The sequence below is a fragment of the Amycolatopsis sp. 3B14 genome (assembly GCF_050958625.1).
Classification (GTDB): domain Bacteria; phylum Actinomycetota; class Actinomycetes; order Mycobacteriales; family Pseudonocardiaceae; genus Amycolatopsis_E; species Amycolatopsis_E thermoflava.
The window spans coordinates 333,997-390,263 of record NZ_JBHZEN010000023.1 but is presented as its reverse complement, the minus strand read 5'-3'; the positions used below and the strand labels follow the sequence as shown (position 1 = coordinate 390,263).

52 protein-coding genes (2 of these 52 only partly in view) are annotated in these 56,267 nt (G+C 73.2%); 28 read left to right on the top strand and 24 right to left on the bottom strand.

From position 1 onward, the window contains the following. Together ACCP09_RS14765 and ACCP09_RS14760 are read right to left on the bottom strand one after the other, a co-directional pair. Positions 1-804, bottom strand: partial view of a DUF2182 domain-containing protein gene (locus tag ACCP09_RS14765; protein ID WP_400991148.1) — the 5' portion only. The gene continues 30 nt to the left of window position 1, outside the view; only the first 804 of its 834 coding nucleotides appear in the window; the start codon lies at positions 802-804; the stop codon falls past the left edge of the window. Then, positions 780-1,436 carry a DUF1326 domain-containing protein gene (locus tag ACCP09_RS14760; protein WP_123686456.1) on the bottom strand — a complete coding sequence of 219 codons (657 nt, stop codon included), beginning with the start codon at positions 1,434-1,436 and terminating at the stop codon, positions 780-782. Before ACCP09_RS14760 ends, ACCP09_RS14765 begins: the two co-directional genes overlap by 25 nt. Positions 1,437-1,694: 258 nt before the next feature. On the opposite strand from ACCP09_RS14760, the gene ACCP09_RS14755 reads away from it, so the two are divergent. Further along, positions 1,695-2,156, top strand: coding sequence for a phage tail protein (locus tag ACCP09_RS14755; RefSeq protein WP_433746940.1), 462 nt, complete (start codon positions 1,695-1,697; stop codon positions 2,154-2,156). 133 nt (positions 2,157-2,289) lie between these two features. On the opposite strand, the gene ACCP09_RS14750 is transcribed toward ACCP09_RS14755, so the two are convergent. Then, a complete protein-coding gene (locus ACCP09_RS14750) occupies positions 2,290-2,943 on the bottom strand; it encodes a hydantoinase B/oxoprolinase family protein (protein ID WP_433746937.1) in 654 nt (217 codons plus the stop codon). Between the two features lie 196 nt (positions 2,944-3,139). Here ACCP09_RS14750 and ACCP09_RS14745 point away from each other — a divergent pair, with 196 nt between their 5' ends. Both ACCP09_RS14745 and ACCP09_RS14740 read left to right on the top strand, forming a co-directional pair. Next, a complete protein-coding gene (locus ACCP09_RS14745) occupies positions 3,140-3,820 on the top strand; it encodes an SDR family NAD(P)-dependent oxidoreductase (protein ID WP_433746934.1) in 681 nt (226 codons plus the stop codon). Further along, positions 3,817-4,833: an S-adenosylmethionine:tRNA ribosyltransferase-isomerase gene (locus ACCP09_RS14740; RefSeq protein ID WP_433746931.1), complete on the top strand. Its 1,017-nt coding sequence runs from the start codon at positions 3,817-3,819 to the stop codon at positions 4,831-4,833. The genes ACCP09_RS14745 and ACCP09_RS14740 overlap by 4 nt, the downstream gene beginning before the upstream one ends. 11 nt (positions 4,834-4,844) lie before the next feature. On the opposite strand, the gene lysX is transcribed toward ACCP09_RS14740, so the two are convergent. After that, positions 4,845-8,162 (bottom strand): bifunctional lysylphosphatidylglycerol synthetase/lysine--tRNA ligase LysX, encoded by a 3,318-nt coding sequence (gene lysX, locus ACCP09_RS14735; RefSeq protein ID WP_433746928.1) that lies wholly within the window; start codon positions 8,160-8,162, stop codon positions 4,845-4,847. Then, positions 8,140-9,363, bottom strand: a complete 1,224-nt coding sequence (locus tag ACCP09_RS14730) for an alpha/beta hydrolase-fold protein (RefSeq protein WP_433746925.1) — start codon at positions 9,361-9,363, stop codon at positions 8,140-8,142. Before ACCP09_RS14730 ends, lysX begins: the two co-directional genes overlap by 23 nt. 200 nt (positions 9,364-9,563) lie before the next feature. On the opposite strand from ACCP09_RS14730, the gene ACCP09_RS14725 reads away from it, so the two are divergent. The 5 genes from ACCP09_RS14725 to ACCP09_RS14705 are packed head-to-tail and all read left to right on the top strand — an operon-like array spanning position 9,564 to position 14,745. Next, positions 9,564-10,835 carry a MurT ligase domain-containing protein gene (locus tag ACCP09_RS14725; protein ID WP_433746923.1) on the top strand — a complete coding sequence of 424 codons (1,272 nt, stop codon included), beginning with the start codon at positions 9,564-9,566 and terminating at the stop codon, positions 10,833-10,835. After that, a complete protein-coding gene (locus ACCP09_RS14720) occupies positions 10,828-11,538 on the top strand; it encodes a type 1 glutamine amidotransferase (protein WP_433746920.1) in 711 nt (236 codons plus the stop codon). Before ACCP09_RS14725 ends, ACCP09_RS14720 begins: the two co-directional genes overlap by 8 nt. 23 nt (positions 11,539-11,561) lie before the next feature. Next, positions 11,562-12,962 (top strand): sensor histidine kinase, encoded by a 1,401-nt coding sequence (locus tag ACCP09_RS14715; protein WP_433746917.1) that lies wholly within the window; start codon positions 11,562-11,564, stop codon positions 12,960-12,962. After that, entirely contained in the window at positions 12,962-13,621 is a 660-nt protein-coding gene (locus ACCP09_RS14710; protein ID WP_027929288.1) for a response regulator transcription factor, read from the top strand. The genes ACCP09_RS14715 and ACCP09_RS14710 overlap by 1 nt, the downstream gene beginning before the upstream one ends. Further along, complete coding sequence (locus tag ACCP09_RS14705; protein WP_433746914.1) at positions 13,618-14,745, top strand: alpha/beta hydrolase; 1,128 nt, start codon at positions 13,618-13,620, stop codon at positions 14,743-14,745. The genes ACCP09_RS14710 and ACCP09_RS14705 overlap by 4 nt, the downstream gene beginning before the upstream one ends. A 3-nt stretch (positions 14,746-14,748) precedes the next feature. On the opposite strand, the gene ACCP09_RS14700 is transcribed toward ACCP09_RS14705, so the two are convergent. The 5 genes from ACCP09_RS14700 to ACCP09_RS14680 all read right to left on the bottom strand — a co-directional run bounded on the left by ACCP09_RS14700 (position 14,749) and on the right by ACCP09_RS14680 (position 19,718). Further along, the gene (locus tag ACCP09_RS14700) at positions 14,749-15,816 is read right to left on the bottom strand and encodes an alpha/beta hydrolase (RefSeq protein ID WP_433746911.1); all 1,068 of its coding nucleotides are present in this window, start codon (positions 15,814-15,816) and stop codon (positions 14,749-14,751) included. A gap of 99 nt (positions 15,817-15,915) precedes the next feature. Continuing rightward, positions 15,916-17,406 carry a N,N-dimethylformamidase beta subunit family domain-containing protein gene (locus tag ACCP09_RS14695; protein WP_433746909.1) on the bottom strand — a complete coding sequence of 497 codons (1,491 nt, stop codon included), beginning with the start codon at positions 17,404-17,406 and terminating at the stop codon, positions 15,916-15,918. Next, entirely contained in the window at positions 17,403-18,569 is a 1,167-nt protein-coding gene (locus ACCP09_RS14690) for an MFS transporter (protein ID WP_433746906.1), read from the bottom strand. Before ACCP09_RS14690 ends, ACCP09_RS14695 begins: the two co-directional genes overlap by 4 nt. Then, positions 18,566-19,159 carry a phosphatase PAP2 family protein gene (locus ACCP09_RS14685; protein WP_433746903.1) on the bottom strand — a complete coding sequence of 198 codons (594 nt, stop codon included), beginning with the start codon at positions 19,157-19,159 and terminating at the stop codon, positions 18,566-18,568. Before ACCP09_RS14685 ends, ACCP09_RS14690 begins: the two co-directional genes overlap by 4 nt. 10 nt (positions 19,160-19,169) lie before the next feature. Next, the gene (locus tag ACCP09_RS14680) at positions 19,170-19,718 is read right to left on the bottom strand and encodes a Chromate resistance protein ChrB (protein WP_027929282.1); all 549 of its coding nucleotides are present in this window, start codon (positions 19,716-19,718) and stop codon (positions 19,170-19,172) included. A gap of 135 nt (positions 19,719-19,853) precedes the next feature. Between ACCP09_RS14680 and ACCP09_RS14675 the strand changes: the two genes are divergently transcribed. From ACCP09_RS14675 to ACCP09_RS14660, 4 genes are read left to right on the top strand one after another with little or no spacing between them, the layout of a single operon-like run. Then, entirely contained in the window at positions 19,854-21,341 is a 1,488-nt protein-coding gene (locus ACCP09_RS14675) for an FAD-linked oxidase C-terminal domain-containing protein (RefSeq protein WP_231960875.1), read from the top strand. Then, complete coding sequence (locus tag ACCP09_RS14670; RefSeq protein WP_433746898.1) at positions 21,341-22,597, top strand: FAD-binding oxidoreductase; 1,257 nt, start codon at positions 21,341-21,343, stop codon at positions 22,595-22,597. Before ACCP09_RS14675 ends, ACCP09_RS14670 begins: the two co-directional genes overlap by 1 nt. A 1-nt stretch (position 22,598) precedes the next feature. Then, positions 22,599-23,924 carry a (Fe-S)-binding protein gene (locus ACCP09_RS14665; protein ID WP_433746895.1) on the top strand — a complete coding sequence of 442 codons (1,326 nt, stop codon included), beginning with the start codon at positions 22,599-22,601 and terminating at the stop codon, positions 23,922-23,924. Between the two features lie 8 nt (positions 23,925-23,932). Beyond that, positions 23,933-25,636, top strand: coding sequence for an L-lactate permease (locus ACCP09_RS14660; protein WP_433746892.1), 1,704 nt, complete (start codon positions 23,933-23,935; stop codon positions 25,634-25,636). A 28-nt stretch (positions 25,637-25,664) separates the two neighbouring features. Here the strand turns inward: ACCP09_RS14660 and ACCP09_RS14655 are convergent, their stop codons facing one another. Together ACCP09_RS14655 and ACCP09_RS14650 are read right to left on the bottom strand one after the other, a co-directional pair. Next, on the bottom strand, positions 25,665-26,021 hold the full coding sequence (locus tag ACCP09_RS14655) for a TspO/MBR family protein (RefSeq protein WP_433746890.1): 357 nt from the start codon (positions 26,019-26,021) through the stop codon (positions 25,665-25,667). A gap of 34 nt (positions 26,022-26,055) precedes the next feature. Next, a complete protein-coding gene (locus ACCP09_RS14650) occupies positions 26,056-27,657 on the bottom strand; it encodes an FAD-binding oxidoreductase (protein ID WP_433746887.1) in 1,602 nt (533 codons plus the stop codon). A gap of 454 nt (positions 27,658-28,111) precedes the next feature. On the opposite strand from ACCP09_RS14650, the gene ACCP09_RS14645 reads away from it, so the two are divergent. Next, positions 28,112-29,002 (top strand): AfsR/SARP family transcriptional regulator, encoded by an 891-nt coding sequence (locus tag ACCP09_RS14645; protein WP_063630380.1) that lies wholly within the window; start codon positions 28,112-28,114, stop codon positions 29,000-29,002. A 40-nt stretch (positions 29,003-29,042) separates the two neighbouring features. On the opposite strand, the gene ACCP09_RS14640 is transcribed toward ACCP09_RS14645, so the two are convergent. From ACCP09_RS14640 to ACCP09_RS14620, 5 genes are read right to left on the bottom strand one after another with little or no spacing between them, the layout of a single operon-like run. Further along, the gene (locus tag ACCP09_RS14640; RefSeq protein ID WP_433746883.1) at positions 29,043-30,428 is read right to left on the bottom strand and encodes an acyl-CoA carboxylase subunit beta; all 1,386 of its coding nucleotides are present in this window, start codon (positions 30,426-30,428) and stop codon (positions 29,043-29,045) included. 10 nt (positions 30,429-30,438) lie between these two features. Then, positions 30,439-30,690, bottom strand: a complete 252-nt coding sequence (locus ACCP09_RS14635; protein WP_027929275.1) for an acyl carrier protein — start codon at positions 30,688-30,690, stop codon at positions 30,439-30,441. A 4-nt stretch (positions 30,691-30,694) separates the two neighbouring features. After that, positions 30,695-31,936, bottom strand: a complete 1,242-nt coding sequence (locus ACCP09_RS14630) for a ketosynthase chain-length factor (protein WP_433746879.1) — start codon at positions 31,934-31,936, stop codon at positions 30,695-30,697. Continuing rightward, positions 31,933-33,201, bottom strand: a complete 1,269-nt coding sequence (locus ACCP09_RS14625) for a beta-ketoacyl-[acyl-carrier-protein] synthase family protein (RefSeq protein WP_027929273.1) — start codon at positions 33,199-33,201, stop codon at positions 31,933-31,935. Before ACCP09_RS14625 ends, ACCP09_RS14630 begins: the two co-directional genes overlap by 4 nt. Then, positions 33,198-34,184: an acyltransferase domain-containing protein gene (locus ACCP09_RS14620; protein WP_433746875.1), complete on the bottom strand. Its 987-nt coding sequence runs from the start codon at positions 34,182-34,184 to the stop codon at positions 33,198-33,200. Before ACCP09_RS14620 ends, ACCP09_RS14625 begins: the two co-directional genes overlap by 4 nt. A gap of 259 nt (positions 34,185-34,443) precedes the next feature. Here ACCP09_RS14620 and ACCP09_RS14615 point away from each other — a divergent pair, with 259 nt between their 5' ends. Genes ACCP09_RS14615 through ACCP09_RS14580 form a run of 8 tightly spaced genes read left to right on the top strand, consistent with a single transcriptional unit; the run spans position 34,444 to position 43,239 of the window. Next, positions 34,444-35,559, top strand: coding sequence for a ketoacyl-ACP synthase III family protein (locus ACCP09_RS14615; protein WP_433746872.1), 1,116 nt, complete (start codon positions 34,444-34,446; stop codon positions 35,557-35,559). 29 nt (positions 35,560-35,588) lie between these two features. After that, positions 35,589-37,160 (top strand): ABC transporter substrate-binding protein, encoded by a 1,572-nt coding sequence (locus ACCP09_RS14610; protein ID WP_433746869.1) that lies wholly within the window; start codon positions 35,589-35,591, stop codon positions 37,158-37,160. 1 nt (position 37,161) lies between these two features. After that, positions 37,162-38,124: an ABC transporter permease gene (locus ACCP09_RS14605; protein WP_433746866.1), complete on the top strand. Its 963-nt coding sequence runs from the start codon at positions 37,162-37,164 to the stop codon at positions 38,122-38,124. A 5-nt stretch (positions 38,125-38,129) separates the two neighbouring features. Further along, on the top strand, positions 38,130-38,969 hold the full coding sequence (locus ACCP09_RS14600; RefSeq protein ID WP_433747069.1) for an ABC transporter permease: 840 nt from the start codon (positions 38,130-38,132) through the stop codon (positions 38,967-38,969). After that, positions 38,963-40,573, top strand: coding sequence for a dipeptide ABC transporter ATP-binding protein (locus ACCP09_RS14595; protein WP_433747066.1), 1,611 nt, complete (start codon positions 38,963-38,965; stop codon positions 40,571-40,573). The genes ACCP09_RS14600 and ACCP09_RS14595 overlap by 7 nt, the downstream gene beginning before the upstream one ends. 38 nt (positions 40,574-40,611) lie before the next feature. After that, positions 40,612-41,394, top strand: a complete 783-nt coding sequence (locus ACCP09_RS14590; protein WP_433746863.1) for an SDR family NAD(P)-dependent oxidoreductase — start codon at positions 40,612-40,614, stop codon at positions 41,392-41,394. Between the two features lie 23 nt (positions 41,395-41,417). Continuing rightward, positions 41,418-42,365: an aromatase/cyclase gene (locus tag ACCP09_RS14585; RefSeq protein ID WP_433746860.1), complete on the top strand. Its 948-nt coding sequence runs from the start codon at positions 41,418-41,420 to the stop codon at positions 42,363-42,365. Beyond that, positions 42,358-43,239, top strand: a complete 882-nt coding sequence (locus tag ACCP09_RS14580) for a DUF1684 domain-containing protein (RefSeq protein ID WP_378365852.1) — start codon at positions 42,358-42,360, stop codon at positions 43,237-43,239. The genes ACCP09_RS14585 and ACCP09_RS14580 overlap by 8 nt, the downstream gene beginning before the upstream one ends. Positions 43,240-43,335: 96 nt before the next feature. On the opposite strand, the gene ACCP09_RS14575 is transcribed toward ACCP09_RS14580, so the two are convergent. Next, positions 43,336-44,742 (bottom strand): MFS transporter, encoded by a 1,407-nt coding sequence (locus ACCP09_RS14575; RefSeq protein ID WP_378336128.1) that lies wholly within the window; start codon positions 44,740-44,742, stop codon positions 43,336-43,338. A 99-nt stretch (positions 44,743-44,841) separates the two neighbouring features. Between ACCP09_RS14575 and ACCP09_RS14570 the strand changes: the two genes are divergently transcribed. From ACCP09_RS14570 to ACCP09_RS14555, 4 genes are all read left to right on the top strand, one after another. Then, positions 44,842-45,492, top strand: a complete 651-nt coding sequence (locus ACCP09_RS14570) for a TetR/AcrR family transcriptional regulator (RefSeq protein WP_027929268.1) — start codon at positions 44,842-44,844, stop codon at positions 45,490-45,492. 137 nt (positions 45,493-45,629) lie between these two features. Continuing rightward, positions 45,630-46,730: an acyl-CoA dehydrogenase family protein gene (locus ACCP09_RS14565; RefSeq protein ID WP_433746855.1), complete on the top strand. Its 1,101-nt coding sequence runs from the start codon at positions 45,630-45,632 to the stop codon at positions 46,728-46,730. After that, positions 46,717-47,655 carry a 3-hydroxyacyl-CoA dehydrogenase NAD-binding domain-containing protein gene (locus tag ACCP09_RS14560; RefSeq protein ID WP_400987007.1) on the top strand — a complete coding sequence of 313 codons (939 nt, stop codon included), beginning with the start codon at positions 46,717-46,719 and terminating at the stop codon, positions 47,653-47,655. Before ACCP09_RS14565 ends, ACCP09_RS14560 begins: the two co-directional genes overlap by 14 nt. After that, positions 47,652-47,999, top strand: coding sequence for an antibiotic biosynthesis monooxygenase family protein (locus ACCP09_RS14555; protein ID WP_051362526.1), 348 nt, complete (start codon positions 47,652-47,654; stop codon positions 47,997-47,999). The genes ACCP09_RS14560 and ACCP09_RS14555 overlap by 4 nt, the downstream gene beginning before the upstream one ends. Here ACCP09_RS14555 and ACCP09_RS14550 read toward each other — a convergent pair. Further along, a complete protein-coding gene (locus tag ACCP09_RS14550; RefSeq protein ID WP_027929265.1) occupies positions 47,968-48,879 on the bottom strand; it encodes an MBL fold metallo-hydrolase in 912 nt (303 codons plus the stop codon). The two genes, ACCP09_RS14555 and ACCP09_RS14550, sit on opposite strands and share 32 nt — an antisense overlap. 173 nt (positions 48,880-49,052) lie before the next feature. Here ACCP09_RS14550 and ACCP09_RS14545 point away from each other — a divergent pair, with 173 nt between their 5' ends. Then, the gene (locus tag ACCP09_RS14545) at positions 49,053-49,508 is read left to right on the top strand and encodes a nuclear transport factor 2 family protein (protein ID WP_027929264.1); all 456 of its coding nucleotides are present in this window, start codon (positions 49,053-49,055) and stop codon (positions 49,506-49,508) included. Between the two features lie 7 nt (positions 49,509-49,515). Continuing rightward, positions 49,516-50,547: a carbohydrate kinase family protein gene (locus ACCP09_RS14540; RefSeq protein ID WP_433746849.1), complete on the top strand. Its 1,032-nt coding sequence runs from the start codon at positions 49,516-49,518 to the stop codon at positions 50,545-50,547. A 9-nt stretch (positions 50,548-50,556) separates the two neighbouring features. On the opposite strand, the gene ACCP09_RS14535 is transcribed toward ACCP09_RS14540, so the two are convergent. The 4 genes from ACCP09_RS14535 to ACCP09_RS14520 form a co-directional block, all read right to left on the bottom strand. After that, positions 50,557-51,837 (bottom strand): 6-phospho-beta-glucosidase, encoded by a 1,281-nt coding sequence (locus tag ACCP09_RS14535; RefSeq protein WP_433746846.1) that lies wholly within the window; start codon positions 51,835-51,837, stop codon positions 50,557-50,559. Then, positions 51,834-52,127 carry a biotin/lipoyl-binding carrier protein gene (locus ACCP09_RS14530; RefSeq protein ID WP_433746843.1) on the bottom strand — a complete coding sequence of 98 codons (294 nt, stop codon included), beginning with the start codon at positions 52,125-52,127 and terminating at the stop codon, positions 51,834-51,836. The genes ACCP09_RS14535 and ACCP09_RS14530 overlap by 4 nt, the downstream gene beginning before the upstream one ends. Positions 52,128-52,145: 18 nt before the next feature. Continuing rightward, positions 52,146-52,514 (bottom strand): hypothetical protein, encoded by a 369-nt coding sequence (locus ACCP09_RS14525; protein WP_433746840.1) that lies wholly within the window; start codon positions 52,512-52,514, stop codon positions 52,146-52,148. A gap of 756 nt (positions 52,515-53,270) precedes the next feature. Beyond that, positions 53,271-54,221, bottom strand: coding sequence for an AraC family transcriptional regulator (locus ACCP09_RS14520; RefSeq protein WP_433746837.1), 951 nt, complete (start codon positions 54,219-54,221; stop codon positions 53,271-53,273). A gap of 80 nt (positions 54,222-54,301) precedes the next feature. Here ACCP09_RS14520 and ACCP09_RS14515 point away from each other — a divergent pair, with 80 nt between their 5' ends. Continuing rightward, positions 54,302-55,147, top strand: a complete 846-nt coding sequence (locus tag ACCP09_RS14515; RefSeq protein WP_433746834.1) for an SDR family oxidoreductase — start codon at positions 54,302-54,304, stop codon at positions 55,145-55,147. 198 nt (positions 55,148-55,345) lie between these two features. Here the strand turns inward: ACCP09_RS14515 and ACCP09_RS14510 are convergent, their stop codons facing one another. After that, on the bottom strand, positions 55,346-56,267 hold the 3' portion of the coding sequence (locus ACCP09_RS14510) for a response regulator transcription factor (RefSeq protein ID WP_378364946.1). Its footprint extends 92 nt past the window's final position; 922 of the gene's 1,014 nt are visible here — the last part of the coding sequence; its start codon lies off the right edge, out of view; the stop codon is at positions 55,346-55,348.

The window sequence follows — 56,267 nt, the reverse complement described above, 5'->3', positions numbered from 1 at the left end:
GACGATCGCCGTGGCGAGGAGCAGGCCGCCGACCACGCGGCTGATCAGCTCGCCGTGGCGGGTGACCTTTTCCAGGGCGACGACGGCCGCGAACACGGCCATCCAGACCAGGTTCATCATCCCGGCGGCCAGCAGCACCGCCATCAGCGCCCAGCAGCAGCCCAGGCAGTACCCGCCGTGGCTCACCCCGACCCGCAGGACACCGAAGCGGCCGCGCATCGCCGTCTCGCTGTGTTCGAGCAGCAGCGCCATCGGCGACCGGCAGTGCCGCAGGCACACCCGCTTCAACGGGGTCAGCTGGTACACGCCGGCGACCAGCAGCACCACTCCCCCGGCCCGGACGGCGGTGGTGCTGGGCCCGGTCATGGCCCCTTCCAGGCCTTGCACGAACGCGAACGCCCCGATCCCGGCCACCGCCCACACGAGGAAGTAGCCGGCGAACAGGCCGTGGCCACGCAGTCCCCGGCTGCGCAGCAGGCGGCGCATGCCCAGGCTGAACGGCACGACGCTCGGCAGCATCATCGCCGCCATCATCACGACCCACACGCCGAGGAACAGCGCCGCTTCCCCAGGCCACGGCCGCATCGCGCCGGCCATGTCGTCCATCGCGGGCCCGCCGGTCAGGACCCCCATGCGCATGTCCGCGGTCGCGAGCCTGCTCGTCAGCACCCAGGCCAGCGCGGCGAGCAGCAGCAGCACGACCACCAGCGCGGCCTCGGTTCGCGACCACCGCCGCACCGAAGCCGCGTGCGAAGCGACCTCCCGGCCCGGCCGCGGGGTCATGCCGCGTCCGGTCCGCTCCACTCGAACGGGATGAGCTTGCTGGAGTTGCCGCTGCGCTCCCAGCGGAAACCGAACGCGTCGGCGGACTCCTCGGTCACCCGGCCCCACACCGCCGGCGGTTGCCCCGGGCCCACCTCGGCGCCGGGCAGGTTGTGGACCTCCACCCGGGCGCCCGGCCCGCTGGTGGGCCCCGTCAGGGCCTCGACCCGCGCGGTCGCCTTGCCGGGGATGCTGACGCTCCAGTCGGAGTAGTCCTCGGCGATGGAGGCGTCGATGGCGGCGAACTCCATGCCGCGCATCTCACCCCCGAACATCTCGTTGAACTGGGCGGGCCAGCCGCCCGCCTGGCCGCCGAAGATCATCTGCAGGGCGCCGCGCTGGGCCTCGTCGGCTCGCTCGTCCAGGAACACCGCGCCGTAGGCGTCGCTGTGATCGCCCCACACGTTGCCCACGAAGGACGCCAGCATCACGACGTTCAACCCGTCCAAGCGCGACTCGCCGTACCGCCCCTCGCGCACGTGCCACAGGAGGACACCGTCGCAGTCACCGTAGGTCGGCGGCTGGGCGAAGGAACACGGGCACGGGATCGTGCACTTGCACGCGTCGAACCACACTCCCCGCAAGCTCCACGGCTGCACGGAAGAACCGGTCATCGCCACCCTCCCTCCGGGAATCAGCCCAGTGTCCCTCCCACCACCCGGCCGAACAAGCAACGCCGCCAGGCGAAAACCATTCGCGCGGGCCCGCGACGGATCGACTGTTCTTGGCACGCGGCGCGAGCACGTCCGCCGGCATTCCGCCGTGGCGACCTGCCCGAAGGGCCGCTGTCGTATGTCGACACGGGGATAGGCTGGGCCCGACCCCGGTGGAACGATGTCGGACTCCGCCGGACAGACACACGGAGGAATCGCATGCCCTATGCCGTGGACTTCGACCCCGTATCGACCATCGGGCTCGAAACGTCGCCCGTCGCGGAGGCGCTGGCCGGTCTGCGGGCGAACGAGGCCCGCTACTTCAAGAACAAGTACGGCCACGTCTTCACCGTCGAGCCCGCGGACGACGCCAGGGACACGATCGGCTGGGTGCACCGGATCCTCGAGGAGGAACGCGGAATCGTCATCGCCTCCCCTCCGCTCGAGGCGACCGCGTTCGACGTCGACGGCATCCGATGGGCCTATGTCTTCTACGAGAACGGGCTGTCGGTCAACGTGCTGTACACCATCGAGGACAACGGGAAACGCGCCGTCGGGTTCAAGCTCTCCGACGGGATGGACATCCCCACCGAACTCTCGTCCTTCAAGTTCGCTCGGCAGAAATCAAAGCTGGCCGGCACCATCCGCGGCTCGTACTTCGTCATCAAGAACGAGTACTGACCCCTTCACGGGTGGGGCGGTGCGACGGCCGCTCTGGTGAAGCGCCGATGAGGGTCGAGAGCCGTTGAGCTTGTCCGGGCGGTATCACCTTCGACGGCCGCCTGGCCGCCGGACGCAAGTCGTTCAACCCGAGTTACACCGTTCGTTTTGACAGGCCCACGGCAAGTGCTTCTCCCCCGGCATGACACCAAGCAGCAGGCTTCTGACCTGCGAAAACGTTGGTTTCGGCCAGCTTGGGGCTGGCGACCGAGCGCACCTTCGGCGCGGCGCGCGAGGCGCTCGCGCGCCGCCTCACGATCGGTCTGATCGTGTGCGCCGTCACGTCGCCGGCCGGCGCGCCGAAGCTGCAGTTGACGAACCCGTCGGTCTGCTCGCTGGAGCCGGTGAAGTCGAACGTGATCTGGTCGTCCAGCTTGGTCATTGTGCACGCGGTAGAGCTCGTCGACGCGTCCGTTGTGCTCTGTCCACTCCTCGGCGGTGTAGGTGCCATCGGGGATGCGCGAGATGCGGACCCGCCCGGGGTCATCCCGCCGACGTCGATGAGGTGGGCTTGGGACTGCGCCCAGCCGATCAGCTCGTCGCCGTGGAAGATCGGCGAGATCACGTTGGTGTCCGGCGGGTGGCTCGCGCCCGCGGTGTGCGGGTCGTTGCAGATGACCGCGTCCCCGGGAGCGAGCACGTCGATGCCCGCGTGAAGCGTCATGCTCGCTGTCTCCTTCAACTGCGTCGGTGCGGATCGTGGTGTGGACGGCACCTGGGCGCTCGATGACCCGTGTGGCCGGCACATTGCCTGCCGGACCGGTCATTCTCGGCGGGTGCCTCGCGGCCAGACCACGGTGACGGGCAGGCCGCGATCGCGCGGCGTCGACGACGTCGGCTGTGCCGAGTTCGAGCACGACGCGCGCGACGACCCGGTCAGCGCCCCGCGATACGCGCGGAGTTTCCCTTGACCTCCAGGTAACTGGAGGTTTCATGCTGACGACATGGCACACGACAGAACCGCGGTCGTCACCGGGGCCTCCCGCGGGCTCGGACTCGCCCTGACCGGAGCGCTCGCGCGGCGCGGCTGGCGGGTGATCGCGGACGCGCGCGACGGGGACCGGCTCGAGCGCGCGCTCGCCGGCGTTTCCGGCGTCACCGCGATCGCGGGCGATGTCGCCGACCCCGGGCACCGGACGGCCCTCGCCGAGGCCGCTCCGGAGGGGGTGGACCTGCTGGTCAACAACGCGAGCGCGCTCGGCCCCAGCCCGCAGCCGCCGCTGGCCGGCTACCCGCTCGCCGAACTGGAACGCGTCTACGCCATCGACACGATCGCTCCCCTGGCGCTGATCCAACTGCTGCTGCCAGGTCTGCGCCGCCGCCGCGGCCGCATCATCGACATCAGCTCGGACGCCGCCGTCGAACCGTACGCGGGCTGGGGCGGCTACGGCTCGGCCAAAGCCGCCCTGGACCAGCTCACCGCCGTCCTCGCCGCCGAGGAGCCGGACGTCCGGGTCTACGCCTGCGACCCGGGCGACATGAACACCGACCTGCAGCAGCAGGCGTTCCCCGGCGAGGACGTCTCCGACCGGCCGTCGCCGGAGACGGTCGTGCCCGCGCTGCTGCGGCTCGCCGAGGGCGACCTGCCGAGCGGGCGCTACGTGGCACGGGACATCCTCCCGTGACCATCCCCTTCACGTTGCCGCCGGACAGCGAGGCGACGGCGCCGCCGGAACGCCGGGGCGTGCCGCGCGACGCGGTGCGGCTGCTCGTCGCCCGGCCGGGCCGGATCGAGCACCACCGGTTCCGCGACCTGCCGGACCTCGTCGAGCCGGGGGACCTCGTCGTGGTCAACACCTCCGCCACGGTGCCGGCCGCCCTGGATGCGGTGCGCGGCAACGGAAATCCGGCGCCCGTGCACCTCTCGACGACCCTGGACGACGGCGGCTGGGTGGTCGAGGTGCGGCTCGCGGACGGCAGCGGCCCGGACCTCTCGGTGCACCCGGGCGAGCGGATGCGCCTGCCCGGCGGGGTCACCCTGACGCTCGCCGAGCCGTTCACCAGCGCACGGCTCTGGCGCGCGGCGGTCACTCCCGAGGTGCCCGTGCGGGACTACCTGGCGCGGCACGGCCGCCCGATCGGCTACGGCTACCTCGCCGGGCGGTTCCCGCTGCGGGACTACCAGAACGTGTACGCGACCGAGCCGGGCAGCGCCGAGATGGCCAGCGCCGGGCGCCCGTTCACCGCGCCGCTGCTGGTGCGCCTGATCGCCCGCGGCGTCGTCGTCGCCCCGATCGTCCTGCACGCCGGGGTCTCCAGCCCGGAACTGCACGAACCACCGGCCGCCGAACGGTTCACCGTGCCCGAGGCGACCGCGCGGCTGGTCGAGCTGACGCGCTCCGCCGGCCGGCGGGTGATCGCGGTCGGCACCACCGTCGTCCGGGCGCTGGAGAGCGCCGCCGAACCCGGCGGCGCAATGCACGCGGCGACCGGGTGGACCGAGCTGGTGCTCGGGCCCGCCCGGCCACCGCGGGTGGTGACCGGGCTGGTCACCGGCCTGCACGCGCCCGAGGCCAGCCACCTCGGACTGCTCGCCGCGGTCGCCGGACGCCCCCTGGTCACAGCGGCCTACGACGCGGCGCTCGAACACCACTACCTGTGGCACGAATTCGGCGACTCCACCCTGTTCCTGCCCTGACCCCAGCCACCTCACGGACGAGGGCCCGGCCGGGCGAACGGGAACGCCAGGCTCTGCCGGATCGAGGCCCCGGTCAGCATCATGACCAGGCGGTCGATCCCGATGCCGAGCCCGCCGGTGGGCGGCATCCCGTGCTCGAGCGCCAGCAGGAAATCCTCGTCGAGTTCCATCGCCTCGATGTCGCCGCTGGCAGCCCGCAGCGACTGTGCCTCCAGGCGCCGGCGCTGCTCCAGCGGATCGGTCAGCTCGGTGTAGGCGGTGCCGATCTCCGCACCGAAAGCGATCAGGTCCCACCGTTCGGCGAGGCGGGGATCGCGGCGGTGGGCGCGCGTCAGCGGCGAGGTCTCGGCCGGGTAGTCGGTGTAGAACGTCGGCTCGACCGTGGCCGGTTCGACCAGGTGCTCGAACGCCTTCCCGACGAGGTCGCCGTGCCCCGCCCCGTCGTCGGCGGGCACCCCGGCCGCCCGGCACCAGCGGCGCAGATCGTCCGCCGAGGTGCCGGGAGTGACGGTCTCGCCGAGCGCACGGGACACCGCCTCGTACACGCCGACGACCGGCCAGTCGCCGGAGAGGTCGACCTCGCCCAGGTCCGGGCGGCGCGCCACCGGCGCGCCGTAGGCGGCGACGGCGGCGTCCTGGATCAGCGACCGCGCGAGCCCCCGCATCGTCTCGTAGTCGGCGTAGGCCTGGTAGGCCTCCAGCATCGTGAACTCGGGGTTGTGGGTGGCGTCCACCCCCTCGTTGCGGAAGTTGCGGTTGAGCTCGAACACCTTCTCCACACCGGCCACACACAGCCGTTTCAGGTAGAGCTCCGGCGCGATCCGCAGGTACATGCGCTGGTCGTAGGCGTTGATGTGGGTGACGAACGGCCGCGCGTTCGCCCCGCCGTGCACGGCCTGCAGCATCGGGGTCTCGACCTCGAGGAAACCGCCTGCCTGCAACCCGTCACGCACCGAGCGCACCACCGCGCTGCGCAACCGCAGCATGTCCGCCGCGGTCGGGTTGACGATCAGATCCAGGTACCGCTGCCGCACCCGCGTCTCCGGGTCGGTGAGGCCCTTCCGCTTGTCCGGCAACGGATGCAGGCACTTCGCCGTCACCGTCCAGTCCGACACCATCACCGACAGCTCGCCCCGCCGCGAAGTCATCACCTCGCCCGTCGCGCCGACGTGGTCGCCCAGATCGACCCCGTCCCGCCACAGTGGATCGTCGCCGAGGACCAGCTGGAGGTGGGAATCGCCGTCCTGGATTCGCGCGAAGCAGACGCCGCCGAGGTCCCGGATCGCCGTCACCCGTCCCGCGACGCGCACCTTGCGGCCGGTGTGGGTGTCCGGTGGGAGGGCGCCGAACTCGCCGCGCACCGCGGCGAGGGAGGTGTCGCGGTCGAAGCAGGCCGGGTAGGGGTCGATCCCCGACTCGCGCAGGCGGCCGAGCTTGGCGATCCGGACGCGCACCTGCTCGGGGCGGCGCACCGGGCGCGCCTGCGGGCGGACCGCCTCGATCTCGCGCAGGCGCGCCAGGAACGCCTCGTCGACGGCGTCGGAGGAGATGGCGCGGCGCCCCGCTCCCACACCCGCGGGCAGGAAACCCTCCAGCGCGCCGGCGACCAGGCCGATGCGGCCGAGCCGCCGCGCCGAGCTGTAGCAGAGGAAGCGCGGTTCCCAGTCCGGTCCGTATTTCGCGTTGGACCGGTACAGCGATTCGAGCTGGAAGAACCGGGACGCCAGGCCCAGCAGCGCGCGCCAGGCGCGCAGCACCGGCCCGGCGCCGATCCGCTCACCGGCGGCGAACACGGCGCGGAACATGGCGAAGTTCAGCGAGATGCGCTGCACGCCCAGCTCCCCGGCGGCCCGGACGAGTTGCACGATCAGGTACTCGTTGAGCCCGTTCTCGGCCTCGCGGTCGCGGCGCATCAGGTCCAGCGACAGCCCGCGCCGTCCCCACGGCACGAACGACAGCAGGCCGCGCAGGTTCCCCTGCGCGTCGAACGCCTCCACCATCACGCACCGGCCGTCCGCGGGGTCGCCGAGCCGGGACAGCGCCATCGAGAAGCCGCGTTCGGTCCGCGCGTCCCGCCACCGCTGGGCGTGCGCGAGGAGGTCGTCCATTTCGGACCGCGGGATGTCGGCGTGGCGGCGGATCCGCGCGGTGTACCCGGCGCGCTCGATGCGGCGCGCGGCCTGACGCACCGACCGGCGCTGCGGGCCGGCGAGGCTGAAATCGCGGACGTCGAGGACCGCCTCGTCGCCGAGCTCCAGCGCCTTCAGGCCCGCGCGCACGTAGGCCCGGGCGCCGCGTTCGCTCGCGCCCAGCACCCCGGTGGCCCAGCCGTAGGTGCGCGACTCGGCGAGCCAGGCGCCGATGGCCTGCGGCCAGGCGTCCGGATCGCCGACCGGGTCCGCGCTGGCGATGCTGGTCCCGCCCAGCACCCGGTAGGTCACCGCCGCCCGGCCGCTCGGGTCGAAGACGACAGACTTGTCCCGGCGGGTGGCGAAGTAGCCGAGCGAGTCGTCCTCGCCGTGCTCGGCCAGCAGGGCGCGCAGGCGCAGCTCGTCGTCGTCGGTGCGGCGCTGCTGTCCGCGCACGCCGCGGAAGAACACCCACATGGTCGCGACCGCGGAGAGCGTGGCGCCGACGTCGAGGAGGGCGTCGATCCAGGCCGGTCCTTCCCGCACGCCGAGCCGCCTGAGCTGGAGGAGCTCGCCGGTCGCGTGGTTGACCGCCCAGGCGAAGGCGTCGCCGAGACCGGTCAGGGTGCCGGGGAAGACGGCGAGCAGGCCCCAGCCGAGCAGGATCGTCGCGCCGAACCCGGCCAGCGCGACTCCCAGCGCGTGCTTCCACGCGCCCGGCGCCAGCCGCGCCGGGAAGGCCGGGCGCAGCGCCAGCAGCAGGGCGATCAGGGCGACCGCGGCGATCTCGGCGCCGGTCAGCGCCCACAGGGTGGCCGGCAGGTGCTCGGGCGCGCGGCGCGGCAGCACCAGCACGTGCGGTGCCCACAGCAGAACCATCTGGAACGCCACGTCCATGAGCAGCCCGGCGACCTGGAACAGGATGAGCGTGTTCAGCGCGGCGCGCTTGCGCCGCCGCAGTGCCGCCCCCAGCACGGCGAGGACGAGCGCGATGAAGATGTTCGCGTCGGCCGGGATGTTGATCAGGGAGAACAGCCCGACGGTCCAGCGGTAGAAGTCGTGGTTCCCGCCGGACACCAGCAGCGCCACCGACGCCGCCGCGCCGAGCTGGACGACGGTGGCGACCACACCGGCCGCCTTGGACCGCCACCGCGGCACGGGCCGTCGGATCACGGGGTCAGAGACTGGTGTCGGTGCCATGGAGTGCTCCGGGAGTTCCGGTGTCGGGCAGGGGCCATGCGGGGATGCCGCCCGCGTACTGCTGGACGTCACCCGGGCCGGACGCTGCGACGGGGTTGCCCAGCTGGGTGTCGAGCCAGTCCAGCACGGCGGGCAGCTCGGCGCGAACGGCGGCGAGGTTGTGGCCGGCGATCGGCAGCATCCAGGCGGTCAGTTCCGCCGGTGGCGTCGCGGCGGCCTGCAGGCGCCGCAGGGCGGCGCACTCGTCGCCCGCGGCGGCGTCCGCAGTGACGAGCAGCCGCAGCGGGGCCGGGTGGTCGCGCAGCACCGCGGAGACGTCGTTGGCGCGGCGCAGGTCCTCGCGCCCGTGGAACAGGTCGCCGGTCTCGGCGTCGTGGGGGGTGGCGTCGTAGCCGTTCATGCTGACCGCGCTCGCGTACCACTGCGGGTGCCGGGCCGCGAGGTCCAGCGCGCAGTAGCCACCCGAGGACCACCCAGCCGTGGCCCAGCCCTCGCGGTCGCCGCGGACCCGCAGGTGGTCGACCGCCCACGACCGCAGGTCGGCCGACAGGTAGGTGTCGTCGGCCGGCCCGCCCGCCGCGTCCACGCACTCCGAGTCGTGGGTCAGCCGCGGTTCTCCGTTGGGGTCGGGCACGATCACCACGACCGGGGGCAGCCGGTGGGCGGCGATCGCGTCGTCGAGCTGCCCGGGCAGGCCGTAGAGGGTGGCGACCTGGCGGGGCTCGCCCGGGAAGTGCGGGATCCACTCGACGACGGGGAACCGGAAGCCCGCCCAGTCCGGCGCGGTGTACACCGCGGGCAGGTAGACGTCGACGTCCCGGGTCGGTCCGGTGCGCTTGCCGGTCACGGTGAGGTGCACCAGCGACCCGAGCGCGTTGCCCGCACGAGCGCTCGCCGTGCCCAGTGCGCGCCCGAGGTCGCGCCCGTCCGGCCCGGCCTCGGCGACCGTGCCCTCGGCCGGGTCCGGCGAGGTGCCCAGCAACGACCCGAGCGTCGGGTAGAAGCTGCCCGCCGCGTTCACGGCCGATCCGCACGCGAGCACCACCGCCACCACCGCCACGACGGTGGTGGCGACCCGGCCGGCGACGCGACGGCGCCACCGGTCCCAGGCCCACGGCACCGCGGCGGCGCAGCCGAGCGCCACGACCGCCACGACGAGGACGAACAGGAGCGTGTCGATGCGGATCGTGGAGGCGTGCACGCGCTCAATCTAACCGCGTTCCACCCGGGTTCCGACGCCCCTACCAGGCAAGACAGCGTTCAGCGTCCACTCAGGAAGCCGGGCCTAGAGTGACCCGGAAGCGGTCTGGCCGCGGGCGTGAGGACCCCGTTCTCAGGGTCCGCACAGCATCCGCGGCGCACAGTGGGGCCGAGCCGACCCCGCCTCGAAGGAGATCGCCCGTGCCCCTGGGTTCCCCGGTCCTGGACGAACGGCGAGCCCGGACCGCGCCCCGACTGCCCCGGCGCGCCCGGGTGGCGGTCGCACTCGGACGGACGGCAGCCGGCGGATCCCGCCGCCTCGGGCTGGGAGCGGGCGGAGTCGTCGGCGGCCGGATCGCCGCCGCGGTGGACCCGGACGTGCTGCGCCATCTCGGCCGTCACCGCACCGTCGTCCTGGTGACCGGCACGAACGGCAAGACCACCACCGCGTCGATGCTGACCCGCATCCTGGAGCCGCTGGGCGCGGTCGCGGCGAACCGCGACGGCGCGAACATGCCGGACGGGGTGATCACGGCCCTGGTGGACCGTCCGGACGCGCCGCTCGCGGTCCTGGAGGTCGACGAGAACTACGTGGCCGAGGTGGCGCAGCGGCTGCGGCCGGCGTGCCTGGTGCTGCTCAACCTCAGCCGCGACCAGCTCGACCGCGTCGGCGAGGTGCGGACGGTCGAGCGCGGCCTGCGGGAGGCCATCGGGGCGCTGCCGGGCACCGCCGTGGTGGCCAACTGCGACGACCCGCTGGCCACCTCCGCCGCGACGGCCTCGGCCCGGCCGGTCTGGGTGAGCACGGGCGGTTGCTGGACCGCGGACGCGCTCGCGTGTGGACGGTGCGGACGGCCGATCCACCACGACGGTCCCGCCTGGCGCTGCCGGTGCGGGCTCGCGCGGCCGCGCCCGGACTGGGTGCTCGCCGGCGACCGGGCCGTGGACGCCGGGGGCCGGACGGTTCCGCTGGAGCTCCGGCTGCCGGGCCGGGCCAACGCGTCGAACGCGGTCATGGCCGTCGCGGCGGCCGCGCTGCTGGGCGTGGATCTCGGCGCGGCCGGTGCCCGCCTGGCCACGATCACCGAGGTCGCGGGGCGGTACCGGCGCACCGTCCTCGGCGGGCACCCGGTGCGGCTGCTGCTCGCGAAAAACCCCGCCGGGTGGCGCGAAACCCTGCCGCTGCTGGACGACCGGGCGCCGGTCGTCATCGCCGTCAACGGGCGCGAGGCGGACGGGCGCGACCTGTCGTGGCTGTGGGACGTGCCGTTCGAGCGGTTGCGCGGCCGCCCGGTGGTGGTGGCCGGGGAACGCGCGGCGGACCTGGCGGTGCGCCTGACCTACGCCGGTGTGGCGCACCTCCGGTGTCCCGACCCGGTGCGCGGCGTGGCCGCGCTCGATCCCGGCCCGGTCGAGCTGGTCGCGAACTACACCGCCTTCCGGCAACTGGCACCGCGGAGCGCCGATGGCTGACTCGGCGGTGCGGATCGGGCTCGTCCTGCCGGACGTGCTGGGCACCTACGGCGATTCGGGCAACGCGGTGGTCCTGCGCCAGCGCATGCGGTGGCGCGGCGTGCCGGCCGACGTCGTGGAGATCCACTACGGCGACCCGGTGCCGGACAGCCTCGACGTGTACCTGCTCGGCGGCGGGGAGGACGAGGGGCAGGAGCTGGCGGCCGACCATCTGCGCGAGCACGCGGGCCTGCGGCGAGCGGCCGCGCGGGGTGCGGTGGTGTTCGCGGTCTGCGCCGGGCTGCAGGTGCTGGGCACGTCGTTCCGCACCGGCGACGGCCGCCGCCACGACGGGCTCGGCCTGCTCGACGTGGTGACCGGCCCGGGGAAGCGGCGCGCGGTCGGCGAGATCGTCGTGGACACCCCCGCGGGACCGCTGACCGGGTTCGAGAACCACCTCGGGGTCACGACGGTGGGCCCCGGCAGCCGGCCACTGGGCCGGGTGCGCACGGGGACCGGGAACGGGGACGGCACCGACGGCGCGGTCACCGGTCACGTCCTCGCGACCTACCTGCACGGCCCGGCCCTGGCGCGCAATCCCGCGCTGGCCGATCTGCTCATCGGCTGGGTGACCGGTTCGCCGCCGGCGGACCTGCCGCTGCCCGAGGTGGACGAGCTGCGGCGGGAACGGCTGCGCGCCGCCCGTGGCGGGGCGCGGTGGTGACCGGCTTTCCCTACCCTGCTGGCATGGCGCACCTCCTGTCCCGTCTCGGTGTCCGCACCCGGACCACGGTGGTGGCGGTGGCCGTCGTCGCCGCGGCGATCGTGGTGGCGGGAGCCGGAGTCGTGCTGCTGCTGGGCTGGTCCCTGGAGAAGTCCACGACCGAGGACGCCCGCAGCGCGGGACACCAGGTCGTGCACGAGATCGCGCGGGAAGGGACCCGTGACCTGACCGGCGCCGACGTCGCGGGCAGCGGGGATTCGGCCTCGGTGCTGCAGGTCCTCGACGCGCAGGGGCGGGTGGTCACGGCGGACCCGGCGCTGGCCGGGCTGCCGCCCCTGACGCCGGTGCGGCCGGCGCCGGGGCACGAGATCGTGGAGACCGTGAGCGTGACGGTGAACGGGACCGGCGAGGACTACCGGCTCGTGTCGACCGGGGTGGCCGGTCCCGGCGGCCCCTACACCGTGGTGTCGGCGCGCTCGCTGGCGCCGGTGACCGAGGCGCTGACGCGCCTGTCGTTGCTCTTCGCCGCGGCGGCGCTGCCGTTGCTGGCGATCTCGGCGTTCACCGTGCACCGCGCGGTGGGCTCGGCGTTGCGCCCGGTGGAGCGGATGCGCCGCACGGTCTCCGAGATCACCACCCGGGACCTGGAACGCCGGGTGGAGCTGCCGCCCGGCCGCGACGAGGTGCACCGGCTCGCGGTGACACTGAACTCGATGCTGGACCGGCTGGCCTCCGCCCAGGGAGCACAGCGCAGGTTCGTCGCCGACGCCAGCCACGAGCTGCGGTCCCCGGTCAACACCATGGCCACCGCGCTCGAGGTCGCCGAGCACCACCCCGCCGCGATGAGCAAGGACGAGCTGGTCACCGTGGTGTCGCGGGAGACCAGCCGGCTGCGCGAACTGGTGGACGACCTGTTGCTGCTGGCGCGCACCGACGACGCGACGGACAACCCGCCCTCCGGCGAGGTCGACCTGGACGACCTCGCCCGCGCCGAGGCCGAACGGGCCCGCGCCACCGCCGGTGTGCGCGTGGAGATCCGCACCGAACCGGTGAAGGTCACCGGCAACGCCGCCCAGTTGCGCCGCGCGGTGCGCAACCTCGTCGACAACGCGTGCGAGCACGCGGCCGGCCGGATCAGGGTGCGCACCGCCACCGACGGCGACACCGCCGTGGTCTTGGTCAGCGATGACGGGCCCGGCGTGCCCGAGCGGGATCGGGAGCGGATCTTCGAGCGGTTCGTGCGGCGCGACGACGCCCGGCACCACGGCGCTCCCGGCAGCGGCGGATCGGCCGGGCTCGGGCTGGCCATCGTGGCGGGGATCGCCGGCCGGCACGGCGGCTGCGCGGAGTGCGTGGACAGCACCGATCCGGCCTACCCTGGCGCCGAGTTCCGCCTCCGGCTGCCACGAAGGAGGCAACCCTGATGCGCGTACTGGTCGTCGAGGACGAGCGGGCGTTCGCCGAGACCCTCCGCAAAGGGCTGACCGCGGAGGGGTTCTCGGCCGAGGTCGCGCACAGCGGGCCGGACGGGCTGTGGCTGGCGCGGGAGCAGCGCTTCGACGTCATCGTCCTGGACCTCATGCTGCCCGGGATGTCCGGGTACGAGGTCCTCAAGCGCCTGCGGCAGAACGAGATCTGGACGCCGGTGCTGGTGCTGACCGCGAAGGACGGCGAGTACGACGAGGCCGACGCGTTCGACCTCGGCGCCGACGACTACCTCACCAAGCCGTTCTCCTACGTCGTCCTGCTCGCCCGGTTGCGGGCCCTGCTGCGGCGCGGCGCGCCGGAACGGCCTGCCGTGCTCACCCTGGGCGACCTGCGGCTGGACCCGGCGGCCCGGACCGTGCACCGCGGGGACCGGGAGGTCGAGCTGACCGCGCGCGAGTTCGGGCTGCTGGAGTTCCTGCTGCGGCGGCGCGGGGAGGCGCTGAGCAAACGGGAAATCCTCACCCATGTGTGGGACGCCCACTACGACGGCGACGAGAACATCGTCGAGGTCTACATCGGCTACCTGCGCCGCAAACTCGGACCGGACCTTATCCACACTCTGCGGGGTGTCGGCTACCGGATGTCGGCGCCGTGACCACCGATGTGGTCGTCCCGGCCGACGTGGCCCGCTACTGCCGCGCCACGGGGCCGCTGGAGTCGCCGCTGATCTGGCTCGGTTTCGCGGCGGCGGCACTCGTCCTGGCCGGCCTCGCCGTCCGGTCGCGCCGGGCGCGCCGCCGGGCCGGGATCGCGGCGGTGTGCTGCGCGCTGCTGGCGGGCCTGACCGGGCTCAACACCTACGTCGGGTACATCCGCACCGGGCACGACCTGGCAGTGCTCCTCGATCGCGGCGGCGCGCCCGGCCGCGCCCTTGGCCGGCTGCTCGACGACGGCGGCGGCAGCTCGGCGGCCGGCGGCCGGGCCGTCCCCGCCGGCCAGAGCGCTCCCCTGCTCGACTCGTTCGACCTCGCCGACCCGGCCGACGGCATCCCCAGCGGCCGGACGTACGTGCTGCTGCCGCCGGGATACGCGAACTCGGGGCGGTCGTACCCGGTGGTCTACCTCGTGCACGGGTACCCGTTCGGGTCCGCGCAGGACTGGCTGACCGCGGGCGACGCACCCGGCGCGCTGGACCGGCTGTACCGGGATGCCGCGATCCCGCCGATGATCGTCGTGAGCGTCGACCTGACCGCCGGGCAGCCCGAGCGCGACTGGGAAGGGCTGGACGTCCCGGGCGGTCCGCGGCTGGAGACCTACCTGGCCGGTGTCGTGGTGCCCGCCGTCGACAGCCGCTACCGCACGATCCGGGACCGCGCGGACCGCGCACTGGGCGGCATGTCCGGCGGCGCGTTCGCCGCGCTGAACACCGGCCTGCATCACACCGGCGAGTTCGGGGTGCTGCTGCTGACCCTGCCCTACGACACACCCGGCGACATCCGGGCCGAGTTCCACGGCGACCGCGCGGCGATCGAGCGGAACACGCCACGCGACTACCTGCCCGGCATGGCCTTCCCCGATCCGGTCGCGGTGTTCCTGGCCGCCGGGTCGCACGACGGTGGCGACCTGGACCGGGCCCGGCACCTCGCCGGCCAGCTCACCGCCGACGGGCAGCGGGCCGTCGTGCACGTCGAACCCGGCCTGAGCCACACCTGGCGGACGGCGCGGGCGACCCTGCCGTACCTGCTGGTGTTCGCCGGCGACACCTTCCGCGCCGGCTGAGGATCAGCCGCCCAGCCGGGACACCAGCCACGGCAGCGCGTCCGCGAAGGCCTGGCGCCACAGGACGAAGTCGTGCCCGCCGCCGGGCACCACCACCAGCCGCGTCGTGATCCCCGCCCGGGCGGCCGCCGGCTCCAGGGTGCGGGCGGCGGCGAGCGGGTCGTCGTCGGCGTCACCGACCTCGAACCACCCGCCGAGCCCGGGGTAGCGCCGGTGGGCCAGCAGCCACGCCGGTTCGTGCGCCTCGAAGTCCACTGTGGAGCCGCCGAACAGCGCGGGGACCGTGTCGCCGAGGTCGTTGCCGTCCCCGGAGCGGGGCCCGGCCAGGCCGCTGAAGTCGGCGAAGGCGGCGAAGGTCTCCGGGTGCCGCAAGGCGAGCGTGAGCGCGCACGAGCCGCCTTCGGACAGCCCGGCGACCGCCCAGTGCGCGCCCGGCGGCTGGGCGAAGAACCGGCTGGTGACGAACGCGGGCACGTCCCGGGCCAGGTAGGTCTCGGCCCGCCCGGCCGGGCCGTCGACGCACTCGCTGTCGGCGTCGAACTCCCCGTTGATGTCGGGCATCACCACGATCGGCGCCCTGCCACCGTGGCCGGCGGCCCAGCTGTCCAGAGTGGTCGTCGCGTCGCCGCCGCCGGTCCAGTCCCCCGGCGCCCCGGGCGTGCCGTGGAGCAGCACCACGACGGGCAGCTTCGGGCGGGGACGCGCGAACCACGCGGGCGGGAGGTACACCTGGGCCGGGCGCGTGTCGAAATGCGACGCCGGTCCGGGGATCGTGATCGTGACGAGCCTCCCCGAACCGGGCACGCCGGACTGCCCGAGCTGCCGCAGTGACGCGGCGTCCCGCCCGGGCAGCCCGATCACCTGCCCCACCGTGAGGTAGTAGCCGTAGGAGGCGTTGACCACGGCGAGCACGTTCACGACGGCCAGCAGGAACGCGACGGCGGCCAGGGTGACGCGCGCCCAGCGCCGCCGCAGCCACCAGGCGAGCAGTCCGGCGCCCACGAGCGCGACCAGCAGCAAGACGCGGACCGGCCACCAGCCGGTCAGCGGCGTCTCCGCGAGAACGGTCACGAGGCGCCAATCTAGGCCGCGCACCGCCGCGGCGCACGGGATCACGAAGTCCCCGCGCTCAGCGTCCTCTCAGCCGCCCGCCACCGGACCGGCGCCGGCCTAGTGGATGCCGAGGGCGGCCAGGTTGTCGGCCGCCGGGTGCGCGGCTCCCGTGGGGCCGGCGGCGTAGGCCCGCAACAGCCGTTCCGTGATCGCGCGGATGGCCGCGCCCGCGGCCGCGTCGCCGCCGGACTGCGGGCAGCCCGGGTCGAGGCCGCAGATCCAGTACTGGGTGCCGGCGGAGAACACGGCCGCCCCGGAGGTGGTTGTGTAGTACGTCGTGTCCGCGAAGTCCGGTTTCCCGCCGCACGTCACCGGCGAGTGGAACAGGACCTCGATCGGGCGTGGCGTCGGCACCGCGAGGTCCACCCGCTCGTACTCATCGCCCACCAGACCGCGCAGGTGCTGTCCGGTGTGGACGATGCCGGCCAGCAGCCAGTTCTGCTCGGCGGCGGCCACCAGGTCGGCGTGCACCGGGTTGCACTGGTAGAAGTTGCCGAGCAGCACGCTTTCCGGCCTCGGGTACGGCGGCGAGCGCCACTCCGTGGTGGCCTCCAGCGGATCGGTCAGCCGGGCCGGATCCTCGCCGAACGACTTGTAGTCGATCTCGACGCGGTCCGGGCCGGTGGCCGACGGCGCGAACCGGATGTGCCGGTAGATCTCGTTGCCGCCCAGGAACGCCAGGTTCACGCCGCGGTCGCGGGCCGCGGTGACGTTCGCGCGCATCGCGCTCGACCAGTACTCGTCGTGGCCCAGGGTGATCACGGCGCGGGCGCCGTCGAGCAGGTGCGGATCGGCGTGCAGGTCCACGTCGGTCGCGTAGCCCAGCGGCAGCCCCAGGCTCTCGGCGAACCGCACCATCGGCAGCTCGAAGTACAGGAAATCGCCCGCGCCCCGCATGTCCCGCGCCTGGTAGGGCCGGTCGAACGAGACGGCGCGGGACCGTTGCGCCTTCCGGCCGCCCGGGGAGTCGTAGAGGCTGTAGCCGCCCCAGCGGTTGTAGGCCTGCCAGGTCGTGACGGCGTTGACGAGGACGATCCGGCCGGCGTTGGACGGGGTGCGCACGGTGAGCGGGACGTACTGCTGGGCCTGGTTGTCGCCGTCCAGGCGGAGCAGGTAGTCCCCCGGCGCCCAGCCCCGCGTCGGCACCTCCAGCGACGGCTGCCACGGCGCCACCACCGTGCTCGTCGGCGCCTGCACCACAGCCGGAGCCTGCACACGGCCCGGCACCGGGGTGGACTGCCACACGCGGAGCGCGTCCGAGCCGGCGTAGGCGCCCATGCGGAACGCGGTCACGGTGAACCGCGCGGCCGTGGTGCTCACGAACAACCGCACGGTGTCCCCGGGCAGCGCACTCGTGCGGTCGGCGTAGCCCTCGATCGCGTGCTCCGGACCGGGATGGGTGATCTCCCAGCCCGGCGTGCCCCGCTCGGCTCCCGGAGCGGGCGGCGCGGGTGTGGGCGCGACTGGCGGCGCAGGCGTGGGTGCGGTGCAGGCCGGCACGAGCAGCGCCAGCGCGGCGAGGGCGCAGGCGAGCCGGCCGGGCTTCACGACCGCCGCTCCAGACCGGTCGCCACGGCGGCGACCGCCATCACCGCGGCCAGCGTGACCAGCCCGGCGTCCAGCGACGACGTCACGGCCACCGCGCCCACCAGCAGCGGAGCCCCGGCGTCGCCGAGTTCGCGGCCGACCTCGGCGGCGCCCATGGTCTGGCCGAGGCGTTCCGGGGGCGTCGTCGCGGCCAGGTGGGCGAACCCGAGCGGGGTGGCGAGACCGACCCCGGCGCCGACGGCCACCGCCGCGCCGAGGACCCCGCCGATCCCGGGCACCAGCGCCGCGACCGCGAGCCCCGCCGCGGCCGCGGCGAGCCCGAGGGCCATGCCCGTGCCCGCTCGCAGCCGGCCCGCGTCGCGGGCGCGTCCGGCCCAGGGCTGGACCAGCGAGGAGCACACCGCCAGCACCGAGACCGCCGCCCCGGTCGCCAGCGGCCCGAGCCCGGCGGCCGCGCCGGTCACGGGGAGGAACCCGACGCCGACGGCCAACGCCCCGGTCGCCGCGGCGAGGGTCGCCGTGGGACGGAGGAAGTTCGCCTGTCCCAGCCGGCGGGCCAGGTCGAGCACCGTCTGGCGGGCGCGGGGCAACGGCGGCACCGCCGGGACGGCCAACGCCGCCCACAGCGCGGCCAGCACCGCCAGCCCCGCGAGAACGGCGAACAGCAGCGTGAACCCGCCGACGGTGATCAGCGCGCCGCCCAGCACCGGTCCGAGCGTGTAGCCGAGGCCCTTCCACGCGCCGTAACCCCCGAACGCCCGCCCCTGCCGCTTCGCCGGGGAGAGCCGGGCGACCAAGGCCCCGGCCGCGGGCGAGAACGCCGCGGCGGCGGCGCCCTGTCCCAGGCGCGTCAGCCCGACCAGCGCCGGGTTGCCCGCCACCACGAACGCGGCGGACGCGACCGCGAACGCCAGCAACCCACCCAGCAGCACCGGGCGCGGCCCGATGCGGTCGGCCAGCGACCCGAACACGGGTTTCAGCACGACCTCCGCCCCGTCGTAGACGGCGAGCAGCAGCCCGAGCGTGAGCAGGGAGGCGTGCTGGCCGTGGGTGTAGGCGCCCAGCCCGGCGGCGATGCTGTGCGCGCCGAAGGCGGTGACGAACCCGGCCGCATACAGGGGCCGCAACGCGCGCCGGTGGGTGGTGGTGCCGGTTCCGGTCATGCCGAGCCCTTCTGCGGGGCGGTCGTCAGCAGCGGCCGCAGCGGGGAGCGCTCGGCCAGGCGGAGCAGCCACTCCAGCGGCCGCCGCACCACCAGGTAGCCGGCCAGGCTCACCACCGCGCCCAGGACGAGCCCGGCGAGCACGTCCCCGGGGTAGTGCGCGGCGATGTACACCCGCGAGAAGGCCATCACGACCGCGGCCACCGCGGCGATCACGCCGAGGCTCCGGCGCACCAGGAACAGTCCTGCGGTCACCGCGCCCGCCATCACGGCGTGGTCGCTCGGGAAGGACGGGTCGGTACTGCGGTGCGCCAGCACGAGAACACCCGGCATCGCCGCGTAGGGCCGGGCCTCGCCGACCAGGTCGGCGACCGGCTGGTTCACGCCGAGCGCGGCGAGCATGCCCAGCGGGGTCCAGATCGCGGCGGCCATCGGCGGCACGGCCGCCTGCCCGCGGGCCGACCACCAGCCCGCCACCATCAGCGCCGCGAACACGACCAGCCCGTAGGCCGCATACCCCGCCACGACCGCGTGCAGCCAGGGCGTGCCACGGGCGAAGTCATTGACCCAGAGGAAGAGCTGGGTGTTCACCGCCACCTCCTCACATCTGGTGCAACGCCTCGAAGACCTGCTCCGTGTAGTCCGCCAGCCGCGCCGTGCACCGCTCCAGCCGCTCGGCGGCTTCCGCGGCACGAGGGGCCCCGAACACATCGCGCGCCTTGAGGTCCCGGTGCCACCGGCGCAGCCGCTCCAGGCTCTGCTCCTCCTCCTCGAGCTCGGCCATCGTGAACTTGCGGTGGGCGATCTCCTTGTCGATCTCGGCCTCGAACTTGCCGCAGTCGGCCAGGAACTCCGCCCACTCCTCCTCCCGGTCGGCCGTGAACAGCGCCTCCAGGCGCGCGCCGTCCTCCTCGGCGCGCCCGGCGGCGTCGAGGACGACCACCTCGCCGCCGCCGCGCCCGGCCAGTTCGCGCACGCGCGACACGCCGTCGGCGAACCCCGGCACGTCGGGGACCGCCCACGTGCCCTGGCCCAGCGACAACGCGCCGACCCGCCGCAACTCCCGCCACACGGCCACCCGGTGCCGCGACGGCGAGGCGGGGACACGCACCACCAGCACCAGCCAGCGGACCGGCTTCACATCTGTCACAGACAGCAATGTAGCACCTGTTACACACGGTTTGACGGCGCCGGAGCCGGATCCTACGGTTTCACCAGGACATCGACGTCCCCGCGAGTCGATCGGCCCGTCCACACCCGTTGCAAGCCAGCACGGAGGGCGCGCATGACAATCGACGAGGCACCGGCCCGCCGGTCCGCGATCACCGGGCTGGCCAGGCGGTTGCGCACGGCTCTGGGCCCGGACGCGGTGATCGACGACCACCAGCGGCTGCGCACCTACGAATGCGACGGGCTCGCCCACTACAAGGTCACCCCCGCCCTCGTGGTCCTGCCCGCCGACGCGACCGGGGTCGTGACGACCGTGCGGGCCTGCGCCGAGGCCGGCGTCCCGTTCGTCGCGCGCGGTTCCGGCACCGGGCTGTCCGGCGGCGCCCTCCCGCACGCCGACGGCGTCCTGATCGTCACCTCCCGGTTGCGCCGCATCGTCGAGATCGATCCGGCGAACCAGCGCGCCGTCGTCGAACCCGGGGTGATCAACCTCGACATCACCAGGGCGGCCGGGGCCGACGGCTACTACTACGCACCCGATCCCTCCAGCCAGCAGATCTGTTCCATCGGCGGCAACCTCGCCGAGAACTCCGGCGGCGCGCACTGCCTGAAGTACGGGTTCACCACCAACCACGTGACCGGCGCGGAGTTCGTCGCCCCGGACGGGGAGGTCGTGCGGCTCGGCGGCAAGGCGCCCGACGCGACGGGGTACGACCTGCTCGGCGCGATCGTCGGCTCGGAAGGAACGCTCGGGGTGGTCACCGAGGTGACCGTGCGGCTGGTCCGGCTCCCCGAGGCCGTGCGGACGCTGCTGGCCGGCTTCCCGGGCACCGACGACGCAGGCGCCGCGACCTCGGCCGTCATCGGCGCCGGCGTGGTGCCCGCCGCGATGGAGATGATGGACGCGCTCGCGATCGAGGCCGCCGAGGCCGCGGTGCGCTGCGGGTACCCGGCCGGGGCGGGCGCGGTCCTGATCGTGGAGCTGGACGGGCCCGCGGCGGAGGTGGACGCGCAGTTCGCCGAGGTCGAGCGCCACTGCCGGGCGCACGGTGCGTTCGAGATCCGCATCGCCGCCGACGACGCGGAGCGCGCGAGCTTCTGGCGGGGCCGCAAGTCGGCGTTCGCGGCCGTCGGGCGGATCAGCCCGGACTACATCGTCCAGGACGGCGTCATCCCGCGGACCGTGCTGGCCGAGGTCCTGCACCGCATCGCGGAGCTGTCGCGGGACACCGGGATCCGGGTCGCCAACGTCTTCCACGCCGGCGACGGGAACCTGCACCCGCTGGTGCTGTTCGACGACTCGGTGCCCGGCGAGGCCGAGCGCGCCGAGGAGGTCTCCGGCGCGATCCTGGACCTGTGCATCGAGCACGGCGGCTCGATCACCGGCGAGCACGGCGTCGGCTCGGACAAGGCGAAGTTCATGCCCCGCATGTTCACCGAGGCCGACCTCGACACGATGCAGCTGCTGCGGTGCGCGTTCGACCCGGACGGGCTGGCCAACCCCGGCAAGGTCTTCCCCACCCCCCGGCTGTGCGGCGAGGTGCCGGGACGGCACAAGGGTGCGCACCCGTTGCAGGACGCGGGAATCGCCGAGGTGTTCTGATGCGCGCGGCCGGGGACGTGGTGCTCGGCGAACTGTCGGCGACCGCCGCCGCGTGGCCCGCCGGGGAGGCCGACCACGTCGACGGGGTGCCCGCCCGCCTGGTCGCCGCACCGTCCACCACGGACGAGGCCGCAGCCGTGATGCGGATCGCCGCGCAGCACGGGCTCGCGGTCGTGCCGCGCGGCACCGGCACGAAGCTGACCTGGGGCCGCCCGCCCGACCGCGCCGACCTCGTCCTCGACACCCGGCGGATGGACCGGATCGTCGAGCACCGCGCGGGCGACCTCGTCGTGCACGTCCAGGCCGGGGCGCGGCTCGACGCGGTGCAGGAACACCTCGCGCCGGCCGGGCAGCGGCTGGGCATCTCGCCGGTGCTGCCACCGGGCGCCGGGCCGGGCACCGCGGGCGGGGTGATCGCGACCGCCGCCACCGGCCCGCTGCGGCTGTCCCACGGCGCGGTCCGCGACCTGCTCATCGGCATCACCCTCGTGCGCGCCGACGGGACGGTCGCCAAGGCCGGCGGGAAGGTCGTCAAGAACGTGGCCGGGTACGACCTCGGCAAGCTGCTCACCGGCTCGTGGGGAACGCTCGGGCTGGTCACCGAGGCCGTGTTCCGCCTGCACCCGCTGCCGCGGGCGGCGCGGTGGGTCGTCGTCGGCGTCGCGTCCGCGGCCGACGCGCACGACAAGGTCCAGCGCGTGGTGCACTCCCAGGTCGTCGCGAGCGCGCTGGAACTCGACCGCCCCGCCAGCCACCCCGCCGCGCTGGCGGTCCTCGTCGAAGGCATCCCCGAGGGCGTCGACGGCCGCGTGCGCACCCTGCTCGACCTGCTCGGTGGTGACGCCACGGCCGCCGACCAGCCCCCGGCGTGGTGGTGCCACGCACCGTGGACGGCCGGCGAGGTGGCCCTGCGGCTCACCCACGAGATCGCCGGGCTGCCCCGGCTGCTCGACGCCGTCGACGACACCGCGCGGCGGTGCGGCCTGCGCGCGGCGGTGCGCGGCTCGGCCGGGGTCGGCGTCCTGCACGCCGGGATCCCCGCGGACCCCGGCGCGGTTCCCGCGTTCGTCGCGCGGTTGCGCGAGCTGTCGCCGTCGTGGAGCGGGGACGTCGTCGTGCTGGACGCGCCACCGCGGGTCAAGACCGCGCTGGACGTGTGGGGACCGGTCCGCGGGCTCACCCTGATGCGGCGCGTCAAGGACCAGTTCGACCCGGCTCGGCTGATGGCCCCCGGACGGTTCGCAGGAGGGATCTGAGATGACCGGGCCCGCGTTCGACGACCACCACCCGCCCTCGGCCGATCTCCTGGACGACTGCGTGCACTGCGGGTTCTGCCTGCCCACCTGCCCGACCTACCAGCTGTGGGGCGAGGAGATGGACTCGCCGCGCGGCCGGATCTACCTGATGGGCCTGGGCGTCGAGGGCGAGCCGATGACACCGGAGATGGTGCAGCACTTCGACGCCTGCCTCGGCTGCATGGCGTGCGTGACCGCCTGCCCCTCCGGCGTCCGGTACGACAAGCTGATCGAAGCGACCCGCGCCCAGGTCGAGCGCCGTCACCCGCGCTCGCGCCGCGACCGCCTGCTGCGACGCGCGATCTTCAGCGTCTTCCCCTACCCGCGGCGGCTGCACGCCCTGCGCGAGCCGTTGCGCGCCTACCAGGCCAGCGGCCTCGGCGGCCCGGTCCGCCGCGTGCTTGGCCGCGCCTTCCCCCGACTGGCCGCGCTGGAATCGCTCGCGCCTCCACTGGGACGGTTCCAGCGCGTCCCGGAACGGATCCGCGCGCGCGGCACGCGCCGCGGCACCGTGGGCATGTTGCTCGGGTGCGTGCAGCGCGAGTTCTTCCCCGGCGTCAACGCGGCCACCGCGCGCGTGCTCGCCGCCGAGGGATTCGACGTCGTCGCGCCCGCCGTCCAGGGCTGCTGCGGTGCGCTCAGCGTCCACAACGGCCGCGAGGACGAGGCACAGTCCTTCGCACGCAAGCTGATCGACGTCTTCGACGGGTCCGGCGCCGACTGGATCGCGGTCAACGCCGCCGGGTGCGGATCGGCCATGAAGGAGTACGGCGACCTCCTCGCCGACGACCCCAACCACGCGCAGCGAGCGCGCGAGTTCAGCGCCCGCGTGCGGGACGTGTCCGAACTGCTCGCCGAGCAGGGGACGGTGGCACGGCGGCACCCCCTCCCGGTCACCATCGCCTACCACGACGCCTGCCACCTCGCCCACGCCCAGGGCATCCGGTCGCAGCCGCGCCGCCTGCTGCGCGACATCCCCGGCCTGACGCTGCGCGAGATCCCCGAACCCGAGATCTGCTGCGGTTCCGCGGGGATCTACAACATCCTCAACCCGGAAGCCGGGGGCGACCTCGGCGAGCGCAAGGCGCGCAACGTGCTGGCCACCGGTGCGCCGATGCTGGTCACCGCCAACCCCGGGTGCCTGATGCAGGTGGCCGCCGCGCTCGACGCTCTCGGCGAGCCCGTGCGGCTCGCCCACACGATCGAGGTGCTGGACGCCTCGATCCGGGGACTCCCGGCCGACGGGGTCGGGTGGGCGCGTTCGCGCCGGCACGCTCCACATCCGTGAGGTGATCGATGTACCGCCAGGTTCTCGACCCGGTCGCCGGGTCGCTCGCGTGGTCGTCGCTCGTCGCGGCGATCCCGCTGCTCACCCTGTTCGTGCTGCTCGGAATCCTGCGCATGACCGCGTGGCTGGCCGCGCTGATCTCACTGGCGGTCGCCCTGGTGGTCGCCATCGTGGTCTACCCGATGCCCGCCGGGCCCGCGTTCCTCGCCGCGTCCGAGGGTGCGGCGTTCGGGTTCTTCCCGATCCTGTGGATCGTGATCAACGCGATCTGGATCTACAACATGACGGTGGCGACCGGGCACTTCGACGTGCTGCGCCGCTCGTTCGCGCGCGTCAGCGACGACCAGCGGCTCCAGGGCGTCATCATCGCGTTCTCCTTCGGTGCTCTGCTGGAGGCGCTGGCCGGGTTCGGCACGCCGGTGGCGATCACCAGCGTCATGCTCATCGCGCTGGGATTCCGGCCGATCAAGGCCGCCGCCGTCGCCCTGGTCGCCAACACCGCGCCGGTGGCCTTCGGGGCACTGGCCGTGCCGATCACCACGCTGGCGACCGTGACCGGCCTGCCCTTGCACGACCTGTCCTCGATGGTCGGGCGCCAGACCCCGGTGCTCGGCGTGTTCGTGCCGCTCGCGCTGGTGTTCATCATCGACGGCAGGCGTGGCCTGCGGCAGACCTGGCCGGCCGCGCTCGTGTGCGGCGTGGTGTTCGCGCTCGCCCAGTTCGCCACCTCGAACTACGTCGGCGCGCCGCTCACCGACATCGTCGCCGCCCTGCTCTCCGCCGGCGCGATGGTGCTGTTCCTGCGGGTGTGGCACCCCGCCGAGTCCTATGTGGAGGGCACCGGGGTGCGCACGACCACCGCCGGCGCGGCCGGCGCGGCCGGCACCGAGCGGGCCGGCGGATCCACCACCACCATGGAGCGCCCAGCGCGGCCGCCGGCCGGCGGAGCGGGAAACGGCGGTGAGCGGGACAGCGGGGCCGAAGTCTTCCGCGCCTACGCGCCGTACCTGATCATCATCGCGGTGTTCGCGCTCGCGCAGATCCCGGCGATCAAGGACGCCCTGACGAGCGTGACGAAGACGTTCAACTGGCCGGGCCTGCACATCCAGTCCAGCAGCGGGAAGCCCTCGACGCTGTCGCAGTTCAAGTTCGACTGGCTGGACGCCGCGGGCACTCTGCTGATCATCGCGGGGTTGCTCACCATCCCGGTGATCGGCATCCGGCCGGCCCGCGCCCTGCGCGCCTACCTGGCCACCTACCGCCAGCTGGCGACGGCGATCGTCACCGTGATGGCCGTGCTCGCCCTGGCCTACGTCATGAACGCCAGCGGCCAGACCGCTACGCTGGGCACCTGGATGGCCGGTGCCGGCGGGGTCTTCGCGCTGATCTCGCCGATCCTCGGCTGGCTGGGCGTCGCCGTGACCGGCTCGGACACCTCGTCGAACTCGCTGTTCGGGGCGCTGCAGGTGGTCGCGGCCAACAAGGCCGGCCTGTCGGCGACGCTGCTGGCCGCGGCGAACTCCTCCGGTGGCGTGCTCGGCAAGATGATCAGCCCGCAGAACCTCGCGATCGCGGCCGCGGCGGTCGGGATGACCGGTCGCGAGGGCGACCTGTTCCGGCGGGTGCTGGTCTGGAGCCTCGTGTTCGTCGCGGTCATGTGCCTTCTGGTGTACCTCCAGTCCACGGCGGTGCTCGGGTGGATGGTGCCCTGAGCGACGACCGCGAGACGACGGACGCGCGTCAGGACGCGCCGCCGGGATCGCTCACCGCGACGGTGAGTGCCGTCGCGTAGAGGCTCCACGCCAGGTACGGGGCGAGCAAACCCGCCGCAGCGTGGTCCCGGCGTGCCGCGGCCGCGATCTCCGCCGCGACCGCGGCGTCGAGCGCCGCGATGACCGCCAGGGAGAGTTTCTTCTTCCGCAGCGTGAAAAACGCCGGCGGCCACGAGGCGTTCAACGTGAGCTGGCCGGCGTGCAGGCCCAGCACCGTCGCGCCCGCGCGCCGAGTCCACAGCCGCCACCCGGCGACACCGATCGCGGCGTACAGCGTGGTCCAGACCGGTCCGGACGCTCCCGCCGGTGGCGCCCAGCCGGTCACCGCGATCCCGATCCGGTGGCATCACGCGCGATGATCAGGACGGCCGCACCGAGAGGTCGTGGTTGAACACGTCCAGCGGGTCCCAGGTTCGCTTCACCGCCTGCAGCCGCGCGTAGTTGTCCTTGTAGTAGAGCGTGTACCAGGGCACCCCGGAGGTGTTGCGGTCCGGATCGGCGAGGTCGACGTCGGGGTAGTTGATGTAGGCACCGTCGCTCACGTCGCCGCTCACCGGGGCCCCGCCGGTGGCCGCGAAGAGGTCCTCGTAGAGCTCGCGCACCCATCCGATGTGGACGGAGTCCTCCGCCGGATCGCTCCAGGACACCGAGTACTGCGCCTTGATGATCGAGTCCCGCTGCGGGATCGCGGTCGCCGTGGGGGCCACGGCGTTGATCGCGCCGCCGTAGCTGGCCAGCAGGATCGACGCCGACGTGCCGGCGTAGTCGGTCCTGGTCAGGTGGGAGTGGATCGCCGCGAGCTGACCGGTGTCGAAACCCCGGCGCAGGTACGACGACTTGTTCTTGACCCGCTTGCCCACCCCGGCGCCGAAGTCCGCGAACCCCAGCCGGTTCTTGGCGAGCAGCCACGGCAGCGCACCGGTGCTGGAAACAGGTGTGACCCCGACGCCGTCGGTGATCGCCGCGACGAAGGCGGCCAGCAGCCTCTGGGCGTCGGAGCGGGTGCCGTCGAGCTGGACGGTCAGCGCGGGGTTGCCGGTCTTGACGTGGTTGAGCCACAGGGTCGCGAACAACGACGCGTACGGTGAGCCGGGCGCGCTGTTGGCTTCGTGCCAGCGGTTGAAGTTGCCGACGAGCCGGGTGAAAGACGTCTCGGTCAGCGCGCTCCACGGCCAGCTGAGCTGGCTGAACAGGATCGTGGCCGGCGGCTTGGGCAGCAGTGCGGCCGGATCGGTGCCGCTCGCCCCGGGCGAGCGCAGCCAGTACCGGGTGACGACGCCGAAGTTCCCGCCGCCACCGCCGGTGTGGGCCCACCACAGCTCGTGCCGCGGGTCGGCGGAATCGGAGGTGGCCAGGACGGTGCGCGGCGTGCCGTCGGAGCCGACGACCACCACTTCGACCGCCGCGAGATGGTCCACCACGAGTCCGAACAACCGGGACAGGGCGCCGTAACCGCCACCGCTGATGTGCCCACCCACGCCAACCTGCGGGCACACCCCGCCCGGCACGGTCACGCCCCACCCGCGGTAGAGCGTGTCGTACACCTGCCCGAGCGTCGCCCCCGCCTCGACGGCGAAGGCGTTGCGGGCGGCGTCGAAGTACACGCCGTTGTACTCGGCGAGGTCGATCACCGCGTCGACGCCGGGGTTGTTGACGAATCCCTCGAGGCAGTGCCCGCCCGAGCGCACCGCGAGACGCCGGCCCGCGCGCAGAGCCTCCCCGACGGCCTGCTCGATCTGAGTCGCCGAACCGGCCAGCCGGTAGTAGTCGGGGCTGCCGAGGAACCGGTAGTTGTACCCGCCGGTCAGGCTGGCGTACCGCGGATCGGACGGCCGGACGGTGACCGGACCGAAACCGGTCGCAGCGTCGGCCGCGGTGGCCGCGCCGCCCACGCCGGCGACGGCCCCCAGACCGATCGCGGCCGATCCCGCCACGAAACCCCGTCGCGTCACTGTGCCCATCGATCGACTCCCTTTCTCCCTGAACATCCTCGAGACAATGCGCCGACCCCCTGGAGAGCGGCTGGAGTTCCACTGGCGTTACAGCACTGTTTCGGCGCAGCTTGTTCGAAATCAGGTTCGAGTCGGATAGCTGATCACCAGCAGACTGTCACCGTGATCTAGTTCACAGCCCAGTGGGTGAACGGAATCCTCCGGTCCATTCGGTCGGTGACTCCCGAACGCTAGAATCTCAAGGGTTTTCCATTAACAACCCGAGGAGGCGAACGCCACTCGACGATCCGGTGTCCACTCGATCACGGGCTCACCCGACGACGGTTCGATCCAGGGGTAGGTCGTCGACGGGACCGCGGGAAGAATCCACGACGCGCAGAGAGGTTTCCTTGTACGAAACGATGTGGAGAAAAAGATCGCGGCTGACACTCGGTACGGTTCTCGGAAATGGGGGGTCTGAGAAATGATGAGTTACGAGGTACTCGGCCCGCTGGCGGTCAACGACCACGGCGAGGCGTTCACACCCACGGCGCCCAAGCAGCGGCAGCTGCTGGCTTTCCTGCTGCTCAACGCGAACACGGTGGTGTCGATCGAATCGTGCATCGCCGAGCTGTGGGAGGACAACCCGCCCTCCAGCGCGGCGTCGACGCTGCAGACCTACGTCCTGCAGCTGCGCCGTTTGCTCGCATCCCTGCCGTCGGTCGGGTCAGCACCGTGCGCCAAGGACGTCCTGCGGACGCGATCGCGCGGTTACCTGTTGCGGGTGGCGCCCGGCCAGCTCGACGTCGACGAGTTCAACTCCTTCGCCGCCCAGGGCCGCGCGGCGCTCGCCCGGCGCGACGACGGCTGCGCCGCCCTGTTCTTCCGCCGGGCGCTGTCGGTCTGGCACGGTGAACCACTCGCCGATGTCGCGCTCGGGCCCCGGCTGCGGGCCTGGGTCGCGGGCCTGGAGGAGCGGCGGCTGGGCGCGCTCGAGCAACGCATCGAGGCGGACCTGCGGCTCGGCACGCACCACGAGGTGCTCGCGGAGCTGACCGCGCTCGTCGCGGCGCATCCCACCCACGAGAACTTCCACGCGCAGCTGGTGCTGGCGCTCTACCGGTGCGGCCGCCAGGCGCAGGCCCTGCAGGTCATCGCGCGGCTGCGGTCCGTCCTCAACACGGAGCTGGGCCTGGAACCCTCGGCCCGCATGCAGCAGCTGCACCAGGCCGTGCTGACGTGCGACGCCCGGCTCGACGCGTCGGTGGAATGGCCCGAATCGGTGCTGTCGCTGGATCTGCTCGCCGAACGACGGGGCGAACTGGCCGATCTGGCGCCCGGCTTCGCCCGGTGCCTCGAAGGATCGTCGGCCTGACCACGGTGTGCCGCCCCGGGCCTCCGGGGCGGCACACCGCTCACAACGGGATGTTGCCGTGGACGCCGCGCGCCGGGCCGCGCTCGTGCAGCGCCCGCGCGACCGCGCCGCGGGTCCGGTCCGGTTCCACGACCTCGTCGACCACACCCAGCTCGACCGCGGCGCGCACCCCGCCGGTCTCCCGCTCGTGCTCAGCCACCAGCCGTTCCTCGAGTGCCGCCCGGTCCTGTGCCGCCGCCAGCTCACGCCGTCGCAGCAACCGGACCGCGGCGGTCGCACCCATGACGGCCACCTCCGCGCCCGGCCACGCGATCACGTGGTCCGCACCGAGCCCGCGGCAGTTCATGGCGATGTAGGCGCCGCCATAGGCCTTGCGCAGGATCACGCTCACCCGCGGAACGGTCGCCTCGGCGAACGCGTGCAGCAGCTTCGCCCCGCGCCGCACCACGCCACCCCACTCCTCCTTGACGCCGGGCAGGTAGCCGGGCACATCCACGAGCACGACCAGCGGGATGCCGAACGCGTCGCACATGCGCACGAACCGGGCCGCCTTCTCCGCCGACTGCGAATCCAGGCACCCGCCTTTGCGGATCGGGTTGCTGGCCACCACGCCGACGGTCGCGCCGCCCAGCCTGCCCAGCGCGGTGACGATGTTGCGCGCCCAGCCGGCGTGCAGCTCCTCCGGCGGCCCGTCGAGCAGGGCCTCGACCACCGGGTGCACGTCGTAGGCCCGCCTGGCCCGTTCCGGCAGCAGGTGGGCGAAGAGCCGGTCGGGTACCCGGGCGGGGTCGATCCGCCCTGGCGCGGCCAGCAGTTCCACGATCGCCGCGGCCCGCGCCAGCGCGTCGGGTTCGGATCGCGCGACGACGTGGGTGACGCCGCTGGTCCGCCCGTGCTGCCCCGGCCCGCCGAGGCTGTCCGCGTCGATCTCCTCGCCGGTGACCTCCCGGATGATCCCGGGCCCGGTGATGAACACGCGCGCCTCCGGCGCCATGATCACCACGTCGGTGAGCGCGGGCCCGTAGGCGGCCCCGCCCGCGGCGGCGCCGAGCACGACGGAGACCTGCGGGATCCGGCCCGAGGCCCGCGTCATCGCCGCGAACACGCGCGACACCGCGTGCAGGCTGCCGATGCCGTCCTGCAGCCGGGCGCCACCGGAGTGCCACAGCCCGACCACGGGCAGCCCGGCCTCCAGCGCGTGCTCGTAGGCGGCGACGATGATGTCGCAGTTGCCCGCCGACATCGCCCCGGCGCTGACCCGCGGGTCGAGCGCGAAGACCGCGCACACCACGCCGCGGAGCTGGGCGATGGCCCACACCCCGCCGTCCCGGTCGCCCCGGGGCACGACGGTGCCCGGGTCGGCGAGGGCCCCGATCCGCGCCAGCGGGGCGCGGGCGTCCTGTTCCGTTCCCGCGACGGCCGTCATCGCCGCGGCCTCACGCGCGCGCCGCCGCGTTGACGCGGTCGAGCAGCTCACGCGGCGTTTCGATCTGGTCGACGTCGTCGTCGCTGAGGCTCACGCCGTACTCGCGGGCGATGCGGGCGGCGGTCTCCAGCAGCGCGAGTGAGTCGTAACCCAGCTCGGTGAAGGGGGTGTCGAGGATCTCGGCGTCGAGGTCGACGCCGTCGTCCTCGCCCGCGGCGGAGCGCAGGATGTCCTTCAGGGCGGCGATGGTCAATGTGCTCATGGTGCTACTCCTTGGTGTGGTTGGGTTTTCCAGGCCGGGGTGCGCGCACGAGGAGTGCCACGTTGAAGCCGCCGCGCCCGCGGGCCAGCACGAGCGCTGTGGTCAGCGCCGCGGGACGGGCCCGGCCGACGACGAGGTCGATCTCGTGGGCCGGGTCGGTGGCACCGACGTGCACGGTGGGCGGGATGGACTGGTCGCGCAGGCTCAGCAGGGCCGTGGCGGTGTCCAGGCCGCCGGCTCCCGCGTAGAGCCGTCCGGTGCCGGTTTTCGGTGCGGTGACCGGGATTCCGCCGGCACCGAACAGCGCGGTGATCGCCGCGGCCTCGCGCCGGTCGGCTCCCGGACGGCCGGCAGCGTCGGCGAAGACGACATCGACGTCGCCGGGTTCGAGCCCGGCGTCGGCGATGGCCTGCCGCGCGGCGCGCAACAGCCCGTCCGCGGCCGGGTCGCGCGGGTCCGGATCGAAGGTGGCCGCGTACCCGGCGATCTCGCCGAGCACCGGGGCGCCCCGGTCGCGCGCGAACCCGGCGTCCTCCACCACGAGGATGGCACCGCCCTCGGCGGGCACGTGACCGCCGGCCTCCCGCGTGAACGGCAGGTACGCCCGCTCCGGGTCGTGCGCGCCGCTGAGGTCGCCGGTGCTGAGCTGCCCGGCCAGACCGAGCGGGCACAGGGCGCTGTCCACTCCCCCGGTCACGACCGCTGGGGTGCCCTTGCGGATCTGCCGCCGGGCCACGCCGAGCGCGTCGAGGCCGCCCGCCTGGTCGGCGACGATCGTGGCTCCGGGCCCGCGCAGGCCGTGGCGGATCGAGATCTGACCGGTGTTGACGGCGTAGAACCACGCGAACGACTGGTAGGCGCTCACGTGCTGGCCGCCGAGCTGCCACAGGTGCTGCAGCTCGCGCTGCCCGAACTCGAACCCGCCCATCGTCGAGGCGGTGGCGATGCCGATGCCGAACTCGGGCGCCTCGTCGGCGGTGAGGCCGCTGCCGGACAGCGCTTCCGCCGCGGCGGCCAGGGACAGCCGGGTGCCGTGGTCGGTCTGCGGGAGCAGGCGGGACGGCACGTGCTCCGCCGGGACGAACCCGGGCACCTCGCCCGCCAGGCGCACCGGGTAGGGCGCCGGGTCGAACCGCGTGATCGGGCCGATCGCCGATTCTCCGGCGATCGTCGCGCGCCAGTACTCCTCCGCGCCGATGCCGGTCGGCGCGACGACGCCGATGCCGGTGACCACCGCGCTGGTCATGCCGCCGTCCTTTCCGGCGCGGTGAGCACCACGGCGCTCTGGAACCCGCCGAAGCCGCTGCCGACGCTCAGGACGGAGTCGACGGTCTGTTCGCGGGCGACCAGCGGTACGTAGTCCAGATCGCAGTCGGGGTCGGGCTCGTGCAGGTTCGCCGTGGGCGGGACGACGTCGTGCTCGATCGCCAGCGCGCAGGCGGCGAGTTCGAGGGCGCCGATGGCGCCCAGCGAGTGCCCGATCATCGACTTGATCGAGCTGACCGGCACGCGGTACGCGTGTTCGCCGAGGCTGCGCTTGAACGCCGCCGTCTCGTGGCGGTCGTTCTGCTTGGTGCTGGAGCCGTGCGCGTTGACGTAGTGCACGTCGGCCGGAGCGAGCCGGGCCTCGTCGAGCGCGAGCCGGATCGCTTCGGCCATCTCCACACCGTCGGTGCGCAGCCCGGTCATGTGGTAGGCGTTGCAGCGGCTGGCGAAACCGGACACCTCCGCGTAGATCCGCGCGCCGCGGCGACGGGCGTGCTCGGCCTCCTCCACGACCAGGACCGCCGCGCCCTCCCCGAGCACCAGCCCGTTGCGGGTGCGGTCGAACGGCCGGGAGGCGTGCTCGGCGTCGTCATTGCGCGGCGAGGTCGCCTTGATCGCGTCGAAACAGGCCAGGGTGATCGGGGAGATCGGCGCGTCGGTGCCGCCCGTGATCACGACGTCGGCGCTGCCCTCGCGGATCAGGTCGAGCGCGTGCCCGACCGCGTCCAGGCCCGAGGTGCAGCCGTCGGAGACCACCGACACCGGCCCACGCGCGCCGGTCAGCCGGGCCAGCTCGACGGCCATCGAGCTGGGCACGAAGTGGTCGTAGAGCTCGCGCACGGCGTAGTCCGGGTCGACCAGCCAGTCGCGGCCGCCGTCGGAGAGCACCACGTACTCGCGTTCCATCGCGGTGGTGCAGCCCACCGCGGTGCCCAGCGCAACGCCGGTCCGCTCGCCGGGCAGCGCACCGAACTCCAGCCCGCTGTCCTCCACGGCCTCCCGCGCGGCGACGACGGCGAACTGGGCTGCGCGGTCGAGACGCCGGATCTCCTGCGGCCCGAGCCCCGCGGCGGCCGGGTCGAAATCGACCTCCGCCGCGATCCGCGACCGGTAGGGCGAGGCGTCGAACAACGAGATCGGCGCCGTCGCGGACACACCGTCGGTCAGCTGCTTCCAGTAGGCCGGGACGCCGATGCCGCCGGGTGCGACGGCTCCGATCCCGGTGATGACTGCTCGTCTGGTCATGGCAGGAGTGCCTCACTGGTCGGGGTGGTGGTCGCGAAGATCTCCGCGACCGTGCTGGTGAACTTCGCGGCATCGCCCCCGGCCCGCGGCGGAAGCAGAGCCAGGACGCGGGAACCGGCCGCGGTGACCGCGGGGTGCCGGCGGGCCAGCGCCGTCAGGCTCTGGCCGGGACCGGTCTCCACGAACAGGTGCCTGCCGGACTCCGCCGCCGCGGTGAGCGCGCCGGCGAAGTACACCGGGCGCGCGGGCTGGGCGGCCCAGAACGCAGGATCGGTCGCCTCGGCCGCGGTCAGGAGCTTCCCGGTATAGCCGGAGTAGACCGGCACCTTCGGCGGGGCGAGCGGAAGCCGCCGCAACGTGGGCAATGCGCGGTCGGCGTAGGGCTCGAGAACGGGGCTGTGGAAGGGATTACGCGTACGCACCGGGCGGACGGTGATCTCGGCCGCACGCAGCCGACGCGCGGTGTTCGCCAGCGGCGCGGAGGGGCCGGCAAGCATGATCTGCCGGGCCGCGTTGACCGCACCCACGTGCACCTCGGCGTCCAGGTACGGGATGACCTCGGCGACCGACGCGGCGACGGCGAGCATCCCGCCCGGTGGCCCGTCCGCGAGTTGTGCCACCCGCTCGGCCAGTACCTCGGCGGCGTCGTGCAACCGGAACACCCCGGCGACCACCGCGGCGACGACCTCGCCGACGCTGTGGCCGACCAGTGCCACGGGCTCGATCCCCTCGCCACGCAGGGCAGTGGCCAGCGCGTAGCCGAGCGCGAAGAGCAGCGGCTGCGAGCGGCGCAGGTCGTCCAGGTCGATCTCCGGGTCCGTGCCGAGCCAATCCGACCGGATGCGCGCGCCTTCACCGCCCCACAGCGCGAAAACCTCGTCCACGGCCGCGCGGAAACCGTCGTGCGTGTGGTAGAGATCCACCGCCATCCCCGGATGTTGCGCGCCCTGGCCCGGTACCAGCAGGACGACCGATCGCGTCATGGCCACCTCCGTTTTTCCTTCCCGGTGACCGGATGCTGCCCGGCGCCGCTGGCGAATCGCTGGAGTCCGGGCCGGAAACGGATCAGCGCGCGTTCCACCCCGATTCCAGCGGGCAGCTCGACCATGGTCGGGCCGGCGGTGTCGCGCGATCCGCCACCGCCGGACAGGGCGGCCGACCCGGTCCGCCACGAGCCGCCGGCCGTTTTCGCCACGAACGAGCGCGGCCGGCGGCTGCCGCCACGAGAGACGGGAAGGGCACGTGCGGACCGAAGAACTCCACATCGCCGCGGTGGCGAGCGCGCTGCCGGATCGCGTGCACACCGCCGACGCACTCGCGTCCGGGCAGTGCGACCGGCGCGTCGCCGAGCAGACCGGCATCGTGTCGGTGTCGGTGTCCGAAACCGCTTCGGCCGCCGAACTGGCCGCCGAGGCCGCGGTCCGGGCGATGCGCCGATCCGGCGTGCCACCGGAGGACCTGCGCATCGTGCTGCACGCCGACGTGCACTACCAGGGCCACGACCTGTGGGCCCCGGCTTCGCACGTGCAGGACGCCGTCGGCGGGAGCCGGTGCCCCGCGGTGGAGATCCGGCAGCTGTCCAACGGCGGGATGGCCGGTCTCGAACTGGCGGCGCACGTGCTGCGCGGGCAGGACTCCCCCGCTGCCGCGCTGGTGACCACCGGCGACACCTTCGGGATGCCCGGGTTCGACCGGTGGCGCAGCGATCCGGGCACCGTCTACGGCGACGGCGGCACCGCCGCGGTCCTGACCAACCACGGCGGATTCGCGGTGGTGCGCAGCGTCGCGACGGTGTCCGACCCGACCCTGGAACGGATGCACCGCGGCGACGACCCGTTCGGGCGCATGCCTTTCAGCGTGCGCGCCCCGATGGATCTCGAGGTCCTCAAACGCGACTACCTGGCCTCCGCCGGTGTCGGCGCGGCGGTGCGCAAGGTCGTCGAGGGCCAGCGGGACGCGCTGACCACCGCGCTGAAGGACGCCGAGGCCGACCTGTCCGGCATCGACTGGTTCGTGCTGCCGCACTTCGGCCTGCGCCGCCTGACCGCCGGGTATCTCAAGGCCTGGGACATCGACCTGGACGCCACCACCTGGCCGTGGGGCCGCACGATCGGGCACCTCGGCGCGGGCGACCAGTTCGCCGGGCTGGAACAGCTCGTGCTCTCCGGGCGCGCCCGGCCCGGCCAGCGGCTGCTGTTCGCCGGGGTCGGTGCCGGGTTCAGCTGGTCGTGCGCCGTCGCCGAGCTGACCGCCGTGCCCGCGGAGTGGGAACCGGCGCCCCGCCACCAGCCAGACTCCAGCGGTTTTCGATCGGCCGAACCGAGGCTCGGCAGCCAGGACCACCCAGCCGGCTCTTGACAGACCGCGCTCAGCGAAGGACAGAACACATGCGAAAGATCGCGCACAGGCACACCGGCGCGCTCGCGCTGGCGGTCGCCGCGGCCTCGGCCCTGGCCGCGTGCTCGGCGAGTTCCACGGGCAGCACGGGCGACGCCGGCACCCCGCGTCCGGGCGGGACGCTCCGCTTCGGACTGGACTACACGCCCTCGTGCCTCGACCCGCAGCAGGCCGGGGAAGGCCCCAACCTCGAGGTCCTGGAGTCGCTGACCTACCAGGACCCGCGCTCGGGCGACATCGTGCCGTCACTGGCCTCGTCATGGGAGGTCAGTCCGGACGCGAAGAGCTTCACGTTCCACCTGCGCGAGGGCGTGACGTTCAGCGACGGCTCCGCGCTGGACGCGAGCGTGGTCAAGGACAACCTGGACGGGATCACGAAACTGGGCGCCACCGCGAGCAACTCCGGCGCCAACCTCGCCGGCGTCACCGCGGTCACCGCCCCCGACCCGCGCACGGTGGTCGTCACGTTCGGCGCACCGAACGCGCAGTTCCTCCAGGCCACCTCGACCCCGGCGCTGGCCGTGCTGTCGCGTGGCTCGCTCGCGGTGCCCGCGGCCGAGCGCTGCGCGGGCAAGATCGTCGGCACCGGCCCGTTCGTGCTGACCTCCTACACCGCCAAGCAGGAGATCGTGCTGTCCAAGCGCCAGGGCTACGCGTGGGGCCCGCCGTCGTGGCAGCACACCGGCGACGCCTACCTGGACCGCATCGAGATCAAGGTGCTGCCCGAGGCCGCCACCCGCACCGGCAGCCTGTCCTCCGGCCAGCTCGACGTGAGCAGCAACATCGCGCCCCAGGACGAGCCGCAGTTCGACGGCAACGGGTTCACCTTGCTCAGCCACAACAACCCCGGCGTGGTGCTGAGCCTCTACCCCAACGAGCGGCGCCCGGTGCTGCAGGACAAGACCGTGCGGCAGGCGCTGCAGAAGGCGGTCAACCGCCCCGAGGTGATCTCCACGTTCCTCAGCCCGCGGTACCGGGCGGCCACCAGCGTGCTGTCTTCGACCACGCCCGGCTACACCGACCTCGGCGCGGCACTGGCCTACGACCCCGACGGGGCGAAGGCGCTGCTGGACGCGGCGGGCTGGCGTCCCGGACCCGACGGTGTCCGCGTCCGCGACGGCGTCCGGCTGAGCCTGGACGTGATCTTCGGCAGGCCGCAGAGCCTGGAGCTGATCCAGCAACAGCTGAAGACCGTCGGCATCGAGCTGACCCTGCGGCAGCTGCAGATCTCCGAGCTGCAGTCCCAGTTCGCCGCGGGCAACTTCGACTTCTTCCTGCTCAACTCGACCCGCGCCGACCCGGACGTGCTGCGCACGCTGTTCGGCCGCGCGCAGCTGACAGATGCGGACCCGCTCAAGGCGGCGCTGGCCACGCAGGCCGGGTCGCTGGACCCGCAGGTGCGGCAGCGGGCCGCGGCCGACGCCCAGCGCAGCCTCGTGGAGGACGCGCACGTCATCCCGGTCAACGAGCAGGCGCTGGTCATCGGGGTGAGCGACAAGGTGCACGGGATCGGGTTCACCGCGACCTCGGGCGTCTCGTTCTACGACGCCTGGCTGTCCTGACATGCCGGGCGTTCTGTCCCGGGCGCTGCGCCGCGCCGGTCAGGCGGTGTTCGTCGTGTGGGCGGCGTTCACCGGCGCGTTCGTCGCGCTGTACCTGCTGCCCAGCGACCCGGTCACGCTGATGCTCGCGCAGAAGGCCGGTGGTGACACGGCCGTGATCGACCCGGCGCAGGCCGCGCAGCTGCGCAGCGCCTACGGCTTCGACCGGCCGCTGTGGGAGCAGTACCTGACGCTGCTGGGCCGGGCGGTCACCGGTGACTTCGGTGCCTCGGTGCAGACCGGGGAACCGGTGCGGGGCCTGGTCCTGGGGGCCCTGCCGCAGACCGCGGGCCTGGCCGCGTTCGCGATGCTGCTGGCGCTGGGCGCCGGTGTCGCGCTCACCCTGCTCGCCGGACTGACCCGCAACGGGTTCCTCCGGCAGGTCCTGGAGTCCGTGCCGGCGGCGGGTGTGTCGATCCCGTCGTTCTGGCTCGGCCTGCTGTTGCTGCAGCTGCTGGCGTTCCACTGGTCGCTGTTCCCGGCGACCGGCGGGGACGGGTTCGCGAGCCTGGTGCTGCCCGCGATCACGCTCGCGGTGCCGACCGCGGCGATCGTCGCGCAGGTGCTGGGCCGGAGCCTGCGGGAGACCCTGGCGCAGCCCTACGTCCAGCTGGCGCAGGCCAAGGGCGCGAGCCGGGTGTGGATCCTGTTCCGCCACGCGCTGCGCAACGCGAGCCTGCCCGCGGTGACGATCACCGGGATCCTGGTCGGCAACCTGCTCGGCGGGGCCGTGGTGGTGGAGACCGTGTTCGGGCGCCACGCGCTCGGCGCGGTCACCGTGGACGCGGTGTCCAACCAGGACCTGCCCGTCGTGCTGGGCCTGGTCGTGCTCGCGGCGGTGGTCTACGTCGTGGTCAGCCTCGTGGTGGAGGCGATCTACCCGCTGCTGGACCCGCGCGTCCGCCCGGTGGTGAGGTCGCGGTGACCGCCCTGGCCGCAACCCGGTCCCGGTCCCGGCTGCGCGCGCTGGCGCGGCAACCCGGTCTGGTCCTGTCGGTGCTCGTGCTGCTGGTGGTGGTCGCATGGGCGCTGGCGCCGCGGCTGTTCACCGCGCAGGACCCGATCCAGGGCGTCGCCGCGCAGCGGCTGCGGCCGCCCAGCGCGGAGCACTGGTTCGGCACCGACTACCTCGGCCGCGACCTCTACGCGCGGGTCGTGCACGGCGCGGCGCTCTCACTCAGCGCGACCGTGGTCGCGGTCGGAGTCGCACTGGTCGCAGGCGCGGTGATCGGCGCCCTCGCCGGCTACGCCGGCGGCTGGCTGGACGGCGCGCTGATGCGGTTGATGGACGTGCTGCTCGCGATCCCCGGCCTGCTGCTGGCCCTCGCGCTGGTGACCGCACTGGGGTTCGGTGTGCTGCAGGTCGCGGTGGCGGTGGGTGTGGTGAGCGTGGCGAACTTCGCGCGGGTGACCCGGGCCGAGGTGCTCACGGTGCGCCACGCCGACTTCGTCACCGCGGCCCGTGGCGGCGGGGTGCGCGGCCCCGGTGTGCTGGTGACGCACGTGCTGCCGAACTCGGCCGGTCCGGTGCTGTCGCTGGCCGCACTGGACATCGGTTCGATCCTGCTGACCGTGTCGGCGCTGAGCTTCCTCGGCTTCGGCGCCGCGCCGCCGACCCCGGAGTGGGGCGCGCTGGTGGCCGGCGGCCGCGACTACCTGCGCGCGGCGTGGTGGCTCACGACCTTCCCCGGGCTGGTGATCGCTGTGGTGGTGCTGTCCACCAACCGCGTCGCCCGGGCACTGGAACGACGGCGACGGGAGTCCTGGTGACGCTGTTGCGTGTGGACGATCTGCGCGTCGCCTACGGCGGCGCCGAGGCGGTGCGGGGCGTGGACTTCACTGTCGCCCGCGGCGAGACCGTCGCGCTGGTGGGCGAGTCGGGCTCCGGCAAGAGCACCGTCGCGCACGCCGTGCTGCGGTTGCTGCCCCCGGGTGGCCGGATCACCGGCGGGACCATCTCCCTCGGGGACGAGGAGCTGACCCGGGCGGCGGAGTCGCGCATGCGGCAGCTGCGCGGCTCCCGGGTGGCCCTCGTCCCGCAGGACCCGCTGGCCTATCTCAACCCGGTCAAGCGGATCGGTGAACAGGTCGCCGAGGTGCGCCGGATCCACCGCCTCGCCGCGGGGGAACGGGCCGCGGCGGATGCGGTGAAGCTGCTGACCACCGCCGGTCTGCCGGACGCGGCGAAACTGGCCCGGCGCTACCCGCACGAGCTCTCCGGCGGAATGCGGCAGCGCGTGCTGATCGCGATCGCCCTGGCCGCCGAGCCCGCACTGATCGTGGCCGACGAGCCGACGAGCGCGCTGGACGCGACGGTGCAGCGGGTGATCCTCGACCACCTCGGCGGCCTGAGCCGGGAGCTGGGCATCGCGGTGCTGCTCATCACCCACGACCTCGCCGTCGCCGCGGAGCGGGCGGACCGGGTGCTCGTGATGCGCGCGGGCGAGATCGTGGAGCACGGCCCGGCGGGACGGATCCTCAGTCGTCCCGCGCACGACTACACGCGGGCGCTGGTCGCGAGCGTCCCCGGTGGGCGGGCGCCCGAACCACCCGCCACGGATCGCTCGCACCCGCTCGTCGAGGTGGAGCAGCTGCGCCGCGGCTTCCCTGGCCAGGAGACCCCCGCGGTGGACGGGGTGACCCTGGCGGTCGCTCCGGGCCAGGCGCTCGGTCTGGTCGGCGAGTCCGGGTCCGGCAAGTCCACGGTGGCGCGCCTGATCGCGTGCCTGGACCGCCCGTCGGCGGGCCGGGTGGTGCTCGACGGGACGGACACGGCGACGGCGAGCGGAGGCCGTCTGCGGGCGCTGCGCCGGACGGTGCAGCTGATCCAGCAGAGCCCCTACACGGCGCTGGATCCACGGTTCAGCGCCGGGCGCAGCGTCGCGGAACCGTTGCGGGCCTTCGGGATCGGCGACCGCCGGTCCCGGCGAGCCCGGGTGGCCGAGCTGTTCGACCTGGTCCGGTTGCCGCGCGACCTGCTCACCCGCAGACCCGGCGAGTTGTCCGGTGGGCAGCGGCAGCGGGTGGCGATCGCCAGGGCGCTCGCGCTCGAGCCGCGGCTGCTGGTGTGCGACGAACCGGTGTCCGCGCTGGACGTCACCGTGCAGAGCGCGATCCTCGACCTGCTGGCCGAGCTGCGCGCCGAGTTCGGCCTGGCGTACGTGTTCATCTCCCACGACCTCGCCGTGGTGCGCCAGCTGTGCGACCGGGTCGCCGTCATGCGCCGGGGCCGGATCGTCGAGGCCGGCGCCACCGAAGCCCTGTTCACGAACCCGGGCCACGACTACACGCGCGAGTTGCTGGACGCGATCCCGAAGGCGGCGACGGCTTCGAGAGCGACTCCAGACAGCCTGTACCCGGCGGGCACACGCTGAGGGCGAAACCGTCGTCTCACCGAAGGAGCTGGACCACAGTGAGCTATTCCCCGAAGGTGGCGTTCGTGACCGGCGCGACCAGCGGCATCGGCCTCGCCGTCACCCGGACGCTGGCGGAGCGGGGCGTCTCCGTCTTCGGAGTCGCCCGCGACGCTGGCAACGTCGCGACGGTGGTGGAGAAGTTGCGCGGCGAGGGGCTGGAGGTCTCCGGCACCACCGCGGACGTGACCTCGGCCGAGGACATCCGCCGCGCGGTCACCGCCGCCACGGAGCAGTACGGCCGGATCGACGTGCTGGTCAACAACGCCGGGCGCAACGGCGGCGGCGAGACCGCAACGATCGCCGACGAGCTGTGGCTCGACGTGATCGACACCAACCTCACCAGCGTGTTCCGCGTGACGAAGGAGGTCCTGACCACCGGGCGGCTGCTGGAGGGGCCGGCCGGCCGCATCGTGAACATCGCCTCGACCGGCGGCAAACAGGGCGTGGTGCTCGGCGCGCCGTACTCCGCGTCCAAGCACGGCGTCGTGGGGTTCACCAAAGCGGTCGGACTGGAGCTGGCCAAGACCGGCATCACGGTCAACGCGGTGTGCCCCGGTTACGTGGAAACCCCGCTGGCGCAACGGGTCCGGCAGGGTTACGCCGCGCACTGGGAGGTGTCCGAAGACGACGTTCTCGAGAAGTTCCAGGCCAAGATCCCGCTCGGCCGCTACGCCACGGCCGACGAGGTCGCCGGCCTGGTCGGCTACCTCGTCTCCGACGTGGCCGCCTCCATCACCGCGCAGGCGCTCAACGTGTGCGGCGGGCTGGGCAACTACTGAACCACGACACCAAGGGAGCAACGATGCCGACACCGGCACTCCATCACACCCACCACACGGTGGCGATCGCGGCGCCACCACGGGTGGTCTACGACCTGGTCGCGGACACCTCCGGCTGGCCGCACACCTTCTCCCCCACCGTGCACGTCGAGAAACTCGGCGGCGACGACCGCACCGAGCTGCTGCGGATCTGGGCCTTCGCCAACGGCGAGGTGCGTGACTGGACCTCGCGGCGGGAGCTCGACCCGGTCGCGCTGCGCGTCGCCTTCCGCCAGGAGGTCAGCTCACCGCCGGTGCTGGGCATGGGCGGCGAGTGGCTCATCGGCGACGGCGGCGACGGCACGACGCTGGTCGAGTTCCGGCACGACTTCTCCGTCGAGAACGACGACCCCGCCCACGTGGAGTGGGTCACCGCGGCGATCGACCGCAACACCGGGGCCGAGCTGGCCGCCCTGCGCGCGGCGGCCGAGCTCGGCGAGCGGCGGGCGGAGCTGGTGTTCTCGTTCGAGGACTCGGTGACCGTGCGCGGATCGCTGGCCGAGGTCTACGACTTCGTGTACCGCGCGGACCTGTGGGAGCAACGCCTGCCCCACGTCGCCCGGCTCGCGTTCACCGAGGACACCGGTGGCGTGCAGACGATCGACATGGACACCCGCTCGGCCGACGGTTCGGTGCACACCACCAAGTCGGTCCGCGTGTGCTTCCCCGGCGAGAGCATCGTCTACAAGCAGACCACGGTCCCGCCGATCATGTCCGCCCACACCGGACGGTGGCGGTTCGCCGAGACCGGCGACGGGGTCCAGGCCACCTCGCGGCACACCGTCGTCCTCCGGCCGGAGAAGGTCACCGAGATACTGGGACCGCAGGCCACGCTCGCGTCGGCGCGCCGGACGGTGCGCGAGGCGCTGGGCACCAACAGCCTGGCCACCCTCAACCTGGCCAAGCAGAACGTGGAGGCGAGCCGTGTCTGATCTGCCCGCGGCCGGGACAGCGCGGTCCGCCGCGCGCCTGCACGCCGAGTGGACCGAGTTCCGCCGTGCCTGGCTGGACTTCCTGAGCGAGCCCTACGGCCTGCTCTCCCCCGTCGGCCTGTACTGGCTCGGCGACCGCCCCGAGAGCTTCGACGACGTGCCCGGCTCATGGTGGGTCGAGGACTCGCGGCGCATCCTGGTGCGGGCCGCCGCCGGGGACGGCCTGGTGGTCGACGAGCGGCCGGTCGACGGGGTCGCCGAGGTCTTCGACGTCGCGCGCCCGCGCGACATCCGCGCGGTGCGCCACGGCGACGTGGTGATCAGCCCGGTGCTGTTCCCCGCACAGACGTCCCAGCCCGTGCAGCTGGGGATCCAGCCGCGCGACCCGTACGTGGCGAGCAGGCGGTTCGAGCTGGGGATCCCGACCTACCCGTTCGATCCGAAGTGGATCGTCCCGGCGCGGTACGAGCCCTACGAGGGCCGCCGCCCGGTGGTGCTGCGGTCGGTGGTCGAGAACAAGGTCAAGGACCTGGGGATCTTCGGACGGGTGGTGTTCGAGCTGGCCGACGGGGAACACGCACTGGAGGTCTACGCCGGACCGGAGCACGAGCTGCACATCCCGTTCCGGGACCGCACCAGCGGGGTCACCACGTTCGCCGGGGCACGGCTGGTGTTCGCGCCGCGGCCGGCCAGCGCGAACGGCGGCGCGTTCGAGTTCGAGCTGGACTTCAACCGCACGGTCAACGGGCCGTGCGGGTTCTCGCCGTACACCACGTGCGCGCTTCCCCCGCCGGGCAACACGCTCCCGGTCGCGGTCGAGGCCGGTGAGCAGCTGCCGCTGTGGATGGAGCAGCCGTCGGCCTGGGCTCGCTGAGCCGCTTGCCAAGAAGGGGTGCCTCGTTCGACGAACGAGGCACCCCTTCCTTCTTCGCGGTGCGTGGGGCGCCGGGGCGCCCCACGACCCCCAGCATCACCCGGCCGCGGACCGCGGCTTCCCCGGAGCGGCCGCCGCGGCGGCGAGCGCCACCACCGCGATGATCGCCGCGATGGCCAGTGCCAGCACATACCCCGACTCCGGGCTCCGGGCGCCCGCGGCGACGGCGGCCAGCGCGGCGAGGCCGATCGCGCCACCGAGCTGGCGCGTGGCGTTGATCAGCCCGGACGCGAGACCGGCCTGGTTCATCGGCAGGCCCGCGGTCCCGGCCATCGTCGCCGAGGCCATCACCGCGCCCTGCCCGATGCCGACGACGACCGTCGGTCCGAGCACTCCCCCGGCGAACGTCGACGTGGTGGTCAGCAATGCCAGCCAGCCCAGCCCGATCGCGGTCAGCGCGAGCCCGCCCAGCAGCAGGGTCCGCGGTCCCCATTTCGGCAGCAGTTTCGCCGATCCGCGCGCCGACACCGTGAGAGCCGCGGCGAGCGGCAGGTAGGCCAGTCCGGCCGCGACCGGCCCGTACCCGAGCACCTGCTGGAGGAACAGCGTGAGGAAGTAGAACATCGCGAACAGCGCCGCACCGCTGGCGAACACGACGAGGTTCGCCGCCACCACGTTGCGGTGCCGGAAGATGCCCAGCGGCAGCAGCGGATCCTTGGCCAGCCGCGCCTGGTCGAGCACGAAGAAGGCGAGGACCACCACACCGCCGCCGAGCGCGACGAGCGTGTGCACCGAGGCCCAGCCGTGGGCCTCGGTGCCGACGATCCCGTAGACCAGGGCCATCACACCGACCGTCGCGGACAGGCCGCCCCACACGTCGAGCGTGCGGCCGCGCCGCCCCGTGTCCACATCGGACACCACGCGGGCCGCGAGCACGAGCAGCACCACGCCGATCGGCACGTTGATGAACAGGATCCACCGCCACGACAGCAGACCCGTCAGCAGACCGCCCGCCAGCGACCCGACCGCGCCACCGGCGCCGACCACGCCGCCCCAGATGCCGAAGGCCCGCGCCCGGGTCTCCGGGGTGGTGAACGTCGTGGCCAGCACGGTGAGGGTCGCCGGCGCGACCACGGCCGCGCCGAGGCCCTGGATCGCCCGGGCGACGACGAGCAGGGTCGCGGAGTTCGCGAGCCCGCCCAGGAGGCTGGCCGCGGTGAACACGGCGATGCCGGTGAGGAACGTGCGCCGCCTGCCGAACAGGTCGGCGAGCCTGCCGCCCAAGAGCAGGAACCCGGCGAACGCGATCGTGTAGGCGTTGACCACCCATTGCAGGCCGGGCGCGTCGAAGCCCAGGCTCGTGCGGATGGTGGGCAGCGCGACGTTCACGATCGACACGTCGAGCACGACCATGAACTGCGCCGCGCAGCACACAGCGAGGATCAGGCCGGTCGCCTGGCGGGCCGGTGCGGGTGGGGACGACGTACTGGTCTCCGAGGTCACGGAAGCTCCTTGGACGAGGATTCAACGGAACGGAGCATACCGTTCCGTATGCCTCGCTGTCGATCGAACGGAACGATCCGCTCCTGTAGACTCCGCGGCGTGGCAACCGTGGCTCGCAAACCGTCCGCCGGTGGCCGGCGCGCCGAGGCGGAACGCAACGACGTGACCGTGCTCGCCGCGGCCCGCGACGTGTTCATCGAACACGGCTGGGACGCCCCAGTCTCCGCGGTGGCCGCCCGGGCCGGCGTCGGCATGGGCAGCATCTACCGCCGCTACCCCAGCAAGACCGACCTGCTCCGGGAGATGTGCCTCGGCGCGATGCGGCGCGCCACCGAGGAGGCCCGCGCGGCGCGGGACGAGGAGCCCGACGGCTGGTCGGCGCTGCGCCGGTTCATGCGCTGCATGGTCGAAGCGCGCTCGTGCTCGTTGTTCGTGCTGATCGGCAATTCCGTTGACGGCGGCGAGATCGCCGAGGCGGTGGCGGGTCTGCGCGCCGAGATGGACGCGCTGGTCGACGCCGCGCACCGGCAGGGCGCACTGCGCGACGGCGTCACCTCCGCCGACATCTACCTGCTGCTGACGCAGCTGCGCTCGGCGCCGAGCATCGACGCGGCCCGGGCCGGCGAGCTGCAGCTGCGGTTCCTCGACGTGATCCTGGACGGGCTCGCCGCCCCCGGCGCCACCACGCTGACCGGCGGCGCGGCGACCTGGCCGGAGCTCGTCTTCCGGGACGCCCCCGAGCTGAGTTGACTCAGAGCTGAGCTGACTCGGAGCTGGGCTGACCCCGAGCGCGATCGCCGCTCGACCCGATCTCCAGCCACCACCGCCACCCTGGGCGTGCCCGGTTCCGCCGTCGCGGAACCCCCGATCACACCAGGGAGACGCGGATGGCAGCCGACCCCCACGTCCTCGACGCCGGCCACGCCCGCGCCGTCGCCGAGCGGCATGCCGGCCACGCCGACGAGCACCGCGCCGTCGGCCCGGAGACGGTGGAAGCCGTGGTGGCGGCCGGGTTCGCCCGCCACCTCGTGCCCGCCCGCTGGGGCGGTGGGGAAGGCGGCTTCGCCGAACTGACCCGCGCCGTCGCCGAAGTGGGCCGGGGCGACACCTCCGCGGCGTGGCTCGCCTCGTTGTTCGCCTACTCGGCGCGGCTCGGCGCGTACCTGCCCGAGGACGGGCAGGCCGAACTGTGGGACAAGGGGCCGGACGTCCTCGTCGCCGCGGCGCTCGTGCCGGGTGGCCGGGCCAGGTCGACGCCGGAGGGCTGGCGCGTCAGCGGGACTTGGCCCTACACCAGCGGGATCGACACGGCGGACTGGACCCTGGCCTGCACCCGCCCCGAAGACGGGGGCCCGGTGTTCGTCGCGGTGCCGCGCGCGGACTTCACGACCGCGGACAGCTGGCACACCGTCGGCATGCGCGGCACCGCGAGCCACACACTGATCCTCGACGACGTGCTCGTGCCGCCGCAGCGGGTGTTTCGCAGCGCCGACGCCGCCGCGGGCCACAGCGCAGGCAACCCGGGCCCGGTCTTCGAGGTCCCGCTGCGGGCGATCAGCGGGCTCACGTTCACCGCTCCCCTGCTGGGCGCGGCGCGCGGCGCCTTCGACGACTTCCGCGGCACCCTGCGACCCGGTTCCCCGGCCCCGGCCGGCGTGGCCCGCGCCGACGGCGAGACCGACGCCGCGGACCTGCTGCTGCACCGCGTGGCGGTCACCGCCGACCGGGGCGGCGCCGGTCCGGCGGAGGTGGCACGCGGCCTGCGCGACAGCGCCCTCGCCGCGTCCTTGCTCGTGAGTGCCGTGGACCGGCTGGTGACCGCCGCCGGTACCGCGGGGCAGTCCCGGGACCGTCCGCTGCAACGGTTCTGGCGGGACGTGCACACCGCCTCCAGCCACGTCGCGCTGCGGTTCGACAAGGCGTCGGCGGCGTGGCTGCGGCTTCTCGAAGAGTCGACCGACAAAAGGAGTGTTGATGAGCACGACTGACTCCCCGGCCGTCGCCGTTCTCGGCGGCGGGACCATCGGCGCGGGCTGGGCCGCCCTGCTGGCCGACGCCGGCTACCGGGTCCGGGTCGCGGTGCGCCGGGCGGAGACCGCGCAGGCGGTCACCGCGGCGATCCGCCTGCACGCGCCCGCGCTGGCCGCCGACGCCGACGCGCTGCTCGCCCGGCTCACCGTGACGACGGACGTCGCCGAGGCGGTCACCGGGGCGGAGGTGGTGCTGGAGAGCATCAGCGAACGGCTGGCGGACAAGCAGGAGCTGTTCGCGGCGGTGGAACAGGCCGCGCCTGCCGAGGCGCTCCTGCTGTCGTCCACCTCGACGCTGCTGCCGGACGCGATCGGCGCGCGGCTCGCGCAGCCCGGCCGGGTCCTCGTCGCGCACCCGTTCAACCCACCGCACGTCATCCCGCTGGTCGAGGTGCTGGGCGGCCCGGACACCGAGCCGAAACTCGTCGAGCGGACCACCGAGTTCCTCACCGCGCTCGGCCGCACGCCGGTGGTGCTGCGGCGGCCGATCGCCGGGTTCATCGCGAACCGGCTGCAGACCGCCCTGCTGCGGGAGGCCATCCACCTGGTCCAGCAGGGCGTGGCCACCGCGGCCGACATCGACGACGCGATCACCGGTTCGCTCGGGCCGCGCTGGGCCGTGGTCGGCCCGTTCCAGGCGCTGCACCTCGGCGGCGGGCCGGGCGGCATCCGGCAGTGGTTCGGCCACATCGGCGCCGGGCTCGCCGCGGGCTGGTCGCAGCTGGGCACGCCGGATCTGGACGACGAGGGCATCGCCGAGCTGATCGCCCAGACCGAGACCGCCTACGGCACGGACGGCTACGAGCAGCGGGTCGCCGCACGGGACCGCCGCCAGCTGGCGGTCCTGGCCGCGCTGCGCGACGAGGAGGAGGAAGCCCGATGAGCGAGTTCACGACCACCACGATGATCAACCCGATCACGGTCACCGGGGACCCGGTGCGGTTCCGGGAGATCATCGACCTGATCGCGGCCTACATGAGCGAGCAGGACGGGTTCGTGCGGCTGCGGTTCTTCCAGTCGCACCGGCACCCCGAGAAGTACTGCATGCTCGCCGAGTGGCGGGACCTGGACGCGCACCAGGCCGCCGCCGACCGGCGCTCCCCCGAGGTGCTCGGCTGGTTCGCCGAGCTGAAGGAGCTGACCGAGGTGGCGCCGGACTTCTTCGCCACCCTGGCCGCCCGCGAGTCGGTGCCGCTCACGCATGGCACGCAGGCGCCGCCCCGTTGAAGGTGACCATCTCACCGAAGGCTTCGAGGATGTCCAGGGGCGCCCCTTGCGGGAGCCCCTGGGCCTCGGCCAGGCCGCGGCGGATGTTGGGCACCAGGCGCTCGCTGTCCAGCCACCCGGCGAACGGGCCCGCCCCGGCGGCGGCCGCGATCTCCAGGGGCGTGCGCCCGGCGGCGCCGGCGACCAGGTCACGGATCCGGTGGAAGTAGGCCAGGTTCGCGTCGATGACCTCCGGTCCGGCGACCGGGCCGTGCCCCGGCACGACGACCGCGGGATCCAGGCGCCGCAACGCCTCCAGCGCCTCGACCGATCCGCTGATCGAGCCCATCAGCGTGAACGGGGTGACCTCGCTCATCACCACGTCCCCGGTGAACAACACGCGGCGCTGCGGGATCCACACCACGGTGTCGGCGACCGTGTGTGCCGGGCCGACGGTGATCAGCTCCAGCCGCAGATCGCCGATCCGCACGGTCAGCGACTCCTCGAACGTGACGACCGGGGGCCGCACGCCGACCGCGCCCCATTCCACGTCGCGCCACAGTTGTTGCAGGTTCAGGCCGTTCTCGATGATCCCGGCGCGGGTCGGCTCGTTCGCCACGATCAACGTCTCCGGCGCGAAGAACACGTTGCCGAAGGTGTGGTCGCTGTGGTGGTGGGTGTTGACGAGCACCGACGGCCGGCCGGCGCCCACGCCCGAAGCCGCGGCCCTGAGTCCCAGCGCGCGCCGTTCGGTCGCCGCGGTGTCGATGACGGCGGACTCCCCGCCGGAGACAACGACCCCGGCGTTGTTGACGCACCAGCCGCCGTCGGGCTGGACGTAGGCGTAGACGCCCTCGGCGACCTGTTCGATCTGCCCGAGACGTTCCGAAGTGGCGGTCACGGCACTCTCCGATCCGGTGGATCCCTTCCACACCAGGGCAGGTTCGCAGCGGGTGGTCGAATCGCAGTGGAAGGAGGCTGCAGCCGCCGGGTGGTCTCATCGACCACGCCTCCAGCGAGCCTCCAGGCGGCGCGGCCAGGCTCGGCCGGAGATTCACCGAGCCAGGAGGGCCCATGCCGCACATCGATGTCACCGACCGCGCCCGCGTTTACGCGGAGGTGCAGCATTTCTTCGCCCGGCAGATCCGCTTGCTCGACGCCGCCGACGTCGAAGGGTTCGCGGCGACGTTCACCGAGGACGGCCGGATGCACCACGCGTCGCGCGACGACGACGTGCGCGGCCGCGCCGCGATCGTGGAGTCGTTGCGGGCGAACTTCGCCCAGCACCAGGGTGTCGTGCCCCGGCACTGGTTCGACAAGCTGCTGATCGAGCCCTCGGGCGAGGACACCGTGACGGTGTCCTACTACGCGCTGGTGACCCTCACGCACGCGGACGGTTCGGTGACGTTGCTGCCCACGTGCCTGGTCGACGACGTCCTGGTGGTGCGCGACGGGCAGCTGCTCACACAGTCGCGCTCGATCACGCGGGACGACCTGCTGCTGGTGCCCTCGGCCCGGCGCGCGTCCTGACACCGCCATGACGGGCAAGGCTTCCGGGCCGGTGGACGTCTTCTGCGCCGGCACGGTGTTCTTCGACGTCATCCTGACCGGGCTGCGCGGGTTTCCCGCGCTGGGCACGGAGGTGCGCGCGCCGGGGATGGGGTCGAGCCCGGGCGGGATCGCGAACCTCGCGGTGGCCCTGTCCCGGCTCGGCCTGTCGACCTCGCTAGCCGCGATGTTCGGCACCGACGCCTACGGCGACTACTGCTGGGAGGTGCTGTCCGCGCATGAGGGGGTGGACCTGGAACGGTCCCTGCGGTTCCCCGGCTGGCACTCCCCGGTGACGGTGTCGCTGGTGGTGGACGGGGAACGGACGATGGTGACCCACGCCCACGACGGGCCGGTGCCGTTGGACACCGCGATCGGGCGGCCGCCGCGGGCGCGCGCCTACTTCGTCCACTTGGGCACCGAGGAGCAGAACTGGCTGCGGTTCGCGCGCGAATCGGGCGGGCTGGTGTTCGCCGACATCGGGTGGGAGCTGTCGGCGGCGTGCCGCGAGCAGGCGCTGGACCAGCTGCGACACTGCGACGTGTTCCTGCCGAACCGGGACGAGGCGCTGGCGCTGACCGGGCAGCGAACGGTCGAGGCGGCGCTGCGCGAACTGCTCCGGCACGTGCCGCTGGTGGCGATCACGTGCGGCGCGGACGGTGTGGTGGCCGCGGACCGGGCGAGCGGCGAGGTGGTGTCGGTCCCGGCGCTACCGGTGGAGGCGATCGACACGACGGGCGCGGGCGACGTGTTCGCGGCGGCGTTCGTGCTGGGCACGTTGTCCGGATGGACACCGGCCGAACGGGTCAGGTTCGCGACGCTGTGCGCTTCGCTGTCGGTGCGCCAGTTCGGGGGCTCGCTGGCGGCGCCGGGCTGGCACGACATCGCCACCTGGTGGCAGGAGGCGGACGAGGAGCTGCGGCAGGATTACGCATTCGTCGCGGGGCTGCTGCCGAGCCACCGCCTGGTCCCGGTACGCCGGGCGAGCGCCACGCTGGCGGCGGTCAGCGAGCGGGGGTGACGAGCGCCCTCAGCGCAGCGCCCGCAACTCCACATGCACCGCCCGGTACCCGGCCACCAGTCGCCGCGCCACCGACCGGTCGCCCACGAGCGGGTGCGCCGCGAAGGCGTCCTCGGCCAGCGCCCGCGAACCGGTCAGTGCCGCGGTGATCGTCGTCCGCTCGGCGGTCTTCACGGCGCGGGCCAGGGCGAGCTGCGCCTCCGGCAGCGGGTCCCCGGCGATCGGGTGCACGCCGTTGGTGTCCACCAGGCACGGGACCTCGACGATCGCGTCCGCGGGCAGACCGGGCACGGCACCGCGGTTGCGCAAGTTCAGCACCGGGGTCGCCGCGCCGTCGCCGGCCAGGGACCGCATCACCGCGACGGCCATCGCCTCGTAGCCGCCGCCCGCGGGTTCCCCGCTCGCCGGCGCAGGCGCGGGCGAATAGGTCGCTTCCCGTACGGCCAGCGTGTCGGCCCAGAGCCGTGCCGCCGCGGACGGCTCCGCCAGAGCGGCACGGTAGAACGCTTCCTGGCGTTCGTGGAGGAACGCGCCCCGCGTGGGACCTCTCCGCGCCTTCTCGATCGCGCCAGCTGTGGCGTAGTAGTACTGCAGGTACTCGTTCGGGATCATGCCCAGCTCACGCAGCAGCGGCACGCCGAAGAGCCTGCCCTCCTCGATCGCGCCGAGCCGGTCCCCGGCAAGCAGCCCGGGCAGCCGGTCGGCGCCGGCGACGCGGACCGCGCGCAGCCAGCCCAGGTGGTTCAGTCCGGCGTAGTCGAACCACGCCAGCTCCTCCGGGACGCCGAGCAGCCACGCGACACGCCGGAACAGGCCGGCCGGGGAATCGCAGATCCCGATCACCCGGTCCCCCAGCACCGCTGCCATCGCCTCCGTGATCAGGCCCACCGGATTGGTGAAGTTGACGACCCACGCCGCGGGCGCCAGCTCCGCGATGCGGCGGGCCAGCGCCGTCAGCACCGGAACGCCGCGCAGCCCGTAGGCGAGCCCGCCCGCGCCCGCGGTCTCCTGTCCCAGCACGCCGCAGTCGAGGGCGATGCGTTCGTCGAGCACACGCCCTCGCGTGCCGCCCACGCGCACCGCGCAGAACACGAAGTCGGCACCCGCCAGCGCCGCGTCGAGATCCGTGTGCGGCACGACGTTCTGGTTCCCCAGCACCGCGCCGATGGCCGCGAGCCGCCGGGGATCGGTGTCGTACAGGGCAATTTCCCGGACCGCGCCCCACTCGGTGAGGGCGCGGTGGATGAGCGGTGTGCGGAACCCGCCACCACCGATGATCGTCAGCCTCACGGCACCTCGATGACGGCCAAGAGATCGCCCTCCTGGACGACGTCACCGACGCCCACCGCCAGGTGGCTCAGCCGGCCGGCGGTCCCGGTCAGCACCGGGATCTCCATCTTCATCGACTCCAGCAGCAGGACCGCATCGCCCGCCGCGAGGTCGGCCCCTTCGCCCCGGGCAACCTCGATCACCTTGGCGACGATCTCCGCGTGAATTCGCTCGGCCACTCCACCAGGGAAGCAGGCGGCGCTGGAATCCCGCTGGAGTCCGGTCTCAGCGCTCGCGATCGTGTTGAGCATCCGCGCCGGGCGGCCGGATCAGTCGAAGCGCGGGGTCGGCGAAGCGGCCCGGAAATGGCCGCGCAGCGTGTCGGTTTCGTACTCGTGCCGGTAGAGCCCCCGCCGGCGCAGGAGGGGCACCAGTTCGTCGGCGATCACCTCCAGCCCGTCGACCAGCACATCGGGCTGGAGGTTGAACCCGTCGATCGCTCCGGAGTGGAACCAGTCCTCGATGTGGTCGGCCAGCTGCTCCGGCGTGCCGACGAAACCCGCGTGCCCGGAGCCGGTGTAGCGCGTCTGCCGCAGGTACTGCGAGAGCCACTGCACCGAGTACGACGCGGGCCCGGCGTCGTGGAGTTCGTCGTTGCGCCGGCGGGCCTCCTCCTCGGTGAGCTCGGCCGCGAACACCCCCTCGGCGACGGCACATCGGGCAGGCCGAAGTTAGCGCGGTCGCCGCGGCCGGTGACGACGAGGTCGTAGCCGCGGCGAGCGAGCACACGGGTGATCTCCAGGCCAATACCGTTGGACGCACCGGTGACGAGCGGGGTGGTGGAACGTTTGTGGCCACCGCCGCGTTCGAGCACCTCCTGGCGGGACCACCAGCGGTTGAACTCCTTGCTCTTGACAGTCAGCGCCCCGCCAGCTCGGTGGCGCGGGGGTCGTCGGGATCGCGACCGGCTTCCCTTCGAGGGGATGGTGACTACGAGTCCATCTTCCCGGAGGAGCTGTCCGACGCCGCGCGCACCTCCGTCCGGGACGCCGTCGACGAGTACCGGATGGCGAGGACCACCGAGGCTCGCTGAACCCGCGATGCCGACAACCTCGCGATGCCTCCAAGCGGTCGAGTCCCGCGAGATCGGTGTCCAGCGCGTCCAGGGCTGCGGTTCGTAGCCGACGCCCCCCGCCCGCCCAGGGCCATTTGACCGCTCCGCCCCCGCCGGGCCCGTTCGTAGCGCACGGCCCGGGCGCGAGGCGACAGCCCCGACACCCGTACCGGTGCCGCACCGCGAACCTCCTCGCGTCCGGCTTTCCCCGGTTCAACGGCAGATGACCGCGAAGGACCAAGTCGCCAACCCCCGGCCGGCGAGGGTCGGGCCGGATGACGGAGCAGCGCGCTGACTTGCGGCAGCGTAGACCCGGGATTATCCGCATGGCTTCGCGCTATCAGGATGGGTCTGATCGAATCCGCTGCGCGGGTTCCGAGTTCCGGTGCTCGCTGGGCCGGATGCCGCGCAGCCGCTTGAATGCCACGCTCAGCGCGTAGGCGTTGGCGTAGCCCACCTTTCTCGCGATCGTGCCTACCGTGTGGTCGGTCTCCCGCAGCAGGTCCGCGGCCAGGGTGATCCGCCAGTTCGTGAGGTAGGCCATCGGTGGTTCGCCGACCAGCGTGGTGAACCGCCGGGCGAGCGCCGCACGCGACACTCCGACCTCGGCTGCCAGCTGCGCCACCGTCCAAGGGTGGGCGGGTGCGTCGTGCAGCAGCCGTAGCGCGGTGCCGACCACCGCGTCGTCCAGCGCGCGGCACCAGGCCGGGACATTGGCGTCCGGACTGTCAAACCAGTTGCGCAGCGCGGAAACCAGCATAAGGTCCAGCAGCCGGTCCAGCACCAACTGCTGTCCCGGTCGGTCTCTGGCGATTTCCGCGGCCACGGTCTCCACCGTGAAGGGGCTGTCCTTCGCCGGCGCCACCAGCACGGCCGGCAGGGCCTGCAGCAGTCGTTCGCTGAGCTCTCCCCGGCGCTGGAAGGCTCCGCTGAGCAGCACCGCGGCCCCGTCGACCGGCGTTCCGCAGGTCCGCGCAGCCCCGGCGGCGCGTTCGACCCCCTCAACCGATGAGCAATAGTCGGCGCTGGTCACCAGCAGCGAGGGTGTGGTCGCGGGGACATCGGCCACCACGTAGGGCACGTCGCCGCGGACGACGGCGACGTCGCCAGTCTCGATGAGCACCGGTTCGTGCTGGTCAGGAACAATCCACGCATGACCACGCAGCATCGTGGCCAGCGTCAGCGGGGCCCCGCTGGCCATCCGCAGAGCCCAGGGCGGTCGCATGATCGCCTGCCGGAAGACGGCGCCACGAGCCCGTACATCCGACAGCAGCTCCGACACGACGTCCATGCCCTCAGCATAGACGGCCAGACATCAAGTGGAGCTTCTTGGCCATTGAGCATCTCAATGCCGGCTGATTGGCTGAGGTCATGCCAGAACACCCGATTCTCGTCACCGGCGCTACCGGCAAGTCCGGTCGCCGCGTCGTCAGCCGACTGCGGGCCAAGGGGCTGCCGGTTCGCGCCGCGGCCCGCAACGGCGAGCACGTCTTCGACTGGACCGACAGCGGCACCTGGGATGCCGCTCTGGAGGGCGTCCGGTCCATCTACATCGTGCAGCTGGACGGCACGAGGTTCGTTCGCCCGTTCGTCGAGCGGGCAGTGCAACACGGGGTTGAGCAGATCGTGCTGGCCTCGGGGCGCGGGATTGACAACCCGGACTACGTGAAGGACAGGGGCGGTGTCCTGGAGGGCGTCCTTGACAGCGAGGCCGTTGTGCGGGAAAGCGGTCTGAAGTGGACAATCAGCAGGCCGGGCTGGTTCTCGCAGAACTTCAGTGAGGGCTTCTTCGCCCGTGACATCCGCGCCGGTGAGCTGCGGCTGCCTGGTGGCGATGGGGCGGTCAGCTTCATCGATGCCGAGGACATCGCCGCGGTGGTGGTCGCTGCGCTGACCGAGGACGGGCACTCGGGGCAGATCTACGAGTTGTCCGGCCCCACGGCAGTGACGCTGGCCGAGGCGGTCGCCACGATCTCCGAGGCCGCCGGCCGCGAAATCCGGTACGTGCCGCTCTCCGTCGAGAACTACGTCGCGGAACTCGTGCAGCAAGGACTGCCGCAGGCGGACGCCGAAGCCTTCGCGAACGTCATCGCGCCGATCAGGTCGGGTGCGGACGAGTACGTCTCCGACGGCGTGCAGCGCGCTCTTGGGCGCCCGCCACGGACCTTCGCCGAATTCGCCAAGTCCACTGCTGCCGCAGGCGGTTGGTCGGCCTGACCGCCTTACCGGAACCGACACGGTGACCTGCCGGGTGCGCTCCGAAGTGACCCGTGGCCGGCGCGTCGGACGCGCTCGGATTGCCCTCACCGTACCCGCCGCGGGTGACCTCGCATCGAACGGCGGGTACCCCTCGCACTTCCGCGTAACCCTCCCGGTGCCCCACGGATCCAGCCGTGGCGCGGTCGTGCCGCTCGGTCAGCGTGTGAGCGCGGGCTGCTTCGGCGGCACGTAGCACCCCTCCCGCTCGGCACGCACGGCTGCCAGGGTCCTCGTCGGCGTGTCCAGCTTGTGCAGGATGTGCTCCACGTGCGCGGCCACGGTGCGTGCGGCGATGGCGAGCTGCCTCGCGATCTGCTGATTCGACCGCCCGTTCACCAGCAGGCCGAGCACCTGCAGCTCGCGCGGTGTGAGGCCACGGCAATCGGCATCGGGGGTGAGCAGGAGTGTGCCCAGGACGAAATCAGGGACCTCCGTGGCGGTCAGCATCGTCATGCGAACGTGGCCGGCCGCCGCGGGGCCGTCTTCCGCGGGCCACATGAACGACCGGTACACCTGACCGGCCAGGAGCGTCCCACGGGCGATCTCCACGACGGGCGAGTCCCGGACCAGGAGCGAGTGGTCCTCGAGTCCTGGCAGCGGGTGGGTGGAGCCGTCGCGGAACAGGACGGCACCCGATGTGGCGCCCCGCACCAGTCGCGCGGTACCGAGTAGCGAGCGCATGGGCGACACGCAGCGGGCGACCAGTGGCGCGAGCTGCCCGACGCGGTCGCGAAGATCATCGGACGGCGCGTCCCGGCCGGAGAAGAGCAGGGTGAGCAGCCCCAGATACGGGCCGCCGGGCTCGAAGAGCGGGACACCGAGGCCGGCGCGGAAGCCCGCAGGGATGAGGCAGTCCGCACAGGTAGGCAGCTCATCGGCCGGGACAGCGAGCTCCGCCAGGCTGACCGGTGGCCGGTTCCGGTCGAGGTCGGCCAACCGGATCTCGCGCGACACCGACGGACGGTCGAGGTAGTCGAGGACGGATCGCTGAAGCCCTGTGCTCCCGACCGTCGCGTAAGCGTTCGTCCCCGGGGCGGTCAGCGCCAGCCAGCTCGCTTCGGCAGGTAACCGCAGCTGC

Coding starts and splice junctions, on each gene's coding strand:
- ACCP09_RS14530 (WP_433746843.1), bottom strand. CDS start 52,127: ATGCTCAACACGATCGCGAGCGCTGAGACCGGACTCCAGCGGGATTCC.
- ACCP09_RS14675 (WP_231960875.1), top strand. CDS start 19,854: ATGACAATCGACGAGGCACCGGCCCGCCGGTCCGCGATCACCGGGCTG.
- ACCP09_RS14520 (WP_433746837.1), bottom strand. CDS start 54,221: ATGGACGTCGTGTCGGAGCTGCTGTCGGATGTACGGGCTCGTGGCGCC.
- ACCP09_RS14635 (WP_027929275.1), bottom strand. CDS start 30,690: ATGAGCACATTGACCATCGCCGCCCTGAAGGACATCCTGCGCTCCGCC.
- ACCP09_RS14745 (WP_433746934.1), top strand. CDS start 3,140: ATGGCACACGACAGAACCGCGGTCGTCACCGGGGCCTCCCGCGGGCTC.
- ACCP09_RS14555 (WP_051362526.1), top strand. CDS start 47,652: ATGAGCGAGTTCACGACCACCACGATGATCAACCCGATCACGGTCACC.
- ACCP09_RS14760 (WP_123686456.1), bottom strand. CDS start 1,436: ATGACCGGTTCTTCCGTGCAGCCGTGGAGCTTGCGGGGAGTGTGGTTC.
- ACCP09_RS14515 (WP_433746834.1), top strand. CDS start 54,302: ATGCCAGAACACCCGATTCTCGTCACCGGCGCTACCGGCAAGTCCGGT.
- ACCP09_RS14625 (WP_027929273.1), bottom strand. CDS start 33,201: ATGACCAGACGAGCAGTCATCACCGGGATCGGAGCCGTCGCACCCGGC.
- ACCP09_RS14710 (WP_027929288.1), top strand. CDS start 12,962: ATGCGCGTACTGGTCGTCGAGGACGAGCGGGCGTTCGCCGAGACCCTC.
- ACCP09_RS14715 (WP_433746917.1), top strand. CDS start 11,562: ATGGCGCACCTCCTGTCCCGTCTCGGTGTCCGCACCCGGACCACGGTG.
- ACCP09_RS14755 (WP_433746940.1), top strand. CDS start 1,695: ATGCCCTATGCCGTGGACTTCGACCCCGTATCGACCATCGGGCTCGAA.
- ACCP09_RS14750 (WP_433746937.1), bottom strand. CDS start 2,943: ATGTGCCGGCCACACGGGTCATCGAGCGCCCAGGTGCCGTCCACACCA.
- ACCP09_RS14630 (WP_433746879.1), bottom strand. CDS start 31,936: ATGACCAGCGCGGTGGTCACCGGCATCGGCGTCGTCGCGCCGACCGGC.
- ACCP09_RS14585 (WP_433746860.1), top strand. CDS start 41,418: ATGCCGACACCGGCACTCCATCACACCCACCACACGGTGGCGATCGCG.
- ACCP09_RS14640 (WP_433746883.1), bottom strand. CDS start 30,428: ATGACGGCCGTCGCGGGAACGGAACAGGACGCCCGCGCCCCGCTGGCG.
- ACCP09_RS14690 (WP_433746906.1), bottom strand. CDS start 18,569: ATGACCGGAACCGGCACCACCACCCACCGGCGCGCGTTGCGGCCCCTG.
- ACCP09_RS14560 (WP_400987007.1), top strand. CDS start 46,717: ATGAGCACGACTGACTCCCCGGCCGTCGCCGTTCTCGGCGGCGGGACC.
- ACCP09_RS14645 (WP_063630380.1), top strand. CDS start 28,112: ATGATGAGTTACGAGGTACTCGGCCCGCTGGCGGTCAACGACCACGGC.
- ACCP09_RS14565 (WP_433746855.1), top strand. CDS start 45,630: ATGGCAGCCGACCCCCACGTCCTCGACGCCGGCCACGCCCGCGCCGTC.
- ACCP09_RS14620 (WP_433746875.1), bottom strand. CDS start 34,184: ATGACGCGATCGGTCGTCCTGCTGGTACCGGGCCAGGGCGCGCAACAT.
- ACCP09_RS14665 (WP_433746895.1), top strand. CDS start 22,599: ATGACCGGGCCCGCGTTCGACGACCACCACCCGCCCTCGGCCGATCTC.
- ACCP09_RS14540 (WP_433746849.1), top strand. CDS start 49,516: ATGACGGGCAAGGCTTCCGGGCCGGTGGACGTCTTCTGCGCCGGCACG.
- ACCP09_RS14610 (WP_433746869.1), top strand. CDS start 35,589: ATGCGAAAGATCGCGCACAGGCACACCGGCGCGCTCGCGCTGGCGGTC.
- ACCP09_RS14660 (WP_433746892.1), top strand. CDS start 23,933: ATGTACCGCCAGGTTCTCGACCCGGTCGCCGGGTCGCTCGCGTGGTCG.
- ACCP09_RS14650 (WP_433746887.1), bottom strand. CDS start 27,657: ATGGGCACAGTGACGCGACGGGGTTTCGTGGCGGGATCGGCCGCGATC.
- ACCP09_RS14670 (WP_433746898.1), top strand. CDS start 21,341: ATGCGCGCGGCCGGGGACGTGGTGCTCGGCGAACTGTCGGCGACCGCC.
- lysX (WP_433746928.1), bottom strand. CDS start 8,162: ATGGCACCGACACCAGTCTCTGACCCCGTGATCCGACGGCCCGTGCCG.
- ACCP09_RS14545 (WP_027929264.1), top strand. CDS start 49,053: ATGCCGCACATCGATGTCACCGACCGCGCCCGCGTTTACGCGGAGGTG.
- ACCP09_RS14605 (WP_433746866.1), top strand. CDS start 37,162: ATGCCGGGCGTTCTGTCCCGGGCGCTGCGCCGCGCCGGTCAGGCGGTG.
- ACCP09_RS14720 (WP_433746920.1), top strand. CDS start 10,828: ATGGCTGACTCGGCGGTGCGGATCGGGCTCGTCCTGCCGGACGTGCTG.